We start from the raw sequence: 43,066 nt of genomic DNA on the forward strand, positions 1-43,066 counted from the left end.
TTTACCCAAAATTTGTGTAAAAATCTTAAATTTTTACACAAAAACACCCCATTTTAGGGTATCATACGCCCATATTTTTATGTTCAGCCCGCCATGTCTAACGATAAGCCCAACAAGACTAGCATTTTTACCCTGCCCAATAACTTAACCATTGCTCGCATTGTCATGATACCACTCTTTGTGGCAATTGCATACATTCCCCCCGCACTTGGCATTGGTGTGCCTGCCATTCCTGATAATGCCATTGCCCGCCTTGGCATGTTAGAATACAGTGATAACATGCTCCGTCATTTTTTGCTGACGTTTGTTTTTATATTGGCGGCACTGACTGATTGGCTTGATGGTTATTTGGCACGTAAATTGAACCAAAGCTCGGCATTTGGGCGTTTTTTAGACCCTGTGGCGGATAAATTGATGGTGGCAGCGGCACTCATTATCTTGGTGCAGTGGCACCCGAACATCGTGATGGCGATTAGTGCCATTGTCATTATCTCTCGTGAGATTGCCGTGTCAGCACTGCGTGAGTGGATGGCAGAGCTTGGCAATCGCACATCGGTGGCGGTCTCGTATGTGGGCAAATTAAAAACCACATTTCAGATGGTTGCCATTACCGTGCTACTACTCAACTGGCAGATTTTGGAGACGCTGGGCTATACCTTGATGATTATTGCGGTGATATTGACCCTGTGGTCGATGATGATTTATCTAAAAGCGGCGTGGCCTTATTTAAAACAAAATTAATTTAAATCATTTAAAATCATTTAAAATAAAATTAACAAAAATCCACAATCACGTGTGATTTGCGTATGATCGTTAAAAAACGGCTTATGATATAATAAGCCGTTTTTTTCTGTGGCTTATGCCATTTTATCATAGCTGAACAATATACTTCACTCTCAACTTGAAATGGTAACTTACTGATTATCTGATGGTTATTTTTCGGGTTGTAGGGATGAATTGCAATTCGCCCTTGATAAATCAATCACTGATATAAAGTTGAGAATAGGATATAATATGTCAAAATTCACTCATTCACTAACTTCCTTATCCCGCCTGTCTGCCTTATCGCTTGCTTTGGTATTGCCCATGTCTGCGATGGCACTGTCTGCTGATACCGCCAAAAGCGATGGCAGTGTATCAAGTTTATTCGCCCAGCAACCCAAATCAAAATTTTTACCTGTTCATCAGGCTTTTAACGTCTCTGCCCATCAGCAAGACAACCTACTCACACTCACATTTGGCGTAACGCCCGAGCATTATGTTTATAAAGACAAAATCAAACTAACCTTGCCCGATGGCGTGAGCATGGGGGCATGGTCGTTTAACAAACCGCACACGATGATAGATGACCCTGAATTTGGGCGAGTGGCGGTATTTGAAGAAGACGTGGTGGCAACGGTCAAACTGACCGCCACTGCCGATGTGACCGCCCCGATAAGTGTTCGTTGGCAGGGCTGTGCCAAGGCAGGACTGTGTTATCCGCCTGAGACACTAAAAACGACCATTAGTCTAACAGGCAATGCCAAAAAAAATCCAGATACACCAAACAATCAAGCCACAGTCGCAAATAAAGCCAATCAGTCAAGCAAAGGCACGCCCAAAGATGGCGTGGGGCTTGGCTTGGATGGTCAGTCGAATAATGGCTTAAATAATAATTTAAATAGTCTAAACAATAGCCCAAATAACTTAGATAAAACCAGTCCAGCCACAGAGCTTACCCAGTCGTCACAGGCAGGCATGAGCCAAGACGGGACAGATGTCTCCGCCACTGATAACACCGCCCTTAACCAGATGTCATCAGTCCCAACATCGCCACTGGTCACGCCTGTATTTGGCGATGAGCAGGGGGGCGTTCTCACTGGCGAGCCAAATGATGAGATGGGTGGCGGACTGGGTAATGAATCATCTGCCGACATGACAAACCCCCCAAATACCCAAACAGGCACGGCAACGGCAGACACCAGTCATCAGGCGGTGAGCAGTCAAAGCGACCCGTTTGGCATTAACAAAAATCCTGCCCTAGCAGTGCTACTGCTCTTTTTGGCGGGGCTGTTGCTGTCCTTTACGCCATGCGTCTATCCGATGATACCGATTGTCGCTAATATCGTCGCTCATAACAAATCCCATACCGCCTTAAAGGGATTTGCCCTGTCGGGCAGTTATGGGCTGGGCGTGGCGACGGCTTATGGCGTGTTGGGCGGTCTGATTGCGTGGTTTGGACAGGCGGTGGGCGTGCTTGGACTACTGCAAAACCCTTATGTACTGGGGGTATTTGCCATTATTTTTGCCTTGCTTGCCTTGTATATGTTTGACATCATCAAGATAACCTTGCCATCGGGCGTGCGAGACATTTTGCACAGAAAATCCCAGTCTGCCGATGATAAGTTAGGCAGTGTGGGCGGTAGCTTTGTTGCTGGGGCGTTATCGGCACTGGTGGTGTCGCCTTGTGTGTCCGCTCCCATGGCAGGGGCTTTGACGGCAGTCTCGGCAAGTGGTAGCGTGCCTTTTGGGTTTATCGCTCTGTTTTCATTGGGGCTTGGCTTGTCCATACCACTCATGTTCATCGGTCTGGCACAGGGCAAATTCATGCCCAAAGCAGGCGAGTGGATGAACCGTGTCAAGGAATTTTGTGGGCTGTTATTACTGGCGGTGTCGCTGTCGCTATTAGAGCGACTGCTGTTCTCGCCTGTCATGCTCATCATTTGGGCGGTGTGGTTTGCGATGACGGCAGTGTGGCTGTTTAGAATGAAAAATCTGGCATCGCACGCATTTGCCTTGGTGGGAGCATTATGGGCGGTGTGCCTTGTGGTGGGGGCGAGCATGGGGGCAAATGACCCATGGCGACCGCTTGCCAAACTGGGGGCGACAGCGACCATCACCGAGTCCAAGGCGGACATCAAAATCAGCAGTCTAAGCGAGCTTGATCCCATCCTTGCCCGTCATGAAAAAGTACTGGTGGATGTAACCGCCGATTGGTGTGTGGAATGTCGCATCATGGAACGCACACTGTTTACCAACCGCCCCGAGGTGCTGTCAAATTATCAAGTTGTCAAACTGGATATCACTGAGACCAATGACGACAGCCGAGCCGTATTGGCACGTTATGGACTGTTTGGGCCACCTGCATTGCTCATTTATCAGCAAGGACAATTACAAGCCATGTTGCTCGGTGAGGTTAAGCGTACCGATTTTGAGACTGCATTGGCAAAATTTTGATGACTTTTTAAATAATTAGGGTGTGCCTGCCTTTTGTGCTTTTCATACAAATACCAAAGGTAGGCACGTCCTAATTGCTATTTGATTTACAATTTACAAGCATGTTTGATTTTTGTTAAAATATGCTGTTTGTTCTAGTGTATAATGATTGATAAAATTAGATAAGATTTAGATACATGATGCCCAATGTACCGCTACCGCTCTTATTTGATGAACGGTTAACATCATTTGCGTTGTGTGCTTGTGTGAGATATTTATGAAATTTATTCCAAAGCGATTGAGCCTTGCTGTGTCATTCTTGTTACCATGTTTGGGTGTCATGAGTGGGCAGGCATGGGCAGAAGAGATGATGCTACCCATCTTTGATGAGCGTGTGCAGATAAGTGAGCTTGACATTGCAAGCCCCATATACGATGAACGGCTGTTTTTTGATTGTGCGTCTGTGTTAAATGATGGCGAGCGTTTGGCATGTTTTGATAGCATTGCCCTAGGTAGGGTGCCAAGCGTGCTTCATGAAAAACGTCCCCTTGATTTAAAACAGACATTTGGACATCTTATAAAAGGCAGTCCACAAATTGCCTTTATTGAGCCTGTCAAGTATTCATCGGCCATTGATATGACTTTAACAGACGATGGCATGAATGAGATGAGTGATGATATGAGTCCTAACATCAGTGCCAGCGGCTTTGGTAGTGTGGATGGTGGTAGATACACTCCGATGAGTCTGGCTTATGATTTAGACAAAAACAGCGGCGGACTGTGGAGAGCTCGCCCCTACAACCCCATGTATATCTTGCCAATCTTTGTTAATACCAAGCCCAATCGTGCACCTGTCACCCCAACCCAAGAGACGTGGAATTATACCGAAAACGAAATGCGTAGTACCGAGTTAAAATTCCAAGTGTCATTTAAATCCAAAGTTGTCGAAGACCTGTTTGGCACGAACGCAGACATGTGGTTTGGTTATACCCAGCAGTCGCACTGGCAGGTGTATAACGAAGATAACTCACGTCCGTTTAGGGCTCATGACTATCAGCCAGAGCTGTTCATCACTCAGCCTGTGGTGGCAGACCTGCCCTTTGGTGGTAGGTTGCGTATGTTGGGTGCAGGTGTGGTACATCACTCAAATGGTGAGGATGACCCGCTGTCACGCTCATGGAACCGTGCCTATGCCATGGCAGGAGCAGAGTGGGGTAAGTTTACGGTCATGCCACGTGTGTGGGGGCGTATCTTAAAAAAGGACAATGGCTCCAAGCCCAACGATAATCCTGATATCATGGATTATTATGGTTATGGTGATGTGCGTTTTATGTATCAGTTTGATAAGGGTAATAACGTATCAGGCACTTTGCGTTACAATCCTAAGAACAGCAAAGGAGCGATTCAACTTGACTATGTTCGCCCCATCGGCAAAGGCGTAAGTGGTTATGTTCAGCTGTTTCATGGCTATGGTCAGTCCATCATTGATTATAATCATGAGTCTACAACCGTGGGTGTGGGTGTGATGTTAAATGATTGGATGGGGTTATAATCCTTGCCTGCTCGTCTGCCCCCATATGCCCTTGCCATGCTTGCTTCATACATACATGAGTGTTGTCAGTTATGTGGACAAGCGATAGATGTCAGAGCTGATTTAAAGATGGAACATGCAACCCAGCATGCCCCATTTTACCATGCCCCTTTTTATCGTACGCCATTACTTTGTATTTATTGCCATGCACAATGGGCGGATAGATTGCCAATATTTGTCATACGTGATGATAAGCAGGAGGTGCCTTTGTATGCAGCTGCTTATTATGAGGTGCCATTAAAGCGGGTCATGACGGTTTTTAAGGATAAAGCGAATGTATCATCACTTATGGTTTTGTATCATCTGATGAAATATGTCAAAAGACCCCAAGGCATCAACGCCGATAATGCTGTACTGATTCCAACACCGACAACAGACTCTCGTTTGGTAGAGCGAGGTTTTTATCCTGTGCTGATTTTGACGAGATTTTTGTCCTTTTTATGGCAAATACCGATATGGCAGGGCATCTCTCGCTTGGATAATGCCATTCATCAGCGTGGTCTTAGTCGTGGTGAGCGTTTGCAAAATGTCAAGCATGATTTTTATCTTACCGGTACGCTACCTACCCACCATGCGATACTGGTTGATGATGTTGTAACCACAGGCTCAACACTGCTTGCCATGGCAAATGCCATTTGGTCAGAGCATGCTACCGCCAAAGTTCATGCCGTTTGTGTGTTGCATGGGCGAGAGGGGATTCATCTGCCCATCAAAGGTAGATAGGCATACTTAAAATAAAGCCAAATATTTATTGAGTTTTTATATTGGGTTTGTATTGAATATTGCATATCATGATTTTGAATTTGCACGTTTACATAATAAAACATGAAATTTATTAAAATATCACAAATCCCTTTGAATTGACTATTGATTTTATGGCTTTTTAATATTAAAATAAAAGCATATAAATTAATATTTAGTTTATATGTGTTTATATATTTTTATATTACTTATTTGGAGAAATGATGAACACTTTTAAATTAGCAGTGCTAACCACCGCGGTAGCATTTTCTGGTACTGCCATGGCAAATGTCGTAACCAATGCAGGTCATACCATTGTAGACAGTGGTAAAACTGTATTTACCACACTGGCCACACCAGGTGCCATCAATGCTGAGATTGGTACATTGGGCTATGGTGCGAGCATCGCATGGTCAGCCAACGAATCAACCGAAGTGGTCGCTGGTTGGAATGGCGGTAGCTTTGATGTGGATACCAATATTGGTGGCAGTGACTCTATCATTAACTGGAAAAAAGTACTGGGCGATGAGTGGGACGACTACCAAGGCAACCTAAGACTTGATGGCGATTACAGCAACCCTTATGTTGGTGTTAATCTACGTCCTTGGAAAAACCGCTTTACCGTGGGTACTGGTGTCATTGTACAAGACAACAAGCTTAATGCCACCCTAACCTCCCAAGAGGGCAAAGCGACCATTAAGATTGATAACAAAGAGTATCAGGTTAATGGCGACATTAACGTTAAGGCAAAGTCTGGTAATACCCTAGCCCCTTACTTAACTTTGGGCGTTAAGCCAAACATTAACAGCAACAGTCGCTTGGGTTTCTTTGGTGAGGTGGGTGCTGCCTATACTGGTAAATGGAAAACCGAGGTGAATTTGAATAACGCTACTGTTCCAGGTCAAAGTGATGTTCAATTCAAAGCTGACTTAGAAAAAACCATCAGAGATAATAACCCTACCTGGTATCCCATCGTTAAAGTTGGTGCAACATATCGCTTCTAATCTAAGCACCCAACTTAAAAACCCCAAAGCAGGACTTTGGGGTTTTGTTTTGGTCTTGATTAAATATTATCAAAATTATGGATAATTTGTCGGTCAATTTAACGGCACAACTCTTAATACCTCTTCAAGCGTGGTTACGCCCTCTGCCACACGTTTCGCCCCCTCTATGCGTAAGGGCAGTACGCCCTCAGAGTGTGCTTGGCGTTTTAAATCATCAAGGCTTGCGTCTTTGGCAACCAGTTTTTTGAGTTCGTTAGACAACGGCAAAATCTCATACAGCCCGATTCGCCCTTTGTAGCCTGTGTTTCTACATTCGTCACAGCCCACGGCGGTGTAGATTTTGGACGGTACGGGAGCATTCCACGGAGCGACAAGCCCACGCCATTCGTCCGCTAGGGGCGAGTTTTCGCTCACGTCTTGGGCGGATTTACAATGGGGGCAAAGCGTTCTGACAAGCCTTTGAGCCATAATACCCAAAATGGTTGCCGATGTCAAAAACGGCTGAACGCCCAAATCATGTAGCCGTGTCAAGGAGCTTGGAGCGTCATTGGTATGCAAGGTGGATAACACCAAATGCCCCGTGAGACTTGCCTGCACCGCCATGTCTGCCGTCTCGCCGTCTCGGATTTCGCCCACCATGATGATGTCGGGGTCTTGTCGCATGAGTGAGCGAATGCCGTCTGCAAAATGCAAATCAATCGCTGAGTTAATCTGCATTTGGTTAAAAGCCGGCTCAATCATCTCAATCGGGTCTTCAATAGTACAGACGTTCACCTTTTCGGTGGCAAGTTGTTTGAGTGTGCTATAAAGCGTGGTGGTTTTACCGCTCCCTGTGGGTCCTGTTACCAAGATAATGCCGTTGGGGTGGGCAGTGAGAGTGTGCCATGTTTCTAGCTGTTTGCCCGTCAAGCCAAGCTGGGCAAAGGTGCGTACCAGCACTTCGGGGTCAAACACACGCATGACGAGCTTTTCGCCAAAAGCGGTGGGCAGAGTGGACAGGCGCAGTTCGGTTTCTAGTCCTTTTGGCGTGCGGGTTTTTAGTCGTCCGTCTTGGGGTTTTCGTTTTTCGGCAACGTTTAATCGCCCCAAAATCTTGATACGAGCGGTAACGGCTGTCAAAATCGCACTCGGCATTTCATAGACGGTATGTAACACCCCGTCAATTCTAAATCGCACCTTGCCCATCTCACGGCGTGGCTCCAAGTGAATGTCAGAAGCTCGCTGTTCAAAGGCGTATTGCAATAGCCAATCCACAACTTTAACGATATGTTGGTCGTTGGCATCGGGGTTGCTGTTATCGCCAAGTTGGAGCAGGGCTTCTACGTTGGTAACGTCCGCACTTGCCTTTTTTTGGGCGATGTCCGCCCCTTGTATGGCACGGGTAACTTGATAGAACTCGGCACGGTAGCGATTTAGCTGTTCGGGTGATAGATAGACCGTCTTGATGGTTTTGGGGCGGACGATGTGGCTGATGTTGGCATGCCAATCGTGATAAAAAGGTTGGTCAGTGCCGATGATGACTTCTGTGTCGGTCACAGCAATGGGTAGGATGTACTGATTTTTGGCGTATTCAAAGGACATGATGCCCGTCACGCTCGGCACGTCCACTTTTAGGGGGTCGATTCGCACCACGTTCACACTAGCTTTGCCCGCCAACCACAGATTGAGCTTATCCAAAGTTAGGGGCTGATGGTCTAATAAATTGGTCAGATTAAAACGGGCGATGTTTTGGACAGGGTGCAAGGTAGGGTCGTTGCGACTGGTGATGACAAGATTGTATGATTTTTGGTCAATTCGACCTTCTTTTAATAGCTCATCCAAGCACCAACGCAAATCGACGATTAGGGACAACTCATTCATGACAGCTCTATTTGTGATAAATAAATGCTATTGTAACATGAATTACTTAGCTTTGTTTAGGGCGTGCCTGCCCTTTATAACACTATTTAGAATTTAGAAAATATTTTAGAAATAAATTAACCGTTTTTGCATGAAAAATGGCTAAATCTTGTTTTTCTGCGTCAAAAGCTTGTTTGATAGAACGACTATCAAACTTCACTTTTTCCTTGAAAAACGTGCGATTTCTCTCGTTTTTCATTGCAAATACAAAAGGCAGGCACGCCCTAACTAAAATAAAGACAAGCCATGATAGACGTGCTATCATGGCGTATCTGTTGTTTCGGCTGTGGCTTGGCTCTCTGGCTGGTATTGTGATATAGGCTAGATAAGCTGTGCCAAAAGCGTTACTGTGTTTTTTGCTGATTGGGGGTGGGACTGGCAGAGTTTGTCATGGCAGAAATGCGTTTGGTGACGACAAGGGCGATGGGAATGCTTACCACAAGTCCTGCGACCACGGCACCAAGCACCGTTTGCATATTGGTCATGTCAGTGACAAACACCACAATCATCAAGACGCCAATGAGTACAGTAGAAGCAATCGAAAAAATGGCACTAAATAGTGGAATGTTCATGGTAAATCCCCTAGCATTTTTGTGGATAAAATCTATATGCTATTTATACACCTTTTTTACATGAATGTTAAGCATTTTTATCAAAAATTCCATAAATTTTATAAGGGTTTGATATTAATTCCAAAAAGTTATTAAATCAGTCAGTCTTTCAACTAAATTTTGTGAAAAATTGGTTAAAATCACTGTTAATTATGGCGGTTTGTGATAAAATTAGCTGTTTATTTATCAAATTAGTTATCAAATTCGCCCCATGATTTTTAAAAATCACAGGCAAGCTACTGGATATGACCATGACAACCGCTCACTTAAATAAAACCATGCAACTGACCGAAGTACGTCAAGCCTTTATTGACTTTTTTAAAAGCAAAAACCACACGCCTGTACCGTCATCTAGCCTAATTCCGCACAATGACCCTACGCTACTGTTTACCAACGCCGGCATGAACCAATTTAAAGACACCTTTTTGGGGTTAGAAAAGCGAGACTATGTGCGTGCCGTGTCATCACAAAAATGCGTGCGTGCAGGAGGCAAGCACAACGACCTTGACAATGTCGGCTACACCGCCCGTCATCATACGTTTTTTGAAATGCTCGGTAATTTTAGTTTTGGCGATTATTTTAAAAAGGATGCCATTGCCTTTGCGTGGGAGTTTTTGACCGATGACAAATGGCTTGCCCTGCCAAAAGACCGCCTTTATGTAACTGTCTATCATACCGATGATGAAGCCTTTGACATTTGGCATAAGGACATCGGGCTTGCCCCTGAGCGGATTATTCGCATTGGCGATAAAGGCGGACTTTATCAGTCGGATAACTTTTGGGCGATGGGCGATACAGGACCTTGCGGGCCTTGCTCCGAGATTTTTTATGATTATGGCGAGCATATCGCAGGCGGGCTACCGGGTACGCCTGACGAAGACGGCGACCGTTATGTGGAGATTTGGAACTGTGTATTTATGCAGTTTAACCGCCAAAAAGACGGCACGCTAGAACCCTTACCTAAGCCGTCCGTGGATACAGGTATGGGGCTAGAACGTATCAGTTCGGTCATGCAGGGCAAATATGGCAACTATGAGACGGATTTGTTTATCAATCTCATGAATGCGACCGCCCAAGTGATTGGCGTGGAAAATACTTATGAGCCGTCTTTTAAAGTCATCGCCGACCATATCCGTGCCGTGTCGTTTCTCATCGCTGACGGTGTTCGCCCAAGTAACGAAGGGCGTGGCTATGTCCTACGCCGTATCATTCGCCGTGCGGTACGTCATGGCAATAAACTGGGGGCAGACGGGGCGTTCTTTTACAAACTTGTCCCCGCTCTTATCAAGGAAATGGGCGAAGCCTATCCGCAATTGATTGAAAAACAAGACGAAATCGGAGCGGTCATTTTAAAAGAAGAAGAACAATTTGCCAAAACGCTAGCACAGGGCTTACGTCTATTATCGGGCGAATTAGAAAGTTTAAACACAGGCGACACCTTGACAGGCGAGACGGTGTTTAAGTTGTATGACACCTATGGTTTCCCAACCGACCTAACTGCCGACATCGCTCGTGAGCGTGGCGTGGGTATTGATGAAGACGGCTTTAATGTGGCGATGGAAGCCCAACGCACTCGTGCCAGAGAAGCGGGCAAATTTGATGTGGATTACACAAGTAGCGTAAAGGTGGAGACCCCAACCGAATTTGTCGGCTATGACCTGCTAGACAACCAAAGCCAAATCATGGGCGTGTATCAAGACGGCAAGGCGGTGGAGCGTCTGGGCGAAGGCGATGAAGGTGTGATTGTGCTGTCTGCCACGCCATTTTATGCCGAAGGTGGCGGTCAAGTGGGCGAGATAGGCGAGATTAGCACGTCCACAGGGGTGTTTTTTGTTGAAGATACCAAAAAATCAGGCACGGCGATTATCCATTATGGCACGGTAAAAATGGGCGAGATTGCCCCAAATCAGTCCGCCAACGCCCAAGTAATTGCCGATGTGCGTAAAGCGTCTGCTAAAAACCACTCCGCCACGCACCTACTACACGCCAGTTTGCGTGCGGTGCTAGGCACAGGCGTTGCCCAAAAAGGCTCGCTGGTGTCGGCAGATGTGCTTCGTTTTGACTTCTCTTATGATAAGCCAATCAGTCATGATGAGCTGACTACCATTGAACGCATGGTAAACGAGCAAATCCAAAAAAATACCCCCGTGCAGATTGAATACCTGCCCATTGATGAAGCCATTGGCAAAGGGGCAATGGCTCTGTTTGGCGAAAAATATGGCGAAACCGTGCGTGTGCTGACCATGGGGACAAATGCCGATAACTCTACGTTCTCCATTGAGCTGTGCGGTGGTATCCACGTGGCTCAAACAGGCGACATCGGTCTGTTTAAAATCGTCTCCGAGAGTGGTATCGCATCGGGCGTTCGCCGTATTGAAGCCTTGACAGGCATGGGGGCGGTGCGTTATGTGCAGACAGGCGAGACGATTTTGGGTAATTTGGCAACGAATTTTAAGGCAAAACGTGGCGAGATTGAAACCCGTGTCGGTAGCCTTGCCGAGCGTAACCGTGAGCTTGAAAAACAGCTAGAACGCACCGAGCAAAAACTGGCAAGCCTACAAGCGGTGTCGCTACTACAAAATGCGGTCAAAGTGGGCGAGACAAACCTACTCATCGCCAAAGTGGCAGGCGTGGACGGTAAAGCCATTCGTGGACTCATGGACACCCTAAAATCTCGCCTTGACGGAGTGATTGTACTGGTGGGCGAGAGTGATGATTTGGCACTGTCGGCAAGCGTGGCGAAGGGCTTGACTGATAAAGTCAAGGCAGGCGACATCATTCGTCATTTGGCAAGCGAATTGGGCGGTAAAGGTGGCGGTAAGCCTGACTACGCCCAAGGCGGGGCAAGTAAGGTTGATGGGCTTGATAAGGTACTTTCGGAGTTGCAAGGCGAGTTGGCGAGTAAATTGGCGTAAGTAATTTGGGAATGTGTAGGGGCGAATTGCAATTCGCCCGTACAATTTTGTACTACAATCCCAATTTGTAAGGTGCGTAATACGCACCAAGTTTATGCTGATTGCACAAATTGGTGCGTGGTACGCACCTTACACCCAAAAACTTTTTAATTAGAAAATTGCAATGGTTATTAAAATCGTACGCTATACCACTTGTTTGATATTCTTTTTGTTAATGCTTGGTAGTATTGATGAAAGTAGTGTTTGGACATCAGTAAGTTTTTTGACTGGTATAGTAATGACGATTGATGAAAAAACCATTTGCCAAAATTTTAAAGTCAAAAACTATTGGATTTTTTATGCGGTGTGGATTTTTGTGGCGGTGATGATAATGGCAGTGGCGTTTTATTTTGAATTAAAGGAGCATAATTTGTAATGGCGTATTACCAAGAATATGATTATTGTATTCCTGCAAAATTTGGAATAAGGATAATGCTGATTGGTAATATCGTGAGTATTGCAATGATATTTTTGCCTGAAAATTCTTTTGGCTTTATGTCAGTTATTATCTCTATGATTGGTATATTATTGTTAATTTTATTTAATCTGCTTGGGGTGTTCATAGTTATTAAATCATTACAACCAACTAAAAAGATTATTGTAACTGATACTTACATTCGTTTTCCCAAAAAACCATTATCAAATGATATTATTACCATATATTATGACAATATAACAAAATTTGAAAGGGGTTTTATGCGAGAGCATAGTACCCTTGAAATCAAAGATAAAAGACAAAGGGGTGTATTGGCAGATATTGGTTTTCTTGATAAAGAAAATTTTGAAAAAATTTACGACCACATTCATTGGGTAAATTATACCAACAAATTAGGCAAAGAATTAGGTTTATCCGAAGCACAAAAATCCCAACTTTTAAACAAACTCATTTAATCTTCCAAAGCCATTTTTATTTTATAAGGAAAAATTATGGCACTAATCGTACAAAAATACGGTGGTACTTCAATGGGGAATACCACCCGTATCAAAAATGTCGCCAAGCGTGTCAAACGCTGGCACGACCACGGTCATCAGGTGGTGGTGGTGGTTTCGGCAATGAGCGGAGAAACCAACCGACTCATCGGTTTGGCTCGTGAAATTTCAAACGACCCAGACCCTCGTGAATACGACCAAATGGTTGCCACAGGCGAGCAGGTGTCTATCGCTCTACTTGCCATGGCACTAAAAGACTTGGGCGTGGATGCCAAATCCATGACGGGTCGTCAAGTCGCCATTAAGACCGACACCACCCACACCAAAGCCCGCATTGAGCATATTGATGCTGATAACCTAAAACGAGAATTGGCTGACGGTAAAGTACTGATTGTGGCAGGCTTTCAAGGCGTGAACGAACACAACGACTTGACCACGCTAGGTCGTGGCGGTTCGGACACCACAGGCGTGGCAATTGCCGCTGCCATTGGGGCGGACGAATGCCAAATCTACACAGACGTGGACGGCGTATACACCACCGACCCACGAGTAACCTCAAAAGCCAAAAAGCTCTCTAAAATCACTTTTGAAGAAATGCTAGAAATGGCAAGCCTCGGCTCAAAAGTGCTACAAATCCGCTCGGTGGAATTTGCAGGCAAATACAAAGTGCCACTTCGTGTCCTATCTAGCTTTGATGAAGGTAATGACGGGGCTTTTGATGATGAATTTAAACAAACTGTCGGTACGCTGATTACCGCTGATGAAGGAGATGATATGGAACGTGCCGTAATCTCAGGCATTGCCTTTAACCGTGATGAAGCCAAAATCGTTGTGCTTGGTGTGCCAGACCGCCCTGGTATTGCATCCGCCATTTTAAGCCCGATTGGTAAAGCCAACATCGAAGTGGATATGATTATCCAAAACATGTCTGAAAATGGCGTAACCGATTTTAGCTTTACCGTGCCTCGTGGCGACTTTGACAAAGCCATGAAAATCCTAAACGAGCAAGTCAAAGACGACATTGGAGCGACTCAAGTGGTGGGAGCGAGCGATGTGGTCAAAGTCTCTATCGTGGGTGTGGGTATGCGTTCGCACGCAGGCGTGGCAAGCAAAATGTTTGAGACATTAGCGTCCGAAAACATCAACCTACAAATGATTTCAACCTCCGAAATCAAAGTATCTGTACTTATTAAAGAAGAGCATTTGGAAAAAGCGGTCAAATCACTACACACTGCCTTTGGGCTTGACCGTGAAGACGGTGAGAGTAAGGTTGCAGGGCTATAACTAGCAATTATGTAACGATTTGGTTTATTAATCATAATCATTACGTAAAAATTGCCAAAAAAAGCTGACAAGTTACCCAAGAAGTTTTATAATAACAACTTGGGTAATTTTTATTTTTTCTGCTTTTTAGCATTGTTTTTATAGCAAGGAGCTATTATGTTAATCCTAACTCGCCGTGTTGGCGAAACCCTCATGATTGGCGATGAAGTCAGCGTTACCGTGCTGGGCGTCAAAGGCAACCAAGTCCGTCTTGGTGTGAATGCCCCCAAAGACATCGCTGTTCACCGTGAAGAGATTTATCAGCGTATCCAACACGAACGCTCTATGCAAATGCACATGAGCCATCTAGAACAAGGCAACTTTGCCCCACCATCATTTGACGACGACGATTATTTTAATCGCTAATGGATGCATGATGAATCACACTGACATTTCACGGTTGTTAAATGGCATTGAGCAGGGCGGTTTGACGTTCAAAGACGTGCTTGCCTTTATTGATGCCAATTACACTTATACGCCTGTCGCCTTTCATAATGGCGAAGCGGTCAATCCTGCCGGCACTAACGAAGGCTCTGCCAAGGTGTTTAGTCTTGCCAAACTGCACGGTCTAAATCAGCTTGACACCCTAAAACTATTTGCCGAACATTATCAGGCGGTGCTAGACACACCAGACGGCACCGACCACGCCAATATCCGTAACTTTTTGCATTATGGTTGGCAAGGGTTTGGTATGCCTGTGAGTGCTTTGACTGCTCGCTAATTTTGTAAATTTGATAAAATAAGCCTGATTTTAAAATTTTACTTGAAATATGAGTGAAATTGGTGTAAAATTCGGGCTTTGATTTTTCTGTCACTTTCTATTTATTGTCGCCTTTAACAATAATGATGAAATGACATCACTAACAAGTTTAAATAATCCGCCTAGTCCATACCTAATTTTGTGGCGATTGTTTAAACGGCACAACCGATACCGCTCAATATCCGTGCCACATCGTAATATAGGAGTTCATCATGTCTCGTGTATGCCAAGTTACTGGAAAACGCCCACTAGTGGGTAATAACGTATCTCACGCTAACAACAAAACCCGCCGTCGTTTTTTGCCAAACCTACACAACCATCGTTTTTGGGTAGAATCTGAAAACCGTTTTGTGCGTCTTCGTGTATCTTCAAAAGGTATGCGTATCATTGACAAGCACGGTATTGACAAAGTGCTTGCCGATTTGCGCGCCCAAGGTCAAAAGATTTAATTTAGCAAAAGGATAATACCATGAGAGATAAAATCAAACTCGTTTCTACGGCTGGCACTGGTTATTTTTACACCACCACCAAAAACAAACGCACCATGCCTGGCAAAATGGAAATCAAAAAATTTGACCCAAAAATTCGCCAGCACGTTCTATTTAAAGAAGCAAAAATCAAATAATTTTGCTCTTTAATTTAGGGCGTGCCTACCTTTGATAACATTTTTATAAAATAAGATGAAGATTTAACGCTTTAAGCCATTTTGCATGAAAAATGGCTAAATCTTGTTTTTCATCGTCAAAAACTTGTCTGATAGAATGACTATCAGCCTACGTTTTTTCCTTGAAAAACGTGCGATTTTTCTCATTTTTCATTGCAAATACCAAAGGCAGGCACGCCCTAGAAAATCGCTTAAAACCAAATTCGACATTCGGATTTGGTTTTTTGTTTGCTGATAAAATGGGATTGTTTTAAGGTTTATGCCTAACAAACTTGATATAACCACGGATTTGTAGAGATGTGTTGAACATGCCCTTTGATGACATTACTGCACAAGGCTACACCCAAACATCATTGTGTTTATGGTAATTTTAAAGTTTATTGGGTGTATATTTTTAAATTAAAGGAGTATAGATGGAGTGAGGCGGATGTTAGATGATTTATTTGGACAAATAAAAAATCCTTAGAGAGTATCTAAGGATTTTAAATGAATGGTGCCCGGAGCCGGACTTGAACCGGCACGCTCAAAAGAGCGAGGGATTTTAAATCCCTTGTGTCTACCAATTTCACCACCCGGGCGGATTGCTAAAAGCAATCAAAAATGGAGGCTGGGGTCGGAATCGAACCGGCGTACACGGAGTTGCAGTCCGCTGCATGACCACTCTGCCACCCAGCCATATCTTAGCCAGTCAATGAGCTAAGTGGTCGCTATAATATCATGTTTTTAAAAAATTGCAAGTATTTTTTAAAAAATTTTGAAAATTTTCGTCAAAAATTTATAAAAAAACGGTTGTATTGTTCAAAACTAGCCCAAAAAATCAAGCACTTTTTTTGGTACTAAGGTCAATAAAATTCATAACTTTTGGAATAAATTAGAGTATAATAGTCAAGTTTAGCTGTTTTAAAAAAACAGGCATTTTATCCAAAATGCAATGGCTTTAGCGTTTTGTTTTTATTGATTAATCCGTGATTTGACATCAGTCTTTGGAGTGAACATTCTTAATATAGTCAAAAAAGCAAAACCCTAAAACTCTTTTTTATGATTGCTTTGGGGTGTGTCTGCCTTTGATATTTGCAATGAAAAATGCCCGTTTAAAAAGGCAGGGGAATTGTACGTTTTTCATGTAAAAATTGATTTAAAATGTTGGGTTTTACCTTATTTTTATAAAATGTTATCGATGGTAGGCACGCCCTAATATATAGTAAGCAGGTTTTTATGAAATTTAATTTACAAGTATTAACATTTTCTGTGCTTGTGGCGACCGCCGCCCTAGTGGGTTGTGGCAAAAACGACCAAGGGGCAGGCGGTGCAGGAGCGGGTGCTGCTCAGCAAATGCCCCCAGCGACCGTAGAAGTACAGACGGTATCCCTTCGGTCAATACCCGTGGTCAAGTCCTTCTCGGGGCGTGTGACAGCGGTTGAGACATCTGAGGTGCGTCCACAGGTGACGGGCATTATTGAGTCTGTTGCTTTCCAAGAGGGTAGTTATGTCAAGGCAGGACAAGAGTTGTACCGCCTAAACCGTGATAACTACATCAGTGCTGCCAACAGCAGTATCGCCGCCATTCAGACGGCGGAGGCGAGCCTAATTAGTGCCAGAGCCAGTCTTGCTGCCCAAGAGGCGACCCTTGCCCAAGCTCGGGCGGATTTGGCTCGTGTGGAGGGGTTGGTTGATATTGATGCGGTTTCAAAACAGCTCTACGACCAATACAGAACTGCCGTGAGAACCGCACAGGCAAATGTCGAGGCTGCCAAAGCCAGTGTCAATCAAGCCAATGCGTCAATCAACAGCGCCAAGGCAAATCGTGATGCCAGTCAGCTTGACATGAGTCGTACCATCATTCGGGCTCCGATTAGTGGTAAAATCGGCATATCGGCGGTCACCGCAGGGGCATTGGTCTCCGCCAGTCAAACCACGCCACTGGCGACCATCTCACGCACTGACATGGTGTATGTGGACATCAGTCAGTCATCATCAGAACTCCTAAGAATGCGTCAGCAGATGGCAAGTGGTCAAGCCAGTGAAGGCTCAACAGAAGTACAAATCGTCCTAGAAGATGGTGAGACTTATCCACTCATCGGGCGTTTGGCACTCTCAGATGCCAGCGTGGATGAGGCGACAGGGGCGGTCAAGCTAAGAGCAGTATTTCCAAACCCTGACGGGCTGCTCATCCCAGGGATGTATGTCAATGCCAACCTAGCCCAGTCAGTGGTGCATAACGCCATGCTATTGCCCCAAACCGCCATCATTCGCACACCCAAAGGCGAAACGCAGGTCTATGTGGTTAATCAAAACAAACAAATTGAAGTGCGTAATGTCAAGACCGCAGGCACGTTCCAAGGTCAATGGGTGGTGACCGATGGTCTAACCAATGGCGAGAGTGTGGTCGTGGTTGGCGGTGCCAAGGTCAAGCCCGAGCAAGCGGTTGAGACACGTCCATACTCACCAAACGGTCAAAACACCCAAGGAGCAGGTCAAGCCCCCGCCCAAGGACCTGTACAGAACCCTAACCAAGCCCCCAGCCAAGCTCCTAACGCCCAAGCACCACAACAAAGTGGAGCCAGTCAAGGACAGCAGGCACAACAAGCACAGGCACCAACAGCCCCTGCTCAAAACCCAGCACCAGTAGATGATAGTGACGAACAGGCAGAAGCCCAAGCGATGGCAGATGCTGCTGATGACGTGGCACAATAGGGGTAGGTGATGTCAAAGTATTTTATTGAGCGACCCATTTTTGCGTGGGTTATTGCTATTTTGATTATGCTGGTGGGTATCATTGCGGTACGCAGTTTGCCCATTGAGCAGTATCCACAGATTGCCCCGCCAACGGTGTCGGTCAGTGCCGTCTATCCAGGTGCTGATGCCGAAACGGTTGAAAACACCGTAACGCAGGTCATCGAACAACAGATGAAAGGTCTTGATGGACTCATGTACATGTCATCGAGTTCATCAGCCAATGGTTCGGCATCTATCACGCTGACCTTTGAAAATGGCGTAGACCCAGACACCGCACAGGTACAGGTACAAAACAAACTACAAGCAGCGACCAGCTCACTGCCTGCTGATGTACAACGTCAAGGCGTATCGGTAAACAAGTCAAGCAGTAGTTTCTTGATGGTAGCGTCTTTTATCTCAGAAGATGGTAGTATGACCCAGTCGGACATTGCCGACTACATCAATTCAAACGTGGTGGACAGTCTAAGCCGTGTCAATGGCGTGGGTTCGCTAAATGTGTTCGGCTCGCCTTATGCCATGCGGATTTGGCTAGACCCTGCCAAACTGTCATCTTACTCACTCATGCCATCGGATATTTCGGCAGCGATACAATCCCAAAACGTGCAGGTCTCAGCAGGTCAGCTTGCTAATTTGCCAACCGACCTTGACCGTCAAGTGATTAACGCCACCGTGAGTGTACAAAGCTTTTTGCAGACACCTGAAGAGTTCGGTAATATCCTAGTAAAAACCGACACGTCAGGGGCGAAAGTCTATCTGCGAGACGTGGCGGATATTGAACTAGGTTCAGAGAGTTATGCGGTAAAAACACTCTATAATGGACAAGAAGCCGCTGGTATGGGCATCATGCTCGCTTCTGGTGCTAATGCCCTGGAAGTGCGTGAAGCGGTGCAGGAGCGACTAGATGAGTTGTCACAAGGTTTCCCTGCGGGGCTTAAAATTGTCGTGCCTTATGATACCACACCGTTTGTTAAGTTATCTATCCAGCAAGTCGTCATGACCTTGTTAGAGGCGATTGTGTTGGTGTTCCTAGTCATGTTCTTATTCTTGCAGAACTGGCGTGCGACCATTATCCCAACGCTTGCCGTGCCAGTGGTTATCCTAGGAACGTTTGCGGTACTGCTGTTCTTTGGCTTTACCATTAATATCTTGACCATGTTTGCGATGGTGCTTGCCATTGGTCTGCTGGTTGATGATGCCATTGTGGTTGTTGAGAACGTGGAGCGTATCTTAGAAGAAGACCCAAATATTTCGGTCAAAGATGCGACCGTTCAGTCGATGGGCGAGATTAGTAAAGTGGTTATTGGTATCGCCCTTATCTTGTCGGTGGTCTTTGTTCCGATGATTTTCTTTGGTGGTTCATCGGGGGTGATTTATCGTCAGTTTGCCGTAACGCTTATTACCAGTATGTCACTGTCGGCAGTGATTGCACTGATTTTTACCCCTGCTTTATGTGTAACCATTTTAAAACGCCAAGCCCATAAAGACATTCACACCCAAAAAGGCTTTTTTGGTTGGTTTAACCGCTTTTTCTTTAAAGCCAGTCGTGGTTATGAGAATTTTGTTGGTAAAACCTTTAATGCCAAATGGCTCTTTGCCATTGTCTATGCAGGCGTGATTGCTGTGATGGCATTGATTTTTATGCGTTTGCCAAGCTCATTTGTGCCAGAAGAAGACCAAGGCATGCTAATGACGTTGGTGCAACTACCAGCGGGCTCAACGCTTGACCAAACCGAAGAGGTCATGGCAAAAGTGGGCGGTTATTTCCGTGAACAAGAGGCGGATAATGTAGAGTCAGTCTTTACCATTTCAGGGTTTAGCTTTGGGGCAAGTGGTCAAAACGCAGGTCTGGCATTTGTCAAATTAAAAGATTGGAGCGAGCGAACGTCCAAAGACAGCGTGGCACAGGCGATTGCAGGGCGTGCCATGGCACTAAATGTCATGATTCCAGAGGCGACACTTGTGTATCCGATTGCTCCACCTGCCATTCAAGGTTTTGGTAACGCCAGTGGTTTTGATTTACAACTCCAAGACATCGGCGGTGTGGGTCATGCCAAACTGTTAGAAGCTCGTAATATGCTACTTGGCATGTCCGCTCAAAATGAGAATGTGGTCGGTGTCCGTCCTAATGGTCAAGAAGACGCCCCCAGGCTCAAAGTCAACATCAACCAAGAACAAGCGGCTGCCTATAACCTAAATATGGCAACCGTCAATGTCACACTTGCCCAAGCCTTTGGGGGTAGCTACGTCAATGACTTCATCGATCGTGGTCGTATCAAAAAGGTCTATATGCAGGGCAGTCCTGACAGCCGTGCCACGCCTGAGGACATCAGCAAATGGCACGTGCGTAACGCTCAGGGGCAGATGATTAGCTTTGGGGCGTTCTCAGACAGCGAATGGCAGTTTGGTAGCCCCGGTTTGAACCGTTATAATGGCTTATCATCGCTGAACGTCCAAGGTGCTGCCGCCCCCGGTAAGAGTACCGGTGATGCCATGCTTGCCATGGAAGAGATGATTGCACAGCTGCCCGAGGGTATCGGCTATGAGTGGACAGGTCTGTCGCTAGAAGAGCGTAAATCAGGCGGTCAAGCATTGCCACTTTATATCATCTCTATGCTGGTGGTATTCTTATGTTTGGCGGCGTTGTATGAGAGTTGGTCGGTGCCGTTTTCGGTCATGCTGGTCATTCCACTTGGGGTGATTGGTGCGGTCATCTTTACCATGCTTCGTGGCTTTGCCAATGACGTGTACTTACAGGTGGGTCTATTGACGGTCATCGGTCTGTCCGCCAAAAACGCCATTTTGATTATTGAATTTGCCAAAGAAATCCAAGAGTCGGGCAAATCCCTAAAAGAATCGGTCATGACAGCAGCACGCATGCGACTGCGTCCGATTATCATGACATCACTTGCCTTTGGTATTGGCGTGGTGCCACTGATGATTGCCACAGGGGCAGGCTCTGGTAGCCAAAACGCTGTCGGCACGAGTGTGGTCGGTGGGGTAATCACGGCGACTTTCTTGGGCGTGTTCTTTATTCCGATGTTCTATGTGTGGGTGCGTTCGATTTTCCCATACAAATATAACAAGACAACGAATGTGGACATAAATAACGCCTAAGGCAAAGACATTGCCAAATTAGCCTGCATTGTGTATCATGACATGATTTGGGCTAATTTGGTTAAGAGAGATATTATGAAAAACAACATAAAAACATCACGTCTGTTCATGCTAAGCACACTTACCGTGTTCATGACGGCGTGTAGCACCATTCCCCAAAAATCACAAAGTGTACTGGCTCAGCCAAAAGTGCCCGTGGAGTTGCCTTATGAAGTGCTTGATGCCAACACAACCATCAGTACGCCCGAGATGCCGAGCGTGGCAGGCATGCGTTGGCAGGATTTTTATGCCGACCCCAAACTAAAAGCCTTGATTGACATGGGTCTTAACCATAACAAAGACTTACAATCTGCCATCTTAGCGGTACAAAGTGCCAGAGCTCAATATCAGATTACCAATGCCAATGCTTACCCTAATATTGGCATATCGGGCGGTGCAACTCGTGGAGCAGATGCTCGTGATAGAAATCCTAGCACCAATTATAATGTCGGGCTTGCCCTGTCAAGCTACGAGCTTGATTTGTGGGGCAAGGTTGCCAGTGCCAAAGAGGCGGCATTGCATGACTATTTGGCACAAAACTCCGCCAAAGACGCAGCTCAGATTTCTATTATCTCAGCCATCGCCCAAGGTTATGTCAATCTAAGCTATGCCCTAGCCCAAAGACAGCTTGCCCTAGAAACACTCAAAACCCGTGAGCATTCGCTGTTTATTAATAACAAGCGATTTGAGGCGGGCATTGATGCCAAATCAACAAGCCTACAAGCAGAAGCATCATTAGAGGCGGCGAAACTGGCGGTATATCAAGCTGACACTAATATTTTGAAAGCCCGCAACGGCTTGCAACTACTTATCGGTTCGCCTGTTCCTACTGAGCTGTTGCCTGATATGGGGGTAAATAACATCACCACACAGAGCCTATTTAGTACAGGTTTGCCCAGTGAACTTTTGTACTATCGCCCTGACATCGTCCAAGCCGAACATCGCTTAAAATCAGCAGGGGCAAACATCAATGTGGCTCGTGCTGCCTATTTCCCCAGCATTAGGCTGTCAAGCAACATCGGCTATGGCTCAACCGACTTGAGTGATTTATTCAAATCTGGGGCATTTAGTTGGTCGGTAGGGCCGTCTATTAGCTTACCAATCTTTGATGCAGGGTCAAGACGAGCCAATTATGAAGTGGCACAAATCGCCCAAAAAAGTGCGTTGGTATCGTATGAAAAAGCCATTCAGACCGCATTTAAAGAAGTCTCTGATGTGCTTGCCACCCGTGCCACCATGGAGCATCAGCTAAGCTCACAGTATCGCCTACAAAAAAATTATCAAGAAACCTATAACATCGCCCATGCACGTTTTCGTTCAGGGCTTGATAATTATCTTAATGTGCTAGATGCCGAGCGTTCACTGTTTGCCAACCAGCAAAGCATTTTAAATTTAGAGTTGCAAAAAATCCTAAGTCAGATTGAGCTGTATCAAGTGCTGGGCGGGGGAGCGACACTCTCGGCTGAGCAGATTACAAGCTTTAATAAACAGCGTGCAGCCATGCAGACCGCCAGTATTGCCACTGACGAGCAGATGGCAAGTGTACGCATCAAAGAGATAAGTGCAGTCAGCAGCCCAGAGCTTGTACAGCCTGAGCCTAATAACATCAGCGTGGTAGAGCCATCGAATGTCGATGGTGTGGCAACAAAGCTTGCCACAACCAATGATACACAGGCGACCACCATGCCTGCCACTGGCTCATCAACAACTGCCATCACACCTGCCGATGAGAGTGAACCTGTGCAAGTAACCCCTTGATTTAACCATCAAAAAGTCCGCAATCTGTGTTAGGTTGCGGACTTTTGTTTTGTCATAAAGTAAGCAATGGAATGAGAAATGTTATTAAAAGATGCTGTTTAAACATGGCTTTTAGGGCATGCCCGCTTACGTTTTTTCCTTGAAAAACGTGCGATTTTTCTCATTTTTCATTGCAAATACCAAAGGTAGGCACACCCTAAATTTTCATTTTATTTCAAAAAATGTTATCAATGGTAGGCACATCCTAAGATATGAAGTGGAATGGATTGCAATTTATACACCAAAATCGCTGGCGTGATTACTTTTGTTGGTTGTCAGCGTAGATTGCCACTTGTAGCCAGATGTTTGCTTGAATGTAGTCTTGTGCTTGAATCTGGCTGTTTTGTTCGTTGCTGACGGCAGCGATACGCACCACAAAGGCTTCGGCATTATGCTCACGCAAAATCGCCACATCAAAGAGTGTGATGGGCACGCCAAAAAATTCGGTGTAACTGATGCCTAATACCTGTCCTTGGCACCACGCTTCATCTTCTTGCCCAAAGGTGTCGCCAAACAGATAAATACAGCTTTCCCCGAAGTTAATCTCTACAGGGGCAAGGGGTGTGTTTTCATCACCGTCTTTGGGCGTCCATGTTTTTATTTGTTCATCAATGTCATCAGGCACCACGCCGCCATTATCTGCCACGATGTCATTAAAGGCACGATGATAACGAATGGCTTTGGGATTTTTGACCAATAGCGTCTCATCTTTGTTGCTTGGCTCAATGTTGTACGCCCATGCACTAAAATTAGCAAAGTAGTTTTTTGGGGTTTTGTACTCATGGCGGTTGATGGCGTAGAGTTGGTCAAAGGCATAGACGGTTGTGCCATCAGCGGTTCTAAGGCGTAAAATGGCATCAGCGGTACGTTCACAGCGAATCACTCGCTCAATCTGACAGTGCACCCCATAAGGGCTGTGTACCGCAGGGTAGGCGTTGATAAAGGCGGTGGGCTTGCCGTTGTCCATGGCAAGGATTTGCTTGATATGACAAGGGGTGTCCTGCCCAAGCAAAAGGGTCTTATGGTCGGTACGCCCCACGGTCAAACCAATGGGTAAAGTGGCGGTCTCCAACATGGCTTGGAGCCAATCTGGCACGTCATCGGCAATGTTATTGGTTAAAATTGCCCAATGGTCGCCATGCCCTGCATTTTTGTCACAAGGCAAGTCTATCTTTTGGGGTGGTACTTCATGTTTATAGTCGTAGTGAATGCTCATGGGTGTTCCCTATGGATAAATATGTCATCTTTAATAAGGGAGAATTTTAAAAAATCAAGTCATCTTATCTGGCTGATTTTCATAAAATTTTATCATCATAAATGACAAAATCCCCAAAAGCACGCCAAAATGGTGTAAACTATGGCGTCAAATTTTAAAAGGCAATTCCTATTTATGTTTCGTCCCCTTGCTTTATTTATCGGACTAAGATACACCCGAGCCGAGCGTAAAAACGGCTTTATCTCCTTTATCTCGCTCATCTCAATGATTGGGCTGACCCTTGGCGTGGCGGTACTCATCACGGTTTTATCGGTGATGAATGGCTTTGATAGAGAGTTAAAAACCCGCATTTTGGGCATGGTGTCACAGGCAAATGTCAGCTCTTATGAGATCATGCCTGATTGGCAAACACTTGCCAAAAAGATTGAAGAGAATGACAAAAATGTCGTGGCAACTGCTCCGTTTATTGGATTGCAAGGCATGCTGACCGCTCATGGACAGGTGGCGGGCATTATGGTAACAGGCATTGAGCCTGAGCATGAGACGAAGGTCTCCATCATTGGCGAGCATATGGTGCAAGGCGACATCCATGCCCTAAAAGCGGGCGAATTTGGCATTGTGCTGGGTGAGAGCATGGTGCGTTCTATGGGGCTTACCATGGGGGATAAGATCACGTTGGTGCTGCCCGAAGCATCGGTATCGGCGGCGGGTGTCGTCCCTAGATTTAAGCGGTTTACCTTGGTGGGTATGTTTAATATCAGTCAAGAGATAGACAATCACATGGCATATGTTGCCATGCGTGATGCAGGCGTGCTACTGCGTTTGCCCGAAGGAGCTCAGGGCATTCGCCTAAAAATGAATGATATTTTTAAAGCCCCCCAAGCAGCAGTCAAAGCCCAAAATGTCGCCCCTGAGCGTCTGATGGCAGATGATTGGACAAGTACGCATGGCAATCTGTTCTCTGCCATTCAAATGGAAAAAGCGATGATTGGGCTGTTGCTGTTTTTGATTGTGGTGATTGCATCTTTTAATATCGTATCCAGCCTTGTCATGCTTGTGACGGACAAAAAATCAGACATTGCCATCTTAAAGACCTTTGGGGCAAGTCCTAAGCTCATCATGCAGGTCTTTATGGTGCAGGGCATGATTATCGGGGTCATCGGTACGGTGGCAGGGACGATTTTGGGCGTGACTTTTACGCTGACCGTCAGTCAGTTGCTGGGCTTTATTAATAATGTGTTTGGTCTGCACTTGTTTGATGCGTATTTTGTCAATTATCTGCCAACGCACATTAAGGTAACGGATATTTTATTAATCACGTCGTCGTCATTTTTATTGTCATTTATCATGACCATTTATCCTGCCTTAAAAGCAGCAAAAATCCAGCCTGCCCAAACTTTGCGTTATGAATAAGGGGGTGACATGAGTATTATTTTACAGGCAAAAAACATCAGTAAAATCTATGATGAAGGTAAAATTCAAACGTCCGTGCTGACAGGGCTTGATTTAACTGTTCATCAAGGCGAACGTGTCGCCATCGTCGGTAGTAGTGGTTCGGGCAAAAGTACACTCTTGCACTTACTGGGGGGCTTGGATATACCGACCACAGGCGAAGTGTGGCTCAAAGGCGTGTGCCTAAATCATTTGAGTGAGACGGCACGTGGGCACATGCGTAATGAGCATTTGGGCTTTATTTATCAGTTTCATCATCTGCTGGCAGAGTTTAATGCCACCGAAAATGTCGCCATGCCCCTGCTCATGCGTGCTGATGTGAGCATTAATGAAGCGACAGACAGGGCAAATGAGCTACTTGACCGTGTTGGCTTGTCACACCGTACCCATCACCGCCCAAGCGAGTTGTCAGGTGGTGAACGTCAGCGTGTGGCAATCGCTCGGGCATTGGTAACACGCCCGAGTTTGGTGTTGGCTGATGAGCCAACGGGCAACCTAGATGATGATAATGCTTTGGCGGTGTTTGAGCTACTCTCAGAGCTACAAGACACGCTTGGCATGGCACTACTCATGGTCACGCATGACAGAGCATTGGCGGCACGAGCTGATAGAGTGCTACACATGAAAAGTGGGACGTGGGCGGAGTTTTGATGGATGATTGAATGGACTGCATGGGCTTGTCATAGGGAAGTGCATCAGCAAAAAAACCACGTCCTAAGACGTGGTTTTGTGTTTTTACCAACGAATTGGCGTAACGTGTGGGTTGCTGGCTTTGAGATTTTCATAAGTGCCTTTGACAAAGATGTCTTCATTGACGGTGCTGATGTTGGTATGACCGCAGAACGCCATTGTGATGTCGCACTCTTTGTAGATAATCTCTAAGGCACGGCGAACGCCATCTTCGCCATACGCCCCCAGACCATATAGGAACGAGCGACCTATCATCGTGCCTTTTGCTCCTAGTGCGATGGCTTTTAGCACGTCTTGACCTGAGCGGATACCACTGTCTAGCCAGATTTCGCATTTTGAGTTTTCTGCTTGTACCGCTTGCACACAGTCGGCAAGACTGGCGATGGAGCTTGGGGCTCCGTCTAGCTGACGACCACCGTGGTTGGAGATGACCATCGCATCCGCCCCTGATTTGGCGGCCAAAATGGCATCTTCGGGTTCCATAATGCCCTTGATGATAAGCGGCCCGCCCCATAACTCTTTGATGCGAGCGACATCATCCCAGTTAAGACGAGGGTCAAACTGCTCTGCTGTCCATGATGATAGGCTAGATAAGTCGCCCACACCCTCGGCATGACCGACAATATTACGAAATGTATGGCGTTTGGTGCCAAGCATATTAAAGCACCATTCAGGCTTAGTCATCAGATTGATGATGTTGGTCAGGGTTGGTTTGGGCGGTGCAGACAGTCCGTTTTTGATGTCTTTGTGGCGTTGTCCCAGTACTTGCAAATCAGCAGTTAGGATAAGGGCAGAGCATTTGGCTTGTTTGGCACGGTGGATGAGATTTTCCATGAATTTCTTATCACGCATGACATACAGCTGAAACCAAAACGGCTTCGTGGTATTCTCTGCCACATCTTCAATAGAGCAGATGCTCATGGTTGAGAGCGAAAAAGGAATGCCAAATTTTTCAGCGGCACGAGCAGCATGAATCTCGCCATCAGCCCACATCATGCCTGTAAAGCCAGTTGGGGCGATTGCCACAGGCATATGCACATCTTGCCCTATCATCTGAGTGGCAAGCGAGCGACCTTCCATATCCACCAGTACTCGCTGGCGTAGCTTAATGCGGTCAAAGTCGGTCTCGTTGTTGCGATAAGTGGTCTGAGTCCACGAACCACTGTCCACATAGTCATAAAACATGCGTGGTACTTTACGCTCAGCAATGCGACGCAGGTCTTCAATTTCGGTGATTTTGCTTAAATCTGCCATAAAACAGCCTTAGTTTTAAAGTTTTAAAGGTGGGTATATTTTACAATACTTTATAAAAAATAACAAAAGGGATTATCAAAATCCCTTTTGTTTGTGGTGAGTATCAGACTCGCTCACTCTTTTTGCTAATAACAGTCATGATGACAAAGAAAGTCGTCGCCCATAATGCTGCTGCTATCCACCATATGGGGTTAAAGATGAACGCCATGCCTACCAAACCCCCTTGCACCACATAATAACTCATGGCGATGAGCGTCTTACGAATGACCAAACCCTCACGGTTTACCAGTCCAACCACCGCACAGGCAGCAACGACGTTATGCACACTGATCATGTTGCCAGCTGCACCGCCTACTGCTTGCAGAGAAACTACTTTGGCGGCATCCATGACATCTAAGTTGATTTGAGTGGCAGTGCTCCACTGAAAATGACTAAACATCATGTTAGAGACGGTGTTAGACCCTGCAATAAATGCCCCCAACGCCCCAATCCACGGAGCAAACAGTGGCCATGCCCCTGCAAACATGTCCGCCGCCCCTGCTGCCAGTACATTTGGCATGGATACAATTGGCTTGACAGCATCAGCAGGTGCACCAGAGTTAATAAATACTTGCACCATCGGAATGGAGAACAGTAGGGCAGGAGCGGCAGCTATCATGGTTTTGCCTGAGGCTGACCAGCTTTTTTTGATGGTATCGCCTTTCATGCCAAACAAAAAGATACAGATGATAGAGACAAGCAGTAGCACCGTTGCAGGTGAGTACAAAAGCTGTGTTTTATTGGTGATGTTAGTCTCTAAGATATTACTAAACGTAATGACGGCATTGCTGCTTAACCAGTCTTTTAATGGCTTGATGGTACGAGTGGCAATCAAGATGCAGATGACCAATAAATAAGGAGAGAATGCTTTGACAATGGAAAATTTGGCTTTTTCATTCACATCAACATTGGTGGTTGCCAGTGTGCCTTTCCAATCTTCTTCCCATGTATCACGGCTTTCAAAATCAAAGGTGTTTTTTGGGGTCAAAAAACCCATTTTGGCAGCTGGTACGACGATACCAAGACCGACCACCGCCCCAACCAAAGAGGGCAGTTCTGGACCGACAAATTTGGCAGTCAAGTAGTAAGGAATGACAAAACAAAGACCTGCAAATATAGCAAAAGGAGCGGCTTCAAAGCCTTGACGGAACGAGCGTTTTGCCCCAAAGAATTTGGTTAAAAAACAGCACAGAATTAATGGAATTAAAAAACCCACAACCGAGTGTACAAATGCAACATTTGCCCCAATCTGTACGATATAATCGCCAAAGGCGATGCCTTGCTGACCAATGGTAGCACTTACATCATCTTTGTTTTCAAGACCTGAGTTCACACCAATGAGAATGGGTGTACCGACCGCACCATAGGAGACAGGAGCGGATTGAATGATGAGAATCGCCATGACGCATGCCATTGCAGGAAAGCCGAGTGCCAGCAGTAAGGGAGCACCGACCGCCGATGGCGTACCCCAACCTGTTGAACCTTCAATGAGCGAACCAAACAGCCATGCCACGATAATCATTTGTACACGGCGGTCAGGCGAGATGCCCATAAAACCTTGACGAATGGCAACGATTGCTCCGCTCTCTTTTAGGGTGTTAAGCAGCAACACCGCTGTAAAGACAATAAATAGCACATTGACAGCGGTCAGTACGCCATGAATGGTTGCAGCGGCAACCTGACTGCCAGAGGTCTGCCATACAAACAATGACAGCAAGGCGGTTGCAAAATATGCCACAGGCATGGCAATTTTGGCAGGCAATCGCATGACGACCAATAAGATAAAAACAATTAAAATTGGTAATAGTGCCAAAAAGATTAGCATATACACTCCTTTGTCTAATATAAAAACCGTACGCCCATCTGTATTGTGACTTCAGTATTTGAAATGGCATTTATTGTTGGGTCATACAAAAAACAATGGTTTACAATGTCATTTTGGCATCACAAAGCCCTGTTTTGATAAAATTTAACAAAAGCCACAATATAAAAATGGTTATTTACAATAAATCTCATTAACAACTAATGAGTGAGATGCTATTTTACTCAAAAACTTATTAAAAATAAATAACTGATTTTTAAAAATAATAAAATTTTATTGTTTTTTGTGATTTAAAAAACTAATAAAAATGAAAATGTGTCTATTTATTTGATGTGTTTGTGGTGATGATTTGGCAAAAGATGAATGACATCCATGACACCAAACGGATAGCACAGCAGGTGGGTGGGAGTGATAAGAATGGGGATGAGCGTGCCTAGATGGTCAATTAACTCTTCGCTGCCGGCTAGGTCAAGCACATGAATGGCAGGCATGTGTGGGTTCATGGCTTGGGCTTGGGTCAGTAGAGCGTGGCTGGCGTGGCACAGATGACAACCGTCCGTGCCTAAAAGATACCAATCTGTGGCAGGGTTGGATGTGTGGATGAGCTGACTGTCCGAACCTGCAAATGTCGCCAATAGTAGGGTATGGAATGTGCGGTATTCGTTATGGTCTAGGCAAGTCAGGGCAAAGCGGTCATCTGTTAAGTTTTGTAAGTATTTGATAAAATTAATATTATTCATAAAAAATAATGCCCTGTGGCAAAAAATCGTGTAAAATAGGGCGTTTATTATAGCAAATACGCCCCAAGTTTATCTTATTAGTTTATTTTATGTTTAAAAAAACCACAAATACGCCATCTCAGCCCAGTCCCGACCCACAAACTCCGCCCAAACCCAAAAGACGGGGACTGGTGGCATGGCTGTGGCGATGGGTGATAGCTCCGCTATTGGTGTTGGTCATCAGCTTTCATCTGCTCATTGCTGCCATGCTGGGTGTGTGGAAAGTCGCCCCTGTCGGTAACTCCATGTTTATGGTCGCTCATCGCCTATCGGGGGGCGAGGTTACACAGGTATGGGTGGATTATGATAATATCGCCAAAGCGGTCAAACAGGCGGCGGTGGCGAGTGAAGACGCCAAATTTGCCACGCATAATGGCTTTGACATGGACGGTATTGAGCGTGCCATTAGGGCAAACGAAGCAGGCGGGGCGGTGTCAATGGGTGGCTCGACCATCAGCCAACAGCTTGCCAAAAATTTGTTTTTGACATCGCACCGCTCTTACATTCGTAAGGGTGAGGAGGCGATTATTACGGTGATAATGGAGGGTATGTGGGATAAACAGCGGATTTTGGAAGTGTATCTGAACGTGGCGGAATTTGGCGAGGGCATTTATGGCATTGAGGCGGCGGCTCGGCATTATTATGGCAAATCTGCCAAAAACCTAAGCCGTGAGCAGTCGGCACTACTCATCAGCATGCTCCCCAATCCCAAATATTACCAAAAAAATCTCAATAACCGTCGCCTACAAAACAAAAAGCGGATTATCATGAAGCGTATGCCCAGTGCGGTATTGCCTTAGCTTACACCTTTTTATACAGCAAATCCCAAGACGCACGCCCATAGTCTGCTCCACGTTTTTCAAATTTGGTGGCAGGGCGAAAGTCGGGACGTGGCGAAAAGTTGCCATGTCCTGCCATGTTTTCAAATTGGCTCATATTATCCAAAACTTCAAGCATCCATAGGGCATAATGCTCCCAATCGGTCGCACTGTGAAAAATTCCGCCTGTTTTTAATTTGTCCGCCACTAAGGTCATGCGTTCTGTGGTAACAAAACGGCGTTTATAGTGTCGTTTTTTTTGCCAAGGGTCAGGAAAGTAGAGTTGTACGGTATCTAAATGTTCATCTGGTAGGTTATTTAACAAGGCAATCGCATCGCCATTTAGCACCTTTAAATTGGTCAGTCCCAATTCATGAGATAAGTAAGCAGTACGCCCAATCCCTGGTTCGTGAACTTCTATACCGGCAAAGTTACGAGCTGGCTCGACTTGTGCCATTTCTACCAAGCTGTCGCCCATGCCAAAGCCGATTTCTAGGGTCAAGGGGGCGTTCTCGCCATTTGGTGTGTCTTTAAAAAATGCCCGCAAATCGGTGATGTTGGACACATCGCCCAATTTGCCCAAATCCTTACCGTGATTGATGATGTACGGAGCAAAGGCGGGGTCGGTCAAGGCTTGTTCGGCATACTGGCTTAGGTGCGTTCGCCGTCTCATAAAGGTGGCGATGGCGTGGCTATACTCGGTCGGTGTGCGAGATAAGTTTTGGATTTCTTGGCTGATGGTATCCCGAGAGATGTCAGGGGTTTGGCGGTCGCCCCCAACAGGGGCAAGGGGGGCTTTTGGGGTGGATTGGTCTGGGTTAGTCATGGTATATTATCTAAAAAAGGCGTAAAATAGTGCCTATTATAAAGCATTCATCGGTTAAGTACAAAATTTATGTTTCGTTTGCCATTTTTAGAAGACACGACCCCGCCCCCATTTTATTTGCCCCACTTATCCGACAAAGAGCGGATACAGCTTGATAAATGGTTCATTGGCACACGCTCGCAAAGCTATTATTTAAAGCGATTTGAGCAATTTGACAAGGCAGGCAAACTGCACGCCCGTTGGAATTGGTCGGCGTTTTTCACCACGTTTGGCTGGTTGTTATACCGCAAGCGTTATCTGGACTGTGTGGTGTATTGTGTGGCAGGGTGGTCGTTCATTAAGCTCAACATCGTCATTATTTTGGCGGTGTGTGAGTTTTTATTTGTGGGTAAACTGCCCGATGACTATCAGATGTACACACGGCTCATGATAGCTGGGGCGGTGTGGCTGTTTTGGTCGAGCATGGTGGCACGCTGGGCGGACGCGTATTATTATCGCATGGCACGGCGTGAGATTGCCGATGTGGTGGAGTTGTATCCTGCTGACAAAGACGCCCAAAAGGCATATTTGGCAGAGCATGGCGGGGTTAGTGTGGTGGGGCTTGGCGTGGCGTTTGCCATGTTTGGGACGTTGCTTGCGATCATTGTATTACAATTTGTGCCGATTATCGCCATTCAAAAAGAGCAGGCAGTGATTTTTGAGAGTTATCGCAGTACCAATGCCATTGCCAAGCGAGTGGAGCTCATCTATGAGCAAACAGGTAACTGCCCTGTGGGTCTGCCTGTTACTACCGACAACCAAAGGGTGAGCGTGGAAGTGGTGGCAAGCCTGCCCTATGCCAAGACCGATTGTGCGGTGGTGGCAACGGTGTCAGGGGCGAGTTATCCGGTGCGGTATTTAAACGGTCGGCATTTGGCGATTTATCATCAAATAGATGATAAGGTGTGGCGGTGTCAGACATCACTGAACAAAAAACAAACACCAAAACGTTGTGTGGGGTAGTTTCACTCCAAACTCACAAACACCAATTCAGGACGGTTAAACAAGCGTGGCACTCTTGTACTTTCTCGTGCCAAGCCTTGACTGACGATAAATTTGGTGTTATGGTCATTGACAAATTCATACAATCCGCCTGCATATTTGGGAAATAGCCCTTGATTGGGAGCGTACACGCCATTGATGACAAACGGCACTCGCCATTGTCCACCATGAGCATGACCTGCCATGATAATATCAAAAGGGTAATTTAGATACGTGTCAATATGCTCGGGGCGGTGGGTTAATAGAATGTGGACGTGATTTTTATAAATATCATTATTTAAATTATCCGTTACTGTTTTTAAATCCTTATCAAATGCTCCGCCGTCTGGGTCGGATATGCCGTGAATGACAACATTGGTATTTGGCACGGATATACTTTTGCCATGAATGATTGATACGCCATGAGCGTGGATTTTATTGATGACTTTGTTATAATCTGCACGGCTTAGCCAATTTTCATGATTGCCGTCCACATAATAAGTTGGGGCAATATTGGGTAATTGGCTTAGGGCGTGCTGAACATTGATAACATTCTTATAAAATAAGATGAAAATTTAACGCTTTTATCAATTTTTGCATGAAAAATGGCTAAATCTTGTTTTTCTGCGTCAAAAACTTGTCTGATAGAATAACTATCAGCCTGCGTTTTTTCCTTGAAAAACGTGCGATTTTTCTCATTTTTCATGGCAAATACCAATATTCAACACGCCCTAATAATTCATCGGCATTATCAAAAGGCATTTTGTCATCATAAATATCCCCGCCCAATAATATCACATCGGGCTGTTTTTGTTTTAAAATATCTATTAACCATTTTTGATTATCACCATAATAACAAGCGTGTAAATCGGTAATTAGGGCGATGTTTAATGTTTTATCGCTCTGATAGCCAATATCATCAAATTGATAATCCACCACCTTTAATAAATTACTATAAATAATCACGGCAACTATCATCAATAAAGCGATGACTATTCTTATCATCGCTTTTTTGTATTTATTAAAAAACATCATCACGGCAATATCCGCTCACGCTCCCAACCCTTATCGCCCTTATGATATACAATGCGGTCGTGCATACGGTTGGCTCGCCCTTGCCAAAATTCTATTTTATCCACCAATAGGCAATATCCGCCCCAAAACTCGGGTTTGGGGATATGTTCGCCAAACTGCTCGGATAGCTTGGCAAAATCACTCTCCATAATTTCACGGCTCTCTACCACGCCACTTTGGGGGCGACTGACCCATGCGGCAAGCTGGCTGTCTTTTGGGCGGGAATGGTAGTAAGTCTCCGATTTATCATCAGATAATTTGACCACACGCCCAGACGCTCGCACTTGGCGTTCTAGCGTATGCCAAAAAAACAAGGCTTCGGCAAAGGGGTTGTCCGCCAAATCCTGCCCTTTGTCGCTGTCATAATTGGTATAAAAAATCATCTGAATGTCGTCATCATTAGGGACAATCTCACGCATAAGCAAGGTACGCACGGACGGACGCATATCCGCCCCACAGGTGGCAAGGCTAAATGCATAGGCTTCGCCAATTTGCTCGGATATGGCGTCATTTATCCATTTTTGGAGTAATGGATAAGGGGTGTTGCCAATGTTTTTTTCAATCAGTTCGTCTTTTTCATAGGACAGACGACTGGCACTAAAATCAATTCCCATAGTGATTACCTTTGGTTGATTATTAAAATTTCGGCATTGTTAATCAACAACACCTTTGGATAGATTTGTAGGGGCAAATTGCAATTTACCTTATATAAATATTATTTTTTGGCGAATGTCATTCGCCCCTACACACTCATATTGCAAAATCACCTTGGTTGAATAATACCAATTTATAATTTATCTATACTTGGCAATTCAAAAGGCGGGTGCGTACTAATATCCACCAGTACAATTTCATCATCAAAGCGTTGATAATGTAAAATGTATTCGCTTGTCATATCGCCAAACTCGCCCACATAATTAGGTATGCCGATATGATAATGCCAAAGACAGTATTTTTGGGCATAATCAAAATTAGCTCGTTCTTTTTTGGTATGGGGATTGGTTGGAATAGATGATTTATTACGACCTTGCAGACCATGCAAGCCGTGTTGTTGAACTTGTTGGACAAATAGAGCGATTTTTATACGGTCTGCGTGTGAAAGTAGAGCAAGTTGTTCGTCAAAGGCAAGACTTGTTTCCACTTTCATCTTGCACCACCCAGCCAATCTGCCAACTGTTCTACGCTGTCAAAATGAGGCACAGGGGTAGAACCGCTTTTGATTGATTTATCCAATTTCTTAATATCAAAATGATGTTGATAAAACCAATCATAATAAGCGTCTTCATCATCTTTGGCAAAAGTGGATATAAGCAATTCATCAACCGTCATACCTGCTTGTTCGGCTCTGGCGGTAATTAGCTCTATGGTGGTTGGGGGTAGGTCTAATATCATGGATTTTCTCTTTTTAACTATTAAAATGATATTTTTATTTGCAGTATTGTAGAGTGCGTGATATGCACCTTACCAATTAGTATATTTTGAAGTTAAATCATTATAAAATACCATTGTTAAATCACAAATGTTTTAAAATTAGATATAGCCAACAAACTTGATATTTACCACAGTATTTGTAGGGACGTGCTGAGACACCACTTTTTATAGGCGTGCACAGCACGCCCCTACACTCAAACGTCATTACACTTGTGTTAATTTTAAAGTTTCTTGGGTGTATACAGGAGCGAATTGCAATTCGCCCTTGTGTTAAATTTACCATAGGGCAAATTCAATTTACCCTACACACCCATTTCAAATTGTCTATGATTTAAAAATCACCCCAGCACCGCCTTTACCTTGTCCGCCAATGATGTTGCCAATGTTTGTGCCGTATCGCCATTTTGGGCTTCAACCATGACCCGAATCACAGGCTCGGTGCCTGATTTACGAATTAATAGTCGCCCTGTGTCGCCAAGCTCGCTCTCGGCTTGGGCGAAGGCGGATTTTAGCTCGTCATTGTCATAAGGGTCGCTCATTTTGGCTAGGCGGACATTGATGAGCGTTTGGGGATATGGGGTATAACCCTTTGTTAAATCGGATAATTTTCCGCCTTTTTTGACCAAAATCGCCAGCACCTGCAAGCCTGCTACAATGGCGTCCCCTGTGCGTGATTTATCAAGGCAAAGAATATGCCCCGATGACTCTCCGCCAATGGTGTAGCCGTGTTTTTCTAGCTCCTGCATGACATAGCGGTCGCCCACTTTGGCACGGACAAAGTCAATGCCTTGATTTTTAAGCAAGTTTTCAAGTGCCATGTTGCTCATGAGCGTGCCGACCACGCCTTTTGGGGTTTCGTCTGCCCCATTGGCAAGAATGTACAAAATGCTGTCGCCGTCCAAAATTTGTCCGTTTTCATCCACCATAACAATGCGGTCGCCGTCGCCGTCTAGGGCAATGCCTAAGTCTGCTTTGTGTTCCAATACCAATTTTTGCAAGGTTTCGGGGTGGGTTGAACCACAGTTGTCGTTGATGTTGGTGCCGTTTGGCGTGTTGGCGTGGGCGATGACGGTTGCCCCAAGCTCACGCAAGACCCGTGGGGCAACGCTGTACCCTGCTCCGTTGGCACAGTCAAGGGCGATGGTTAGCCCACGCAGGTCGTATTGGTAGGGGAACGAGCCTTTGCAGTACTCAATATAACGCCCCTTAGCGTCATCAATGCGGTAGCTTTTGCCAAGCTCGGTGGGGTAGTGTTCAAGGCGTGAGAGCGTGTCGCCATGTATCATCTCGTCCAATTTGGCGTTAATGGCGGATTGGGTGTCGTCTGAGATTTTTTTGCCTTCGTCTGAGAAGAATTTTACGCCATTGTCGCCATAAGGGTTGTGGCTTGCTGAGATGACCACGCCCATGTCGGCATGAAAACTTCTTGCCAAATGAGCAATGGCAGGTGTTGGCAAGGACCCAAGCAAATGCACGTCCACGCCTGCCGAGTTAAATCCTGCTTGCAAGGCGGATTCAATCACATAGCCCGACAGACGAGTGTCTTTGCCAATAACCACGCTGGGTCGTCTGTCTGTCGTGTTTTGGGCGGTCAAAACCTGCCCTGTGGCATAACCCAATCTTAGTAGAAAATCAGGGGTAATGGGAAATTGTCCAAATGCCCCACGAATGCCGTCTGTACCGAAGTAGCTCATGATGATTGCCTTTTTAAAATTAAAAAATGATAACTTCATTCTCAACTTAAAATGGTAGCTTGTTGATTGTTCAATAACCATTTTTGGGTTGTAGGGGCGAATCGCTATTCGCCCTTGATAAATCAACCACTTATATAAAGTTGAGAATGGGGTAAAATTATAAGAAAAGATAACCCTAAGTATACCGCCAAATTAGTCCTTGTTCAACGTCTTTTCGGTTAATCATAAAAACAAGAATTTTTATCAAAATTTACAAAAGCCTTGTTTAAATTGCAAATTTTTGCCACAATATAGCATTTTTTCATCACGGAACCATTCATGACAACATTTAACCTACACCCTGCCTTTACCCTAAAATCCCAGCACCACATAGAAGCTCTTGACATTACGGTGCTACTTTGTGAGCATACCGCCACAGGGGCGACCCATTATCATCTGGCGTGTGATAATGACGAAAACGCCTTGATGATTGGCTTTGCCACTCAGCCCATGACTTCTCGTGGCGAAGCTCATATTCTAGAACACGTTGTGTTGTGCGGTTCACAAAAATACCCCGTACGAGACCCATTTTTTAGCATGATTAAGCGGTCATTGCAGACTTTTATGAACGCCATGACGGCAAGTGATTGGACGGTGTATCCCTTTGCCAGTCAAAACAAAAACGATTATTTTAACTTATTGTCCGTCTATCTTGATGCGGTGTTTTTCCCCAACATTCACGAGCTAGACTTTGCCCAAGAAGGCATTCGTTTGGAGCTTGATGAACAGGGCAAACCTGAATATCACGGCATTGTCTTTAATGAGATGAAAGGGGCGATGAGTGGCGAGATTGACCAGCTTTACTACGCTTTGGCACCGCACCTGTATCCGGCCACGACTTATCATTATAATTCAGGGGGCGACCCAAAAGAGATTGTCAAGCTCACCCATGCTGATTTGGTCAATTTTCACAAGGCTCATTATCACCCGTCCAATGCCATTATCATGAGTTTTGGCGACATTGACGTGGCGGACATTCAAGCGCGCCTGCACGATGATGCTCTAGTGCGTTTTGATGACAACGAAAAGCCGTCTCGTGGCAAAAAGTTCGTCTCCATGACCGAGACTCGCCTAAGCACACCAACCCAAGTTTATGACACTTATACCGCCGACGTGAGTGGCGAGAAAATGACCCATAACGTGCTAGCGTGGCTACTGCCAAGCATTACCGACCCCAAAGAGCGTTTGGCACTTCGCCTTATGGAAGGGGTGCTGATAGAACACGCAGGTTCACCCCTAAGAGCGTATCTTGACAGCTCGCCACTTGGCACGTCTGCAAGCCCGCTTTTAGGTCTAGATGACAGTCATTATGAAATGGCGTTTTATGCAGGCGTGCGTGGCTCGGAGCGTGAACTTGCCGATGACGTGGAAAACGGCATTTTGGAGCTACTTCGTTCTGTGGCGGAAAACCCCATTGATAATGAAACCATACAGACCATTTTACATCAGATAGAGTTAGACCAACGCCACATCGGGGGCGACAGTATGCCTTATGGCTTGACGCTCATGCTTGAAGGGTTTGGCACGGCACTGCATGGCGGTAATCCTGTGGATATGTGGGAGATTGATGAGCATTTGTCGTGGCTGTCCGAGCAGGTCAAAGAGCCAAACTGGGTGCAAAATCTCATCAAAACGCACCTAATTGACAACCCACACCGAGTTCGCTTGACCCTATCGCCTGATAAAGACAAAGCCCAACGCCTGATAGATGACGAAAAGGCAAGTTTGGATAAGCTAAATGCCACGTTAAGCGATGACGATAAAGCGGTCATTCGTCAAAAATCTGCCGAACTTGCCACACGCCAAGCTCTGATAGATGACGTGGATATTTTGCCAAAAGTGGGGCTAGATGACATTCCCCAAGCGATAAAATTCGCCCACGCCAACAAACAGCCGATAATCATTGGGCAAGACGAACGCAAACTCTACGAGTACCATGCAGGCACCAATGGGCTGTATTATTATCAAGTGGTGCTTGATTTAAATGATAATTTAGACATTTTAAATAATCCGATATTGCCTTTATATTTGGGGCTGTTGTCCGAATTAGGTACGGACAACTATGACGCACGCACGTTCCAAGCGGTACAAGCGTCCGTCTCATCAGGCGTTACCGCTCGCATTTCACAGCGTACCGACCGCCATGATAAGGATAAAATGACAAGCTATCTCGTGCTGGCGACCCGTGCCTTAGCCCGTAAGCCTGAGGCGGTGGAGCTGGTGAGCGACGTGCTAAACAACACCATTTTCACCGAAACCGACCGCATGAGTGAGCTGTTACAGCAAAAACAAGCGTCTTGGCAATCACGCCTATCAGCAAGCGGACACAGCTACGCCATTCAGACCGCCAGTCGGAGCATGAGCAAATTATCATCGCTAGAATACCGTTATTCGGGCTTACCTGCCCTGTCGGCATTAAAGGCGTTTTTAAAGCAAAGCGAAACCGACCAAGCGGTTTGGCAAACGCTATCAGCACGCCTAGCCCAAATCCACGAGCAAATACAAAACCTACCCCAAGACGTGGTTTTGGTATGCGAGGCAGACAAGGCGGACGAGTTAAAGGCGGTAATAAAAGACGTGCTAAATACACCGCATAAACCTGCCAAATCGCCTGTCGTGGCAAATGATACACTGGCATTTGATGAGCTTGCCAAGAGCGATGACAACAAAGACATCGCATGGCTTATCGCTACCAACGTCTATCATAATGCCACTGCCTATCCTGCGACCACATCAGGGCATGAGGACACGCCTGCCTTGACGGTGCTGGCTCCATTTTTAAGAAATGGCTATCTGCATTCGGCAATCCGTGAAAAAGGCGGGGCGTATGGCGGTGGGGCGAGCTTTGATGCCAATTCGGCAAGTTTTCGCTTTTATAGCTACCGAGATCCGCACTGTGTGGCGACTTTTCTTCATTTTGAAAAGAGCATTGACTGGCTACTGGACAACGACCATGACGCTGATAAGTTAGAAGAGGCGATTTTGGGGATTATCGGTGGCATGGACAAACCTGCGTCCCCAGCAGGCGAGGCGGTCAAGGCGTGTTTTAGCGAGCTACACGGTCGCACCAAAGAAATGCAAGAGACCATACGAGCCAAGCTCTTAGCGGTAACGATAGACGACCTAAAACGAGTGGCACGCACCTATCTAAAAGACAAGCCCCATGTTAAGGCAAGCCTTGCTCCGCTTGAAAAAGAAAGCCAAATGGCAGAGCTTGGGTTTGATTGTCATAAGATTGGTTAAAGTTAATGAAAAACCCCATGCCGTGCGGTGTGGGGTTTTGGTTTGTGTATTATTTATACGCTTTTTAACAGATTTTGTAACGCAAGCCCTGCATTATCCGTTTTCATAAATTGCTCACCGATGAGGTAGTGATGAATACCATGCGACTGCATCAGGTGTACATCGTCCGCCCCATGAATACCACTTTCACTCACGATAAGAGCGTCATCGCCCACATTTTCACGCAAGGTCTTGGCAAGGCGAATGGACGTGTTCAAATCCACATCAAAGGTGTTAAGATTGCGGTTATTGATGCCATAAATGTTGTGGGTAGATTTGGGCAATTTTAACGCACGGATTAGCTCATCTTCATCATGAATCTCAATCAGCACGTCCATGCCAAGTTCTATCGCCACCTTGTGCAACTGTGCCACCGTCTCATCATCAAGGCACGCCATGATAAGCAAAATACAATCCGCCCCAAGCGTGCGACTTTCATAAATGTGGTACTCATCCACCATAAAATCTTTACGCAAGGCAGGCAAATTGCAAGCATTTTTGGCTTGGATAAGATGGTCATCATGTCCCAAAAAATACTCACGGTCGGTCAAAACAGACAAACAAGTCGCCCCTGCCGTCTCGTAGCCTTGGGCGGTGGCAACGGGGTTAAAATTTTGGCAAATCACGCCTTTGGACGGACTTGCCTTTTTTATCTCGCTAATCACGCCAATTTTGCCTTGTTCTACCGCTCGTAGGGCTTTGGCAAACCCACGCACGGCAGGGGCGGATTTGGCTTTTTGTTTTAACTCGTCAAGGCTGATTTGAGTGCGAGCTTGGGCGATTTCTTGGTGTTTGGTGGCAACAATTTTTTGTAAAATGGTGGGTGTGGACATGGTTTTTCCTTTTAAAATTTTGGCTCTGGTTCAAAAAGTATGCTACAAGGAAAACCGCTCGTGGTGAGCTTGTCGAACCATAACGGTTTTCCTACCCTTCGACAAGCTCAGGGCGAACGGAAAACCTAATTCAGCATACTTTTTAGACTACTACCAAAATTTTTTAAATTTGAAAATATAATTTGGGCGAATTGCAATTCGCCCCTACATTGAAAATCTTTAAATGTACGTTTGGATAATAAAAATCAATGATTAAACGTTTGGGTAAATGCCACAAATTCCTGCATTTTTTGCCATGCCTTGCCACTTGCTAGGGCTTGTTTGGCAAGGGCGACACCGTCTTTAAAGCTGTCTGCTTGCCCTGACAGATACAGGCTTGCCCCTGCATTTAGGGCGATGATGTCGCACGCCTTTTGGGTGCGTGGGTCGGTTTGACCTTGTAGGGCGGATTTGATAAGGTCAAAACTTTCATCAGACGAACCAACCAACAAACCGTCCAGCGACTGCATGGCAATGCCGACATCGGTGGGGGCGATTTTAAAGGTAGTTACCTTGCCGTCCTTGTATTCGGATACGGTTGTGGGCGTGGCAAGACTTATCTCATCCAAGCCGTCATCAGAATGCACGACCCACACATGGCGACTGCCAAGTTTGCCCATGACGTGAGCAAGTTTTTCGCACAACGCCACATCATAGACCCCAAGCAAGGTGTTTGGGGCGGACGCAGGATTGGTCAAAGGCCCTAAGATATTAAAAATCGTCCGCACTTTTAACGCCCCACGCACCGCCTTGGCATGACGCATGGCAGGGTGATGATTGGGGGCGAACATAAAGCACACGCCCGTATTTTTGGCACAGTCGGCGACTTGGCTTGGGTCAAGGGTGAGATTCACGCCTGCACTTGTGAGCAAATCGGACGCACCCGAACGGCTTGACACGCCCGTGCTACCGTGCTTGGCGACCACACCGCCACAGACCGCCACCACGAACATGGACGCTGTGGATACGTTGAACAAATTCGCTCCGTCTCCGCCTGTTCCCACAATATCCACCGCATTATCCACGCCCAAAGTAACGGCATTGGCAAACGACCGCATGACTCGAGCAGAAATGGCAATCTCGTCCACCGTCTCGCCCTTGATACGCCATGCCGTGATAATGGCGGACAGTAGCACATCAGGGCATTTGCCTGTCATGATAAGAGTCATGAGCGTGGCGGTGTCGTCATCGCTTAGGTTTTCGCCATTGATTAGGGTGTTTAGGGTGTGTACTAAAAAAGTGTGAATGTCGTGGTCGTTGTCTAACATGGGTTTCCTTTTAAATGTTTGGCTCTGATTTAAAAAGTATGCTATTAAGAAAACCGTTCGTGGTGAGCCTGTCGAACCATGACGGAAACCGACCCTTCGACAAGCTCAGATACCATGATACCCCACCTAAGT

General features: G+C 45.7%; 37 protein-coding genes, 2 tRNA genes and 1 pseudogene. 21 read left to right on the forward strand and 19 right to left on the reverse strand.

The features are described 5' to 3' along the window. Positions 1–93 precede the first annotated feature (93 nt). The 5 genes from pgsA to IM753_RS06690 all read left to right on the forward strand — a co-directional run bounded on the left by pgsA (position 94) and on the right by IM753_RS06690 (position 6,531). Positions 94–741 carry a CDP-diacylglycerol--glycerol-3-phosphate 3-phosphatidyltransferase gene (pgsA, locus tag IM753_RS06670; protein ID WP_194108962.1) on the forward strand — a complete coding sequence of 216 codons (648 nt, stop codon included), beginning with the start codon at positions 94–96 and terminating at the stop codon, positions 739–741. 273 nt (positions 742–1,014) lie between these two features. After that, complete coding sequence (locus tag IM753_RS06675) at positions 1,015–3,216, forward strand: protein-disulfide reductase DsbD domain-containing protein (protein ID WP_194108963.1); 2,202 nt, start codon at positions 1,015–1,017, stop codon at positions 3,214–3,216. A gap of 256 nt (positions 3,217–3,472) precedes the next feature. Continuing rightward, on the forward strand, positions 3,473–4,747 hold the full coding sequence (locus tag IM753_RS06680; RefSeq protein WP_194108964.1) for a phospholipase A: 1,275 nt from the start codon (positions 3,473–3,475) through the stop codon (positions 4,745–4,747). 36 nt (positions 4,748–4,783) lie between these two features. Next, the gene (locus IM753_RS06685) at positions 4,784–5,509 is read left to right on the forward strand and encodes a ComF family protein (protein WP_227713091.1); all 726 of its coding nucleotides are present in this window, start codon (positions 4,784–4,786) and stop codon (positions 5,507–5,509) included. Between the two features lie 242 nt (positions 5,510–5,751). Continuing rightward, positions 5,752–6,531 (forward strand): hypothetical protein, encoded by a 780-nt coding sequence (locus IM753_RS06690; RefSeq protein ID WP_194108966.1) that lies wholly within the window; start codon positions 5,752–5,754, stop codon positions 6,529–6,531. Positions 6,532–6,624: 93 nt separating this feature from the next. Here the strand turns inward: IM753_RS06690 and IM753_RS06695 are convergent, their stop codons facing one another. From IM753_RS06695 to IM753_RS06705, 3 genes are all read right to left on the reverse strand, one after another. Then, complete coding sequence (locus tag IM753_RS06695) at positions 6,625–8,391, reverse strand: GspE/PulE family protein (RefSeq protein WP_194108967.1); 1,767 nt, start codon at positions 8,389–8,391, stop codon at positions 6,625–6,627. A gap of 82 nt (positions 8,392–8,473) precedes the next feature. Beyond that, the gene (locus tag IM753_RS06700) at positions 8,474–8,695 is read right to left on the reverse strand and encodes a hypothetical protein (protein WP_194108976.1); all 222 of its coding nucleotides are present in this window, start codon (positions 8,693–8,695) and stop codon (positions 8,474–8,476) included. Between the two features lie 79 nt (positions 8,696–8,774). After that, complete coding sequence (locus IM753_RS06705; protein ID WP_194108968.1) at positions 8,775–9,002, reverse strand: hypothetical protein; 228 nt, start codon at positions 9,000–9,002, stop codon at positions 8,775–8,777. A 290-nt stretch (positions 9,003–9,292) separates the two neighbouring features. Between IM753_RS06705 and alaS the strand changes: the two genes are divergently transcribed. The 8 genes and pseudogenes from alaS (at position 9,293) to rpmG (ending at position 15,633) form a co-directional block, all read left to right on the forward strand. Further along, positions 9,293–11,956, forward strand: coding sequence for an alanine--tRNA ligase (gene alaS / locus IM753_RS06710; protein ID WP_194108975.1), 2,664 nt, complete (start codon positions 9,293–9,295; stop codon positions 11,954–11,956). Positions 11,957–12,119: 163 nt separating this feature from the next. After that, entirely contained in the window at positions 12,120–12,371 is a 252-nt protein-coding gene (locus IM753_RS06715) for a hypothetical protein (RefSeq protein ID WP_194108969.1), read from the forward strand. After that, positions 12,371–12,886, forward strand: a complete 516-nt coding sequence (locus IM753_RS06720) for a hypothetical protein (RefSeq protein ID WP_143821911.1) — start codon at positions 12,371–12,373, stop codon at positions 12,884–12,886. The genes IM753_RS06715 and IM753_RS06720 overlap by 1 nt, the downstream gene beginning before the upstream one ends. A gap of 36 nt (positions 12,887–12,922) precedes the next feature. Further along, positions 12,923–14,209, forward strand: a complete 1,287-nt coding sequence (locus IM753_RS06725) for an aspartate kinase (protein WP_062498157.1) — start codon at positions 12,923–12,925, stop codon at positions 14,207–14,209. Between the two features lie 156 nt (positions 14,210–14,365). Next, a pseudogene (gene csrA / locus IM753_RS06730) lies at positions 14,366–14,533 on the forward strand (carbon storage regulator CsrA); the annotation flags it as partial. Positions 14,534–14,624: 91 nt separating this feature from the next. After that, a complete protein-coding gene (locus IM753_RS06735) occupies positions 14,625–14,969 on the forward strand; it encodes a HopJ type III effector protein (RefSeq protein ID WP_062498159.1) in 345 nt (114 codons plus the stop codon). Positions 14,970–15,220: 251 nt separating this feature from the next. Next, positions 15,221–15,457: a 50S ribosomal protein L28 gene (rpmB, locus tag IM753_RS06740; RefSeq protein WP_029102716.1), complete on the forward strand. Its 237-nt coding sequence runs from the start codon at positions 15,221–15,223 to the stop codon at positions 15,455–15,457. Between the two features lie 20 nt (positions 15,458–15,477). Next, entirely contained in the window at positions 15,478–15,633 is a 156-nt protein-coding gene (gene rpmG / locus IM753_RS06745; RefSeq protein WP_003659281.1) for a 50S ribosomal protein L33, read from the forward strand. Between the two features lie 530 nt (positions 15,634–16,163). Here rpmG and IM753_RS06750 read toward each other — a convergent pair. After that, positions 16,164–16,250: transfer RNA gene (locus IM753_RS06750), tRNA-Leu, on the reverse strand. Positions 16,251–16,273: 23 nt separating this feature from the next. Further along, a tRNA-Cys gene (locus IM753_RS06755) sits at positions 16,274–16,347 on the reverse strand. Positions 16,348–16,887: 540 nt separating this feature from the next. On the opposite strand from IM753_RS06755, the gene IM753_RS06760 reads away from it, so the two are divergent. The 3 genes from IM753_RS06760 to IM753_RS06770 all read left to right on the forward strand — a co-directional run bounded on the left by IM753_RS06760 (position 16,888) and on the right by IM753_RS06770 (position 23,319). Continuing rightward, complete coding sequence (locus tag IM753_RS06760; protein ID WP_065254959.1) at positions 16,888–18,366, forward strand: efflux RND transporter periplasmic adaptor subunit; 1,479 nt, start codon at positions 16,888–16,890, stop codon at positions 18,364–18,366. 9 nt (positions 18,367–18,375) lie between these two features. Beyond that, entirely contained in the window at positions 18,376–21,522 is a 3,147-nt protein-coding gene (locus tag IM753_RS06765; RefSeq protein ID WP_065254960.1) for an efflux RND transporter permease subunit, read from the forward strand. A 75-nt stretch (positions 21,523–21,597) separates the two neighbouring features. After that, positions 21,598–23,319 carry an efflux transporter outer membrane subunit gene (locus tag IM753_RS06770; RefSeq protein WP_194092529.1) on the forward strand — a complete coding sequence of 574 codons (1,722 nt, stop codon included), beginning with the start codon at positions 21,598–21,600 and terminating at the stop codon, positions 23,317–23,319. A gap of 298 nt (positions 23,320–23,617) precedes the next feature. On the opposite strand, the gene IM753_RS06775 is transcribed toward IM753_RS06770, so the two are convergent. Further along, positions 23,618–24,574 (reverse strand): hypothetical protein, encoded by a 957-nt coding sequence (locus IM753_RS06775; protein ID WP_065254962.1) that lies wholly within the window; start codon positions 24,572–24,574, stop codon positions 23,618–23,620. A gap of 174 nt (positions 24,575–24,748) precedes the next feature. Between IM753_RS06775 and IM753_RS06780 the strand changes: the two genes are divergently transcribed. Further along, positions 24,749–25,987 carry a lipoprotein-releasing ABC transporter permease subunit gene (locus IM753_RS06780; protein WP_065254984.1) on the forward strand — a complete coding sequence of 413 codons (1,239 nt, stop codon included), beginning with the start codon at positions 24,749–24,751 and terminating at the stop codon, positions 25,985–25,987. A gap of 9 nt (positions 25,988–25,996) precedes the next feature. Beyond that, on the forward strand, positions 25,997–26,677 hold the full coding sequence (gene lolD / locus IM753_RS06785; RefSeq protein ID WP_065254963.1) for a lipoprotein-releasing ABC transporter ATP-binding protein LolD: 681 nt from the start codon (positions 25,997–25,999) through the stop codon (positions 26,675–26,677). 84 nt (positions 26,678–26,761) lie between these two features. Here lolD and IM753_RS06790 read toward each other — a convergent pair whose 3' ends face one another. The 3 genes from IM753_RS06790 to IM753_RS06800 form a co-directional block, all read right to left on the reverse strand. Beyond that, positions 26,762–27,970 (reverse strand): alpha-hydroxy acid oxidase, encoded by a 1,209-nt coding sequence (locus IM753_RS06790; protein WP_065254964.1) that lies wholly within the window; start codon positions 27,968–27,970, stop codon positions 26,762–26,764. Positions 27,971–28,073: 103 nt separating this feature from the next. Next, a complete protein-coding gene (locus IM753_RS06795) occupies positions 28,074–29,834 on the reverse strand; it encodes an L-lactate permease (protein ID WP_194108970.1) in 1,761 nt (586 codons plus the stop codon). 320 nt (positions 29,835–30,154) lie between these two features. Next, positions 30,155–30,571, reverse strand: coding sequence for a glutaredoxin family protein (locus tag IM753_RS06800; RefSeq protein ID WP_065254966.1), 417 nt, complete (start codon positions 30,569–30,571; stop codon positions 30,155–30,157). Between the two features lie 167 nt (positions 30,572–30,738). On the opposite strand from IM753_RS06800, the gene mtgA reads away from it, so the two are divergent. Further along, positions 30,739–31,410 carry a monofunctional biosynthetic peptidoglycan transglycosylase gene (gene mtgA / locus IM753_RS06805; RefSeq protein ID WP_227713092.1) on the forward strand — a complete coding sequence of 224 codons (672 nt, stop codon included), beginning with the start codon at positions 30,739–30,741 and terminating at the stop codon, positions 31,408–31,410. Between the two features lies 1 nt (position 31,411). Here mtgA and trmB read toward each other — a convergent pair whose 3' ends face one another. Continuing rightward, a complete protein-coding gene (gene trmB / locus IM753_RS06810) occupies positions 31,412–32,254 on the reverse strand; it encodes a tRNA (guanosine(46)-N7)-methyltransferase TrmB (RefSeq protein WP_065254967.1) in 843 nt (280 codons plus the stop codon). Between the two features lie 69 nt (positions 32,255–32,323). Between trmB and IM753_RS06815 the strand changes: the two genes are divergently transcribed. Next, on the forward strand, positions 32,324–33,256 hold the full coding sequence (locus tag IM753_RS06815) for a DUF2628 domain-containing protein (protein WP_065254968.1): 933 nt from the start codon (positions 32,324–32,326) through the stop codon (positions 33,254–33,256). A gap of 2 nt (positions 33,257–33,258) precedes the next feature. Here the strand turns inward: IM753_RS06815 and IM753_RS06820 are convergent, their stop codons facing one another. The 7 genes from IM753_RS06820 to glmM all read right to left on the reverse strand — a co-directional run bounded on the left by IM753_RS06820 (position 33,259) and on the right by glmM (position 37,473). Further along, positions 33,259–33,768 (reverse strand): hypothetical protein, encoded by a 510-nt coding sequence (locus IM753_RS06820; protein ID WP_065254969.1) that lies wholly within the window; start codon positions 33,766–33,768, stop codon positions 33,259–33,261. A gap of 32 nt (positions 33,769–33,800) precedes the next feature. Continuing rightward, entirely contained in the window at positions 33,801–33,980 is a 180-nt protein-coding gene (locus IM753_RS06825; protein ID WP_065254970.1) for a hypothetical protein, read from the reverse strand. Beyond that, a complete protein-coding gene (locus tag IM753_RS06830; protein WP_065256328.1) occupies positions 33,977–34,306 on the reverse strand; it encodes a metallophosphoesterase in 330 nt (109 codons plus the stop codon). Before IM753_RS06830 ends, IM753_RS06825 begins: the two co-directional genes overlap by 4 nt. A gap of 2 nt (positions 34,307–34,308) precedes the next feature. Next, complete coding sequence (gene pdxH, locus IM753_RS06835) at positions 34,309–34,962, reverse strand: pyridoxamine 5'-phosphate oxidase (RefSeq protein ID WP_194108972.1); 654 nt, start codon at positions 34,960–34,962, stop codon at positions 34,309–34,311. 173 nt (positions 34,963–35,135) lie between these two features. Continuing rightward, entirely contained in the window at positions 35,136–35,495 is a 360-nt protein-coding gene (locus tag IM753_RS06840; RefSeq protein WP_194108973.1) for a hypothetical protein, read from the reverse strand. Next, positions 35,492–35,740, reverse strand: a complete 249-nt coding sequence (locus tag IM753_RS06845) for a hypothetical protein (RefSeq protein ID WP_062498464.1) — start codon at positions 35,738–35,740, stop codon at positions 35,492–35,494. The genes IM753_RS06840 and IM753_RS06845 overlap by 4 nt, the downstream gene beginning before the upstream one ends. A 377-nt stretch (positions 35,741–36,117) precedes the next feature. Next, positions 36,118–37,473 carry a phosphoglucosamine mutase gene (glmM, locus tag IM753_RS06850; RefSeq protein ID WP_065256325.1) on the reverse strand — a complete coding sequence of 452 codons (1,356 nt, stop codon included), beginning with the start codon at positions 37,471–37,473 and terminating at the stop codon, positions 36,118–36,120. A 318-nt stretch (positions 37,474–37,791) separates the two neighbouring features. Between glmM and IM753_RS06855 the strand changes: the two genes are divergently transcribed. Beyond that, on the forward strand, positions 37,792–40,755 hold the full coding sequence (locus tag IM753_RS06855; protein ID WP_065256324.1) for an insulinase family protein: 2,964 nt from the start codon (positions 37,792–37,794) through the stop codon (positions 40,753–40,755). Positions 40,756–40,808: 53 nt separating this feature from the next. On the opposite strand, the gene trpC is transcribed toward IM753_RS06855, so the two are convergent. Both trpC and trpD read right to left on the reverse strand, forming a co-directional pair. Continuing rightward, positions 40,809–41,627, reverse strand: a complete 819-nt coding sequence (trpC, locus tag IM753_RS06860) for an indole-3-glycerol phosphate synthase TrpC (protein ID WP_065256323.1) — start codon at positions 41,625–41,627, stop codon at positions 40,809–40,811. 245 nt (positions 41,628–41,872) lie between these two features. After that, entirely contained in the window at positions 41,873–42,934 is a 1,062-nt protein-coding gene (gene trpD, locus IM753_RS06865) for an anthranilate phosphoribosyltransferase (RefSeq protein WP_194108974.1), read from the reverse strand. Positions 42,935–43,066: the final 132 nt, after the last annotated feature.

Source organism: Moraxella sp. K127 (assembly GCF_015223095.1).
GTDB lineage: Bacteria > Pseudomonadota > Gammaproteobacteria > Pseudomonadales > Moraxellaceae > Moraxella.

Excerpts from the sequence above, each read along its gene's own strand:
- pgsA (WP_194108962.1), top strand. The coding sequence starts at position 94 with ATGTCTAACGATAAGCCCAACAAGACTAGCATTTTTACCCTGCCCAAT.
- IM753_RS06675 (WP_194108963.1), top strand. The coding sequence starts at position 1,015 with ATGTCAAAATTCACTCATTCACTAACTTCCTTATCCCGCCTGTCTGCC.
- IM753_RS06680 (WP_194108964.1), top strand. The coding sequence starts at position 3,473 with ATGAAATTTATTCCAAAGCGATTGAGCCTTGCTGTGTCATTCTTGTTA.
- IM753_RS06685 (WP_227713091.1), top strand. The coding sequence starts at position 4,784 with ATGCTTGCTTCATACATACATGAGTGTTGTCAGTTATGTGGACAAGCG.
- IM753_RS06690 (WP_194108966.1), top strand. The coding sequence starts at position 5,752 with ATGAACACTTTTAAATTAGCAGTGCTAACCACCGCGGTAGCATTTTCT.
- IM753_RS06695 (WP_194108967.1), bottom strand. The coding sequence starts at position 8,391 with ATGAATGAGTTGTCCCTAATCGTCGATTTGCGTTGGTGCTTGGATGAG.
- IM753_RS06700 (WP_194108976.1), bottom strand. The coding sequence starts at position 8,695 with ATGATAGCACGTCTATCATGGCTTGTCTTTATTTTAGTTAGGGCGTGC.
- IM753_RS06705 (WP_194108968.1), bottom strand. The coding sequence starts at position 9,002 with ATGAACATTCCACTATTTAGTGCCATTTTTTCGATTGCTTCTACTGTA.
- alaS (WP_194108975.1), top strand. The coding sequence starts at position 9,293 with ATGACAACCGCTCACTTAAATAAAACCATGCAACTGACCGAAGTACGT.
- IM753_RS06715 (WP_194108969.1), top strand. The coding sequence starts at position 12,120 with ATGGTTATTAAAATCGTACGCTATACCACTTGTTTGATATTCTTTTTG.
- IM753_RS06720 (WP_143821911.1), top strand. The coding sequence starts at position 12,371 with ATGGCGTATTACCAAGAATATGATTATTGTATTCCTGCAAAATTTGGA.
- IM753_RS06725 (WP_062498157.1), top strand. The coding sequence starts at position 12,923 with ATGGCACTAATCGTACAAAAATACGGTGGTACTTCAATGGGGAATACC.
- IM753_RS06735 (WP_062498159.1), top strand. The coding sequence starts at position 14,625 with ATGAATCACACTGACATTTCACGGTTGTTAAATGGCATTGAGCAGGGC.
- rpmB (WP_029102716.1), top strand. The coding sequence starts at position 15,221 with ATGTCTCGTGTATGCCAAGTTACTGGAAAACGCCCACTAGTGGGTAAT.
- rpmG (WP_003659281.1), top strand. The coding sequence starts at position 15,478 with ATGAGAGATAAAATCAAACTCGTTTCTACGGCTGGCACTGGTTATTTT.
- IM753_RS06760 (WP_065254959.1), top strand. The coding sequence starts at position 16,888 with ATGAAATTTAATTTACAAGTATTAACATTTTCTGTGCTTGTGGCGACC.
- IM753_RS06765 (WP_065254960.1), top strand. The coding sequence starts at position 18,376 with ATGTCAAAGTATTTTATTGAGCGACCCATTTTTGCGTGGGTTATTGCT.
- IM753_RS06770 (WP_194092529.1), top strand. The coding sequence starts at position 21,598 with ATGAAAAACAACATAAAAACATCACGTCTGTTCATGCTAAGCACACTT.
- IM753_RS06775 (WP_065254962.1), bottom strand. The coding sequence starts at position 24,574 with ATGAGCATTCACTACGACTATAAACATGAAGTACCACCCCAAAAGATA.
- IM753_RS06780 (WP_065254984.1), top strand. The coding sequence starts at position 24,749 with ATGTTTCGTCCCCTTGCTTTATTTATCGGACTAAGATACACCCGAGCC.
- lolD (WP_065254963.1), top strand. The coding sequence starts at position 25,997 with ATGAGTATTATTTTACAGGCAAAAAACATCAGTAAAATCTATGATGAA.
- IM753_RS06790 (WP_065254964.1), bottom strand. The coding sequence starts at position 27,970 with ATGGCAGATTTAAGCAAAATCACCGAAATTGAAGACCTGCGTCGCATT.
- IM753_RS06795 (WP_194108970.1), bottom strand. The coding sequence starts at position 29,834 with ATGCTAATCTTTTTGGCACTATTACCAATTTTAATTGTTTTTATCTTA.
- IM753_RS06800 (WP_065254966.1), bottom strand. The coding sequence starts at position 30,571 with ATGAATAATATTAATTTTATCAAATACTTACAAAACTTAACAGATGAC.
- trmB (WP_065254967.1), bottom strand. The coding sequence starts at position 32,254 with ATGACTAACCCAGACCAATCCACCCCAAAAGCCCCCCTTGCCCCTGTT.
- IM753_RS06815 (WP_065254968.1), top strand. The coding sequence starts at position 32,324 with ATGTTTCGTTTGCCATTTTTAGAAGACACGACCCCGCCCCCATTTTAT.
- IM753_RS06825 (WP_065254970.1), bottom strand. The coding sequence starts at position 33,980 with ATGAAAAATGAGAAAAATCGCACGTTTTTCAAGGAAAAAACGCAGGCT.
- IM753_RS06830 (WP_065256328.1), bottom strand. The coding sequence starts at position 34,306 with ATGTTTTTTAATAAATACAAAAAAGCGATGATAAGAATAGTCATCGCT.
- pdxH (WP_194108972.1), bottom strand. The coding sequence starts at position 34,962 with ATGGGAATTGATTTTAGTGCCAGTCGTCTGTCCTATGAAAAAGACGAA.
- IM753_RS06840 (WP_194108973.1), bottom strand. The coding sequence starts at position 35,495 with ATGAAAGTGGAAACAAGTCTTGCCTTTGACGAACAACTTGCTCTACTT.
- IM753_RS06845 (WP_062498464.1), bottom strand. The coding sequence starts at position 35,740 with ATGATATTAGACCTACCCCCAACCACCATAGAGCTAATTACCGCCAGA.
- glmM (WP_065256325.1), bottom strand. The coding sequence starts at position 37,473 with ATGAGCTACTTCGGTACAGACGGCATTCGTGGGGCATTTGGACAATTT.
- IM753_RS06855 (WP_065256324.1), top strand. The coding sequence starts at position 37,792 with ATGACAACATTTAACCTACACCCTGCCTTTACCCTAAAATCCCAGCAC.
- trpC (WP_065256323.1), bottom strand. The coding sequence starts at position 41,627 with ATGTCCACACCCACCATTTTACAAAAAATTGTTGCCACCAAACACCAA.
- trpD (WP_194108974.1), bottom strand. The coding sequence starts at position 42,934 with ATGTTAGACAACGACCACGACATTCACACTTTTTTAGTACACACCCTA.